Source organism: Rhodococcus sp. LB1 (genome assembly GCF_001583455.1).
Lineage (GTDB): Bacteria > Actinomycetota > Actinomycetes > Mycobacteriales > Mycobacteriaceae > Rhodococcus_F > Rhodococcus_F opacus.
The window spans coordinates 1-55,198 of the sequence record NZ_LTCZ01000061.1; the positions used below are offsets into that span (position 1 = coordinate 1).

General features: G+C 68.4%; 41 protein-coding genes and 3 pseudogenes. 30 read left to right on the plus strand and 14 right to left on the minus strand.

Going from position 1 to position 55,198, the window contains the following annotated elements; translation table 11 throughout:
* Nucleotides 1-1,344 (minus strand): annotated as a pseudogene (locus AZG88_RS11610) (TerD family protein); the annotation flags it as partial.
* Nucleotides 1,345-1,692: 348 nt separating this feature from the next.
* A pseudogene (locus AZG88_RS53500) lies at nucleotides 1,693-2,068 on the minus strand (hypothetical protein).
* A gap of 167 nt (nucleotides 2,069-2,235) precedes the next feature.
* Between AZG88_RS53500 and proS the strand changes: the two are divergent.
* Together proS and AZG88_RS11625 are read left to right on the plus strand one after the other, a co-directional pair.
* Nucleotides 2,236-3,675 carry a proline--tRNA ligase gene (gene proS, locus AZG88_RS11620; RefSeq protein WP_061045450.1) on the plus strand — a complete coding sequence of 480 codons (1,440 nt, stop codon included), beginning with the start codon at nucleotides 2,236-2,238 and terminating at the stop codon, nucleotides 3,673-3,675.
* A gap of 137 nt (nucleotides 3,676-3,812) precedes the next feature.
* Nucleotides 3,813-4,658, plus strand: a complete 846-nt coding sequence (locus AZG88_RS11625) for a hypothetical protein (protein WP_061045449.1) — start codon at nucleotides 3,813-3,815, stop codon at nucleotides 4,656-4,658.
* A 48-nt stretch (nucleotides 4,659-4,706) separates the two neighbouring features.
* Here the strand turns inward: AZG88_RS11625 and AZG88_RS11630 are convergent, their stop codons facing one another.
* Nucleotides 4,707-5,882, minus strand: a complete 1,176-nt coding sequence (locus AZG88_RS11630) for an MFS transporter (protein WP_061045448.1) — start codon at nucleotides 5,880-5,882, stop codon at nucleotides 4,707-4,709.
* Between the two features lie 141 nt (nucleotides 5,883-6,023).
* Between AZG88_RS11630 and AZG88_RS11635 the strand changes: the two genes are divergently transcribed.
* On the plus strand, nucleotides 6,024-7,385 hold the full coding sequence (locus tag AZG88_RS11635) for an amidase (RefSeq protein WP_061045447.1): 1,362 nt from the start codon (nucleotides 6,024-6,026) through the stop codon (nucleotides 7,383-7,385).
* Between the two features lie 23 nt (nucleotides 7,386-7,408).
* Here AZG88_RS11635 and AZG88_RS11640 read toward each other — a convergent pair whose 3' ends face one another.
* Nucleotides 7,409-8,596, minus strand: coding sequence for a CaiB/BaiF CoA transferase family protein (locus tag AZG88_RS11640; protein WP_061045446.1), 1,188 nt, complete (start codon nucleotides 8,594-8,596; stop codon nucleotides 7,409-7,411).
* A 183-nt stretch (nucleotides 8,597-8,779) separates the two neighbouring features.
* On the opposite strand from AZG88_RS11640, the gene AZG88_RS11645 reads away from it, so the two are divergent.
* From AZG88_RS11645 to AZG88_RS11690, 10 genes are all read left to right on the plus strand, one after another.
* On the plus strand, nucleotides 8,780-9,883 hold the full coding sequence (locus AZG88_RS11645; protein ID WP_005249281.1) for an XdhC family protein: 1,104 nt from the start codon (nucleotides 8,780-8,782) through the stop codon (nucleotides 9,881-9,883).
* A gap of 91 nt (nucleotides 9,884-9,974) precedes the next feature.
* Nucleotides 9,975-11,678 carry a PucR family transcriptional regulator gene (locus AZG88_RS11650; RefSeq protein WP_082764884.1) on the plus strand — a complete coding sequence of 568 codons (1,704 nt, stop codon included), beginning with the start codon at nucleotides 9,975-9,977 and terminating at the stop codon, nucleotides 11,676-11,678.
* 164 nt (nucleotides 11,679-11,842) lie between these two features.
* Nucleotides 11,843-13,270 (plus strand): uracil-xanthine permease family protein, encoded by a 1,428-nt coding sequence (locus AZG88_RS11655; RefSeq protein ID WP_061697774.1) that lies wholly within the window; start codon nucleotides 11,843-11,845, stop codon nucleotides 13,268-13,270.
* 76 nt (nucleotides 13,271-13,346) lie between these two features.
* A complete protein-coding gene (locus AZG88_RS11660) occupies nucleotides 13,347-14,258 on the plus strand; it encodes an FAD binding domain-containing protein (protein ID WP_061045445.1) in 912 nt (303 codons plus the stop codon).
* Nucleotides 14,259-14,260: 2 nt separating this feature from the next.
* Nucleotides 14,261-14,905, plus strand: coding sequence for a (2Fe-2S)-binding protein (locus AZG88_RS11665; RefSeq protein WP_061045444.1), 645 nt, complete (start codon nucleotides 14,261-14,263; stop codon nucleotides 14,903-14,905).
* Nucleotides 14,902-17,403 carry an aerobic carbon-monoxide dehydrogenase large subunit gene (cutA, locus tag AZG88_RS11670; protein ID WP_061697772.1) on the plus strand — a complete coding sequence of 834 codons (2,502 nt, stop codon included), beginning with the start codon at nucleotides 14,902-14,904 and terminating at the stop codon, nucleotides 17,401-17,403. Before AZG88_RS11665 ends, cutA begins: the two co-directional genes overlap by 4 nt.
* Nucleotides 17,400-18,056, plus strand: coding sequence for an SRPBCC family protein (locus tag AZG88_RS11675; protein ID WP_061045442.1), 657 nt, complete (start codon nucleotides 17,400-17,402; stop codon nucleotides 18,054-18,056). The genes cutA and AZG88_RS11675 overlap by 4 nt, the downstream gene beginning before the upstream one ends.
* Before the next feature lie 178 nt (nucleotides 18,057-18,234).
* On the plus strand, nucleotides 18,235-20,337 hold the full coding sequence (locus AZG88_RS11680; protein WP_061045441.1) for a hydantoinase/oxoprolinase family protein: 2,103 nt from the start codon (nucleotides 18,235-18,237) through the stop codon (nucleotides 20,335-20,337).
* The gene (locus AZG88_RS11685) at nucleotides 20,334-22,283 is read left to right on the plus strand and encodes a hydantoinase B/oxoprolinase family protein (RefSeq protein ID WP_061045440.1); all 1,950 of its coding nucleotides are present in this window, start codon (nucleotides 20,334-20,336) and stop codon (nucleotides 22,281-22,283) included. Before AZG88_RS11680 ends, AZG88_RS11685 begins: the two co-directional genes overlap by 4 nt.
* A 4-nt stretch (nucleotides 22,284-22,287) precedes the next feature.
* Complete coding sequence (locus tag AZG88_RS11690; RefSeq protein WP_061045439.1) at nucleotides 22,288-23,100, plus strand: NmrA family NAD(P)-binding protein; 813 nt, start codon at nucleotides 22,288-22,290, stop codon at nucleotides 23,098-23,100.
* A 42-nt stretch (nucleotides 23,101-23,142) separates the two neighbouring features.
* Here the strand turns inward: AZG88_RS11690 and AZG88_RS11695 are convergent, their stop codons facing one another.
* Complete coding sequence (locus AZG88_RS11695; RefSeq protein ID WP_061045453.1) at nucleotides 23,143-25,212, minus strand: PhoX family protein; 2,070 nt, start codon at nucleotides 25,210-25,212, stop codon at nucleotides 23,143-23,145.
* Nucleotides 25,213-25,369: 157 nt separating this feature from the next.
* On the opposite strand from AZG88_RS11695, the gene AZG88_RS11700 reads away from it, so the two are divergent.
* Entirely contained in the window at nucleotides 25,370-26,386 is a 1,017-nt protein-coding gene (locus AZG88_RS11700; RefSeq protein ID WP_005249292.1) for a PHP domain-containing protein, read from the plus strand.
* Nucleotides 26,383-27,204 (plus strand): alpha/beta hydrolase, encoded by an 822-nt coding sequence (locus AZG88_RS11705; RefSeq protein WP_061045438.1) that lies wholly within the window; start codon nucleotides 26,383-26,385, stop codon nucleotides 27,202-27,204. The genes AZG88_RS11700 and AZG88_RS11705 overlap by 4 nt, the downstream gene beginning before the upstream one ends.
* Before the next feature lie 43 nt (nucleotides 27,205-27,247).
* Here AZG88_RS11705 and AZG88_RS11710 read toward each other — a convergent pair whose 3' ends face one another.
* Genes AZG88_RS11710 through AZG88_RS11720 form a run of 3 tightly spaced genes read right to left on the minus strand, consistent with a single transcriptional unit; the run spans nucleotide 27,248 to nucleotide 30,089 of the window.
* The gene (locus tag AZG88_RS11710; protein ID WP_061045437.1) at nucleotides 27,248-27,859 is read right to left on the minus strand and encodes a LutC/YkgG family protein; all 612 of its coding nucleotides are present in this window, start codon (nucleotides 27,857-27,859) and stop codon (nucleotides 27,248-27,250) included.
* Nucleotides 27,856-29,337 carry a LutB/LldF family L-lactate oxidation iron-sulfur protein gene (locus tag AZG88_RS11715; protein ID WP_005571241.1) on the minus strand — a complete coding sequence of 494 codons (1,482 nt, stop codon included), beginning with the start codon at nucleotides 29,335-29,337 and terminating at the stop codon, nucleotides 27,856-27,858. Before AZG88_RS11715 ends, AZG88_RS11710 begins: the two co-directional genes overlap by 4 nt.
* Nucleotides 29,334-30,089, minus strand: a complete 756-nt coding sequence (locus tag AZG88_RS11720; protein WP_061045436.1) for a (Fe-S)-binding protein — start codon at nucleotides 30,087-30,089, stop codon at nucleotides 29,334-29,336. Before AZG88_RS11720 ends, AZG88_RS11715 begins: the two co-directional genes overlap by 4 nt.
* A gap of 79 nt (nucleotides 30,090-30,168) precedes the next feature.
* Between AZG88_RS11720 and AZG88_RS11725 the strand changes: the two genes are divergently transcribed.
* The 5 genes from AZG88_RS11725 to AZG88_RS11745 all read left to right on the plus strand — a co-directional run bounded on the left by AZG88_RS11725 (nucleotide 30,169) and on the right by AZG88_RS11745 (nucleotide 35,418).
* Nucleotides 30,169-30,876 (plus strand): FadR/GntR family transcriptional regulator, encoded by a 708-nt coding sequence (locus tag AZG88_RS11725; RefSeq protein ID WP_061045435.1) that lies wholly within the window; start codon nucleotides 30,169-30,171, stop codon nucleotides 30,874-30,876.
* 172 nt (nucleotides 30,877-31,048) lie between these two features.
* Entirely contained in the window at nucleotides 31,049-31,696 is a 648-nt protein-coding gene (locus AZG88_RS11730) for an IclR family transcriptional regulator (protein WP_025433594.1), read from the plus strand.
* A gap of 181 nt (nucleotides 31,697-31,877) precedes the next feature.
* Entirely contained in the window at nucleotides 31,878-33,098 is a 1,221-nt protein-coding gene (locus tag AZG88_RS11735; RefSeq protein ID WP_061045452.1) for a CaiB/BaiF CoA transferase family protein, read from the plus strand.
* Between the two features lie 81 nt (nucleotides 33,099-33,179).
* Nucleotides 33,180-34,505 carry an SLC13 family permease gene (locus tag AZG88_RS11740; RefSeq protein WP_061697773.1) on the plus strand — a complete coding sequence of 442 codons (1,326 nt, stop codon included), beginning with the start codon at nucleotides 33,180-33,182 and terminating at the stop codon, nucleotides 34,503-34,505.
* A gap of 28 nt (nucleotides 34,506-34,533) precedes the next feature.
* Nucleotides 34,534-35,418 (plus strand): hydroxymethylglutaryl-CoA lyase, encoded by an 885-nt coding sequence (locus AZG88_RS11745; protein WP_061045433.1) that lies wholly within the window; start codon nucleotides 34,534-34,536, stop codon nucleotides 35,416-35,418.
* A 16-nt stretch (nucleotides 35,419-35,434) separates the two neighbouring features.
* Here AZG88_RS11745 and AZG88_RS11750 read toward each other — a convergent pair whose 3' ends face one another.
* Nucleotides 35,435-36,148, minus strand: a complete 714-nt coding sequence (locus AZG88_RS11750; protein WP_005256056.1) for a GntR family transcriptional regulator — start codon at nucleotides 36,146-36,148, stop codon at nucleotides 35,435-35,437.
* A 169-nt stretch (nucleotides 36,149-36,317) separates the two neighbouring features.
* Here AZG88_RS11750 and AZG88_RS11755 point away from each other — a divergent pair, with 169 nt between their 5' ends.
* Genes AZG88_RS11755 through AZG88_RS11780 form a run of 6 tightly spaced genes read left to right on the plus strand, consistent with a single transcriptional unit; the run spans nucleotide 36,318 to nucleotide 44,055 of the window.
* Nucleotides 36,318-37,586 carry an MFS transporter gene (locus AZG88_RS11755; RefSeq protein WP_005249307.1) on the plus strand — a complete coding sequence of 423 codons (1,269 nt, stop codon included), beginning with the start codon at nucleotides 36,318-36,320 and terminating at the stop codon, nucleotides 37,584-37,586.
* Nucleotides 37,579-38,367 carry a putative hydro-lyase gene (locus tag AZG88_RS11760; protein WP_061045431.1) on the plus strand — a complete coding sequence of 263 codons (789 nt, stop codon included), beginning with the start codon at nucleotides 37,579-37,581 and terminating at the stop codon, nucleotides 38,365-38,367. Before AZG88_RS11755 ends, AZG88_RS11760 begins: the two co-directional genes overlap by 8 nt.
* Nucleotides 38,357-39,112, plus strand: coding sequence for a LamB/YcsF family protein (locus AZG88_RS11765; RefSeq protein ID WP_061045430.1), 756 nt, complete (start codon nucleotides 38,357-38,359; stop codon nucleotides 39,110-39,112). Before AZG88_RS11760 ends, AZG88_RS11765 begins: the two co-directional genes overlap by 11 nt.
* Entirely contained in the window at nucleotides 39,109-39,759 is a 651-nt protein-coding gene (locus AZG88_RS11770) for a 5-oxoprolinase subunit B family protein (RefSeq protein ID WP_061045429.1), read from the plus strand. The genes AZG88_RS11765 and AZG88_RS11770 overlap by 4 nt, the downstream gene beginning before the upstream one ends.
* Nucleotides 39,756-40,619 (plus strand): biotin-dependent carboxyltransferase family protein, encoded by an 864-nt coding sequence (locus tag AZG88_RS11775; RefSeq protein WP_061045428.1) that lies wholly within the window; start codon nucleotides 39,756-39,758, stop codon nucleotides 40,617-40,619. The genes AZG88_RS11770 and AZG88_RS11775 overlap by 4 nt, the downstream gene beginning before the upstream one ends.
* Before the next feature lie 43 nt (nucleotides 40,620-40,662).
* The gene (locus AZG88_RS11780; RefSeq protein ID WP_061045427.1) at nucleotides 40,663-44,055 is read left to right on the plus strand and encodes an NAD-glutamate dehydrogenase domain-containing protein; all 3,393 of its coding nucleotides are present in this window, start codon (nucleotides 40,663-40,665) and stop codon (nucleotides 44,053-44,055) included.
* A gap of 68 nt (nucleotides 44,056-44,123) precedes the next feature.
* On the opposite strand, the gene AZG88_RS11785 is transcribed toward AZG88_RS11780, so the two are convergent.
* Together AZG88_RS11785 and AZG88_RS11790 are read right to left on the minus strand one after the other, a co-directional pair.
* On the minus strand, nucleotides 44,124-44,849 hold the full coding sequence (locus AZG88_RS11785; RefSeq protein ID WP_005249317.1) for an amino acid ABC transporter ATP-binding protein: 726 nt from the start codon (nucleotides 44,847-44,849) through the stop codon (nucleotides 44,124-44,126).
* A gap of 4 nt (nucleotides 44,850-44,853) precedes the next feature.
* The gene (locus AZG88_RS11790) at nucleotides 44,854-46,665 is read right to left on the minus strand and encodes an ABC transporter substrate-binding protein/permease (RefSeq protein ID WP_061045426.1); all 1,812 of its coding nucleotides are present in this window, start codon (nucleotides 46,663-46,665) and stop codon (nucleotides 44,854-44,856) included.
* A 134-nt stretch (nucleotides 46,666-46,799) separates the two neighbouring features.
* On the opposite strand from AZG88_RS11790, the gene AZG88_RS11795 reads away from it, so the two are divergent.
* The 3 genes from AZG88_RS11795 to AZG88_RS11805 are packed head-to-tail and all read left to right on the plus strand — an operon-like array spanning nucleotide 46,800 to nucleotide 50,674.
* Nucleotides 46,800-47,435 (plus strand): TetR/AcrR family transcriptional regulator C-terminal domain-containing protein, encoded by a 636-nt coding sequence (locus tag AZG88_RS11795; protein ID WP_005249319.1) that lies wholly within the window; start codon nucleotides 46,800-46,802, stop codon nucleotides 47,433-47,435.
* 23 nt (nucleotides 47,436-47,458) lie between these two features.
* Nucleotides 47,459-48,964: a class I adenylate-forming enzyme family protein gene (locus AZG88_RS11800; protein WP_061045425.1), complete on the plus strand. Its 1,506-nt coding sequence runs from the start codon at nucleotides 47,459-47,461 to the stop codon at nucleotides 48,962-48,964.
* Nucleotides 48,965-48,982: 18 nt separating this feature from the next.
* Nucleotides 48,983-50,674: an acyl-CoA dehydrogenase family protein gene (locus AZG88_RS11805; RefSeq protein WP_061045424.1), complete on the plus strand. Its 1,692-nt coding sequence runs from the start codon at nucleotides 48,983-48,985 to the stop codon at nucleotides 50,672-50,674.
* Nucleotides 50,675-50,717: 43 nt separating this feature from the next.
* On the opposite strand, the gene AZG88_RS11810 is transcribed toward AZG88_RS11805, so the two are convergent.
* Entirely contained in the window at nucleotides 50,718-51,650 is a 933-nt protein-coding gene (locus AZG88_RS11810; protein ID WP_061045423.1) for a DMT family transporter, read from the minus strand.
* On the opposite strand from AZG88_RS11810, the gene AZG88_RS11815 reads away from it, so the two are divergent.
* Nucleotides 51,649-53,070 carry an aminotransferase-like domain-containing protein gene (locus tag AZG88_RS11815; RefSeq protein ID WP_061045422.1) on the plus strand — a complete coding sequence of 474 codons (1,422 nt, stop codon included), beginning with the start codon at nucleotides 51,649-51,651 and terminating at the stop codon, nucleotides 53,068-53,070. The genes AZG88_RS11810 and AZG88_RS11815 overlap by 2 nt on opposite strands.
* A 41-nt stretch (nucleotides 53,071-53,111) precedes the next feature.
* Here the strand turns inward: AZG88_RS11815 and AZG88_RS11820 are convergent, their stop codons facing one another.
* Nucleotides 53,112-54,425, minus strand: coding sequence for a PucR family transcriptional regulator (locus tag AZG88_RS11820; RefSeq protein ID WP_442971712.1), 1,314 nt, complete (start codon nucleotides 54,423-54,425; stop codon nucleotides 53,112-53,114).
* Nucleotides 54,422-55,198, minus strand: a pseudogene (locus tag AZG88_RS11825) (NAD(P)/FAD-dependent oxidoreductase); the annotation flags it as partial. The gene AZG88_RS11820 and the pseudogene AZG88_RS11825, both read right to left, overlap by 4 nt.

A 55,198-nucleotide genomic window follows, 5' to 3' on the forward strand; every position in this document is an offset into this window, starting at 1 on the left:
CCGGCGGTGACCGCGTCGCGGACGGTCACCCAGTGCCGGCCCATGTCGACGAACTCGGCCGCCCCGGAGCGGGGGTGATCGAGGTAGCGCAGGAATTCGGCCAGGATCCAGGCCTGCAGGTCATCGTCGATACCGCCGTGCGAGAGCAACATCCGTGCCTCGTGCGCCACCTCCGCCCACGACAAATGCCGCAGCGCGACCTTGGCGAGCTTGCGGCGGTCGACCTCCACCGGCAACTCCCCGGCACTGGCGGGGACGTCGTTCGACAGGCTGACCACCACGTCGTACTTCTTCTTCCGCGCCACGTCGAGATAGTTCTCGAGCTGCTCCTTCTTGAGCTTGCCGTTGCCGGTCTTGACCTCGAGCAGGCCGGTCCACACCCTGGTGCCGCGGGAGACCTTCAGCACCGCGTCGGGGATCACCTTCGTCTCACCCCGCTCGTACGCCACCTCGACATAGCCTTCGAAGACACCGACCGGGGCCCCCATCCGGGCGCACACCGCCCGTGCGAAGGGGCGCACCGCCTGCATGGTGGCGATCAGCGCCGAGGTAGCGCGCCGCTCCTGTTCCTCCCCGGTCCCGACGCCGATGACCGAGAACAACCGCGCCGGCTGCCAGGTGTCCTGTTCGGCGAGGGTGAATTCGACCGGCTTCGACTTTCTCACCGCCCGCTTGGCGGTGCGGACACCCCGGCCTCTCGCCTTCGTCTGTGTCGCCGGTGCGGTGGGTGGGGTGGGCAGTTCGGGCACCAGTTGCGGGGCGTCGCCGGCGGACCCGTGCGGCGCCGGCACGGCGGGTTCGGCATTCCGGTTCGTTGTCGATGTCGACGCCGAAGTCCGTGGCCAAACCCGCCAGTCCGGACTCCCAGCCCTGCCCGACCGCCCGGATCTTCCACTCAGCATTGCGGCGATACACCTCACCGAACACGAACGCCGACTCGGTCGTGGCATCGGCGGTGACATACTCCGCTATCGTGTACCCGGCCCCGTCGACGACACGCAGTGCGAGCTTTCCGAGATCACCGAACCTGCCCTCGCCCACACTGCCGACCAAGGCCACGGTGTGCACGTCCTCCGGCACGGCGGACAGGTCGATCGCGATCCTCGCCTGCGCACCTTCCTCGGTGCCGCTCGTACCCAGGAACCGGATCGACCCGTCCGTCGACTCGGGTTGGTTGTAGAACACGAAATCCTCGTCGGAGCGCACCTTGCCGCCGGAGTTCAGCAGCAAGGCCGACGCATCGACCTCGACCTCCGACTCGGTCCACCCCAGCACCACATCGATCTGCTCCACCTCAGCGGGCAGCGACAAGTTCTGTCCCTTGGACAGCATCGGAAACTCCACCAGAACCACCCTCGTTCGACCCGAGACCGCACCAACCCTGCGCGGCCGGACGAGAGCCGAAGTCTGGCTACCGACGTCCGTCGCATCAACTGCGCATACTAATCGGTTCGTTTCATCCCTGGACACTACCCGGCAAACATCGTGTCGCCGGGTGACTGCACAGCGCGATCGTGCCGGCTTGTCCCAGCAACGCACTGTCGTCTACGCGAATGACATTAAAGACAAACCAAAGTGAGCACGGGTGACGGCAATCCCGAACGCGCGGGCTCAGCACGTGCGGCACGCGACCAGCCCCGGTCGAGCAGAGTCGCGGAGCTATCGGGAGGCTGCCGCCACAGGTCGCCGCCTTCAAACGCCGAGCAACACGATCCCTGTCACCAGCAACGCAATGACCTTGCCGGTTTCCAGGCCGATATAGACGTGGTGCGCGTGAGAACGGGGGGGCGTCTTCACCGGCGAGGACGCGGTCGGATCGACGTGTCAGCAGGGGGCGAACACCGACGAGTTGGACCACGAGCGCCGCGACGGCCGTCGCTCCTGCCACCACCACTCGGGTAGGTCGCCCGTCGATGAGGAGCCCGGCAACGAGCAGTGCCGCCCAGACCACCTCGGTCACGTTCAGTGCACGGAACACGAGCCGGCCTATCCCCAATCCGAGGGGCACCGTCACCCCGGGTGCGCGGAACTTCAGCGGCGCCTCGAGGAACGAGATCGCGAGCACCATTCCCAGTCAGGTGAAGGTCACCGCGATCGAGACGGCATGCGCTGCGGTCATCTGGCCTCCCTTTTCTGTCCTCGCCGGTGCGGCGAGGGCGATCTCGGACAGTCTGCACCCGAACTCGTAATTCGACAGCTGCGGACGGCTGATCCTCCCGAGTAGTCTGTGTGGGCATGGCACGGGATGAGCGTGGCGTGACAGCCCAGAGTGAGGACTTCGCCGCCTGGTATAACGAGGTGGTCTTCAAGGCGGGCCTCGTGGACCGAGGTCCGGCCAAGGGCACCATGGTGATCCGACCGTATGGGTACCGGCTGTGGGAGCTGTTGCAGTCCGAGCTCGACCGTCGCATCAAGGATGCCGGTCACGAGAATGCATACTTCCCGTTGTTGATTCCGGAAAGTTACCTAGGCCGGGAGGCCGAACACGTCGAAGGGTTTTCCCCGGAACTGGCGGTGGTCACCCATGCCGGCGGGAAGGAGCTCGAAGAACCGTTGGTGGTGCGGCCGACGTCGGAGACGATCATCGGCGAGATGATGGCCAAGTGGATCAGCTCGCACCGCGACCTGCCGCTGCTGTTGAACCAGTGGGCGAATGTGGTGCGGTGGGAGCTGCGTCCGCGAATGTTTCTGCGCACCACAGAATTTCTGTGGCAGGAGGGCCACACCGCGCACGTCGACGAGGCGGCGGCCCGCCGTGAGACGATGCTGGCGCTCGACATCTATCACGAGGTGGCGCGTGAGTTGGCCGCGATCCCCGTCGTTCCGGGTGAGAAGACGCCCGGTGAACGGTTCGCCGGTGCGGTGGCGACCTACACGATCGAGGGCATGATGCGTGACGGCCGTGCGCTGCAGTCCGGCACCTCGCATTACATGGGCACCAAGTTCGCGTCGGCGTTCGACATCCGCTTCACGAGCGAGGCGGGTCGAGAGGAACTGTGTTACACGACGTCCTGGGGAATGAGTACCCGGATGATCGGCGGCATCGTGATGACTCACGGCGACGACAAGGGCCTGGTGTTGCCGCCGTGGTTGGCGCCGTATCAGGTGGTGATCGTGCCGATCACCCGCGGCGGCAACGTCGCGGTCGAGGAAGCGGCCGACGAGCTGGCCCGCCGCCTGCGGTCGGCAGGGGTGCGGACCCTTGTCGATGCCCGCCCCCAGCTCACCCCGGGGTTCAAATACAACGAGTGGGAGTTGCGCGGCGTCCCGGTCCGGCTCGAGTTCGGCCCGCGAGATCTGGAGGCCGGCACCGTGATGATGGTGAAACGACTCGGCGACGACGGCAAGCAGGCCGTGCCGATCGACTCCCTGCCCGAGACCATGCCGGGGGTCCTGGACGACTTTCAGGCCTTCCTGCTCGCTCGGGCCACCGCGTTCCGCGACGACCACACCCGAACCGTCGACAACTGGGAGGATTTCGCGGAGGCGGTCTCGACCGGATGGGCACTGGCACTGCACTGCGGGATCGCCGCGTGCGAGGAGGAGATCAAGTCCCTCACCGCTGCCACCCCGCGATGCGTTCCGCTCGGCGGCGAACCGGAGACCGGTGTGTGCGTGCGATGTGGCGCGGCGTCGGCGTACGGCAAGCGGGTGATCTTCGGGCGCGCCTACTGACGGGGCGCACACGGTGCGTGCAGGGGTGGCTATCACCACCCCTCGGGGGACTATTCGCATGCCGGGCACTCGACGGACGCTGGGGATCTCGATAACCGACCACTCGGAGAGAAACCCCTCGACCGAAAGGAACCCCCATGCCCCGCATCCTCGGTGCCACCGTCCCCGACGTCCACGAACACGATCCGCCGGGCGCGGCCCTGCCCGCCGTCGAATCCGTCCACAAAGAGGTTCGTCACCACTGGGCCTTCGCGCGGATAGGCCTGTACCTGCTGCTCGCTTCACTACCGCTGCTCGCGATCTCGGCGCAGGTGTTCGGCGTCGTGCCGATGAATGCCACCGGTGCGCTGGTCATCATTCCGCTCGCCGCCACCCTCGCCGTGTTGTGCGTGTTCGCTCCGCACCCGATCGACCGTATCGTCGGCCACGGCCTCGGCTGGGGGATGTTCGCGTGTCTGGCCTACGACGTCTTCCGCCTCGACACCGTGTATCTGCTCGGGTTGTGGGGCGACTTCATTCCGAAAATGGGTACGTGGCTGCACTCGGGAACCGACACCCGGACCGGCGCGATCGTCGGCTACCTGTGGCGGTACCTCGGCGACGGCGGCGGCATCGGAATCGCCTTCTTCCTCATCGCCCTCGCGCTCGGCCTCCAGCATCGGTCACGCCGCGTCGTCCTCCTCGCGTTCGTCACCTTCGCGGTGTTCCCGGTGTGGGCCGGGCTCATCGGAACGGTCGCCCTGTCGCCACACGGACAGCACGACATGTTTCCGCTCACGCCGACGACGATCACGCTGTCGCTGATCGGGCACCTGATCTTCGGGCTCGTGCTCGGTCTCGGCTTCCTGCGCGCGCGGGGCCGCCTCGGGCAGCACTGGCCGTGGCCGCCGCTGCTTCCGGTGCGGTCGCCCGCCGGTGCGGCACGGCCGCGCAGTGAGGCGCTGGTGCCCGCGTGCGGTGAGTGCGGCGCGGCCGAACGGTAGGACCCTCCCTAGGTGAGTGGCGAAGCGTGCCCGGGCACGCTTCGCCACTCACGTGTGGGTGAGGTGCCGGTCCTTCACCTTCCGGCCCACTGCCACGGACAGCAGCATCAGCAGTGCCGCCCCCACGAAGCAGGTGGCGTAACCGAGGTGCGGGGCGAGAAGTGACATGACGAACGGGACGGCGAAGCCGACGTAGATCAGGCAGTAGAACACCGCCACGGTCTGTGCGAGTTCGTCTGCCGATGCCAGTTTTTCGACCGACGCGAGACCGGAACCGAGCAGGATGCCGTAGCAGGATCCGAGGAGGAAGGCCGCGACGACGATCGCGGCGACGGACAGCGCACCGTCCGTGTATGCGACCACGGTCGCGGCGCCGAAGCCCAGCACTCCGAGGATGATGCCGACCCGGATCCCGGCGGCGGCGTCTCCCCGCTGCGACCACCGTGTGGCCCACGGCTGGATCACCGCCCCGGTGATCAGGGTCAGCGCCGCCACGAGTCCGGTGAACGCCACCGACGTGGAGCGCAGCGACTCGGAGACGAGCGGTGGAAGGGTTGCGAACGACACGGTCGCCACACCGAACACCCATGGCGCCCAGGGTGCGATGCCCCACCGGAACTGAGGCGTCGCCAGCACCGACAGGGGTTTCGCGGTGAGGTCGGTCGCCCGGACCCGCACGTCGGGAACCGCCCACACCAGCGCAAGGGCACCGAGCATCAACGCGATGTGCACCAGGTACGGGAGCAGTTCGGGGGCGGGGAGCCACTGCGCGATCACGCCGGCGAACAGGGCCCCGCAGCCGAATCCCGCGGACAACGACACGGCGGCGCGGCGCGCACCCGCCCCGGACGGCGCGGTGGAGCTGAGTTCCTTCATCCAGGCGGTTCCGGCGCCGAACGTCATGCCGGAGGCGAGTCCGGCCAGCACCCGCCCCAGGTAGAGCAGGTCGGGGACGGCGGCGCCGGCGATCAGCACGAGGGAGGAGACGATGCCGACGGGGATCATGGGCAGGATCACCGCGCGCCGGCCGAACCGGTCGGACACGCGCCCGAAGTACAGCAGGGCGGGCACCAGCCCGACGACGTACGACGCGAGCATCGCGGTGAACGAGCCGTTTCCGAGACCGAGATGTTCGCGGTAGACGAGCTGCATCGGGGCGAACTGGTTGGCACCCCAGCTGACCGCGAACAGCGCGGCGGCGAGGCGAACCCAGGGCGAGAGCATCACCCGATCCTCCCAGAGCCCGTAGCGCGGCGAAGTATCAACTCTTCACAGCTCGGGCGACGGTTTCCTGTGCACACTGGCCGTGTGCGGCGGGTGTGGGGATGTCTAGCGTCGACCCTGAGCACGAGCCGAGGAGGACATGTGTGGGGTAACGACGGCAGCTGGGTCGGTTCGGACGCGCAGACGATCGCCCGCGCGGTGACGAACCGGGAGGTGTCCGCGAGCCAGGTGCTCGACGACCACCTGGCGCACATCAAGGCCCGGAACCCGGGGCTGAACGCCGTCGTCACCGTCGCCGAGGATCAGGCGATCCGGGCTGCCGACGACCTCGACACCCGGATCGGCCGAGGGGAGGACGTCGGTCCGCTGGCCGGGGTCCCGTTCACGGTGAAGGACCTGATCGCGACCGCGGGTGTCCGGACGACGGCGGGATCGCGCGCGCTCGAGCACAATGTGCCTTCTGTCGACGCGCCCGCGGTGACCGCGATGAGGGCGGCCGGCGCGATTCTCGTCGGGAAGACGAACACCCCGGAGTTCGGGGCCAGCGGGCTCACCCACAACGACCTGTTCGGGTACACCGTGAACCCGCTCCGGCCCGACGGTGTCGCCCGCTCCCCCGGCGGTTCGAGCGGCGGCGAGGCGGCGGCCGTCGCGTCCGGGATGAGTGTGGTCGGTCTCGGCACCGACTTCGGCGGCTCGGTCCGCTGGCCCGCGCACTGCACGGGACTGCGCTCCGTGCGCCCGACGATCGGCCGGGTGGACCCCGACGGACAGTATCCCGGCGTCCCGTCGGGCGATCACGTGCTGACCAATCCGGCGACCATGCACGGCACGCTGCAGACGATCGGTCCGATGGCGCGGACCCTGGACGACGCGGCGCTCGTGCTGCGGGTGCTCTCGTCCCGGCAGTATCACTGGACGGACCCGGCTTCGGTGGACCTCTCGCGTCTCGACGTGACGTGGGCGCCCGGCGACGGGACCGTCCCGGTGGACACGGAGATTGTCGCGGCCGTCGCCGGCGCCGCCGGCAGGCTCGGCGCCCGACCGTACCGGGGGGCGGCCCTGTCGGAGGGGAACGACCTCTTCGGGACGTTGCGCGCGGTCGAAACCCACACCGACATCATCGAACTCGGCACCGACTTCGGAACGAACATCGCCACGATGCTCGCCGCCGCGCGGGACGTGGACCGGCGCCTGGTCGAGCGGCTGTGGGCGCAGCGAGCGGAACTCGTGCACCGATTGCTCGGCGAGATGGGCGACGTCCTCGTCCTTCCCGTCGCCTCGATCCCGGCGCCGCCGCTCGGCGACGAACTGTTCGATGTCGGTGGGCAGTCGCTCACGTGGTCTCAGGCACTGGCGAGTTGCCGCGCGATCAGCGTGACGGGTCTGCCGTCCGTCGTCGTTCCGGTGGGAAGCACCCGGTCCGGGTTGCCGATCGGCGTGCAGGTCGTCGCGCGCCCGTGGTGCGAGCACGTGGCGTTGGCCGTGGCCGCCCGGTTGTGAGGCGACCGCGGCCGACACGGGTGTCAGATCACGCGGTCGCGTCGGAGGCCCTCGATGTCTTCGTCGCTCAGCCCGAATTCACCGAGCACCTCGGCCGTGTCCTGCCCCAGCACCATCGGCGGCGCATTCCGGATCGGCAGGGTCTCGGCGTCCACCCAGAACGGACCCCGGACCAGCGGCACTTCCCCGCCGTCCGGCGTGGTTACCGGCTGTACCATCTTCAGCGCTTGCACCTGGGGGTCGGCGAAGGCCTGGTCGATCGTGTGGACGGGACCGCACGGGATGCCCGCCGCGCGAATCGATGTCACCCATTCGGCGGCCGGCCGCACCGACAGCAGTTCGAGAAGTTCCTTGGTGAGCCGATCGCGGTGTGCGAGTCGTGATTGGCCGGTGCGGTATTCGGGCCGGTCGGCGAGTTCGGGATCCCCGAGAACCTGGCACAGCGACACCCAGTGCCGGTCCGAGCCGGTCGCGATGATGATGGGGAAATCGGCCGTGTCGAACGTCCCGTACGGGGTGATCGTGGGGTGTGTGTTTCCGTTCGGCTCCGCGACGCGTCCGGTGCTCAGGTAGTCCTGCGCCTGGAACGACATGATCGACAGGGCCGACTCGAGCAGGGACGTCTGCACGTGATGACCGACGCCATCGCGTCCGCGGGCCACGAGCGCGGCCGTGATGCCCAGTGCCGCATAGATACCGGACACGGTGTCGATGATCGGAATGCCGACGCGCATCGGGGTGTGGTCGCCGGCCCCGGTCACCGACATCAGTCCCGACATGCCCTGCGCCACCTGATCGAGTCCCGGCGAGAACTGCTCGGGTCCGGTCGGGCCGAAGCCGCTGACACTCATGACGATCACTCCGGGATTGTCCTGGGCGAGCGACTGCTGGTCGAGTCCCATTTCCGCGAGGACCCCGGGACGGAAGTTCTCCACGATGACGTCCACGTCGACGGCCATGCGGCGCAGCAGTTTCCGACCCTGCTCGCTACGCATGTCGAGTGCGACGGAGCGTTTGCCGCGGTTGACGGAGGCGAAGTACAGGCTGTCGCTGCCGTCGAACGGCGGCCACTGCCGGGAACTGTCGCCACCGGAACGGGTCTCGACCTTGATGATGTCGGCGCCGAAATCCGACAGCAGTGCCGTGCACAGCGGACCGGCGAGGGCCCGCGTGAGGTCGAGGACCCGGATCCCGCTGAGCAACTGATTCATGGTGGATCCTCGGTTCTCTGTGAAGGAAGGGGGACCGTCCGAGAATTGCGGAGTCGTCGATCGATAGCGATGGCGAGAATGCACAAGCGGCCGCTGGGGATTTCGGCGCATTGTGTGCGCCGACGGCCGGTCGCCGCCGGTTAGCGTGAGGTTCCCGACGAATCACCCGAGGAGTACGAGACGATGCGCGACATCCTGACGGGCTTGGAAGCGTGGTTCGATCGCGGCGAGAATTTCGTCCTCGCCACGGTGGTGCGCACCTGGAAGTCGTCTCCGCGGGCACCGGGCGCGGCGATGGCCGTGTCGGAATCCGGTGAGGTGCTCGGAAGTGTGTCCGGTGGGTGTGTCGAGAGCGCGCTGTACGAGACGGCGCGGGACGTGCTGGCCGACGGGCGCAGCCGGACGGAAGTGTTCTGCGTGGCGGACGACGACGCGATCGGTGTCGGTCTGACGTGCGGCGGCACCATCGAGGTGTTCGTTCAGCGCATCGGGAGCAGCGACTTCCCGGACTTCGCGGACGTGGCGCGAAGGATCTGTGGCGGTGAGTCGATCGCCGTCGTGACGGAGACCGGCGACGGATCACGGACCCGGCGCAGCGTGATCACCGGGGACGCACTCGCGGGCGACCTCGACCTGCCCGAGACCGATGTCGAGAATGTCCGCCGTCGCCTCGACGCCGGTGAGTCGGTCGTCTATCAGCTGCAGTCCGAGACGGTGTGCATGGTCGAGATCTTCGCGCCCCCACCGCGGATGTACATCTTCGGGGCCATCGACTTCGCCGCGGCCATGTGCTCGCTGGGCGCGTTCGCCGGCTACCACGTCACGGTGATCGACGCCCGCGCCGTGTTCGCGACGCGTGCGCGGTTCCCGGACGCCGACGACGTCGTCGTGATGTGGCCGCACCGGTTCCTCGAGACCGCGCCGGTCGACCACCGGACGGTCCTCGCGGTGCTCACCCACGACGAGAAATTCGATATCCCGCTGCTGGGGCTCGCCCTGCGATCGGACGCCGCGTACATCGGCGCGATGGGCAGCCGGGCCACGCACGATCGCCGGGTCACGCTGCTGCGGGAACAGGGGACGACCGCGGCGGAGCTGGCGCGGCTGCATTCCCCGATCGGCCTCGACCTGGGTGCCCGCACTCCCGAGGAGACCGCGGTGTCGATCCTCGCCGAGATGATGAAGACGACCCGGGGCACGTCGGGGCTCGAACTCCAGCAGCTGAGCGGTCCGATTCACCGTGATGCGCCGGCCGGGACCGGCCGGCCGCTCGAGTGCACCGCGTGACCACCGTTTGACGGGTATTCGGGTCGCGACTTAAGGTCACACTTTCGCGCCGTCCGGGGCGAGTGTCGTATCAGGTGAGCAGGGTGTTGCAGTGACGACGAGGGATGTCGGTAGTTCCGCTCCCGGGTTCCGCGCAGCCGCCGACACCGGCGACGGGCCTGGTCCGGGCGTTGCGCCGCAATCGTTCGCCGACGTGCTGGTGTCCGATCTCCTCGTCTCCCCGACCCTGGTCGCCGGCGCGACCGGCACCTCGCGTGAGGTGTCGAACGTCGCCGTGATGGCGGTGCCCGACATCGGACCGTGGCTCCGGACCGGACAGTTGCTGATCACCACGTCCGCGGTTCTCGGCCGGCTGGTCGAGCCGATCGACGCGTTTCTCGCCCGGCTCGACAGGCGAGGCGTCGCCGGGCTCGCCGTCCGACTCGACGACCCCAGCGCCACGCTGCCGGCCGAGATGTCCGATGCGGCCGACGAACTCGGGTTTCCCGTCGTCGTGGTTTCCGATCTGTACTCGCAGGCACACCCGCTGTCCGGTGACCTCGCGGAGTTGTCGGCCCGGCAGGTCGACGCCGTGTTCGAGGCAGACCGGTTGCGCAGAGTGCTCGTGGACGTCGTGATGGCCGGCGGCGGGTTTGCCGAACTGTCCGTCGCCGTCCACGGTGAACTGGGCGGGGCCGTACTGATCACGACACCCGACGGACGTCAGCTGTGCCGGGCCGGGGACGAGTCCGAGCTGAACCGGCTGGCGTCGAGTGCGGCGCTCGACTCCACCGGCCGGGTCCGGACCGATTCGACGGAGGGCGGGCTCGGCCTGCACCGGTTGGGCGACGAGTTCATCGCGGTGTCGGCGATTTCGGCCAACGGCATCGATCACGGGCGGCTGGTGCAGTTCAGCACCGGGCACCCGCTGCGCAGCGAAGACCTGTATCTCGTCGAGCAGGCGGCGGCGGTGTGCGCCCTGGTCGTCGCCCGTGAACTCGTCGTGTCCTCGGTGGAGGAGAAGCACCGCGCGAACTTCGTGCGGGACCTGCTGCTCGGCCGCGGCGGCGAACACGAGCACGTCGTCGCGCACGCCAAGACGTTCGGCTGGGACCTGGACCGTCCGGTGGTCGTCGTGGTGATCGAACCCGATCCGGTCGGTGAGGACGAGCCGTCGATGCCCACCCGGATGCCGCTCGTCGAGCGACAGGCGCGGGCATTCACGAGTGCCGTCGCGGGCCGTGACACGGGTGCCGCCGTCACCGCGCTGGCGACGGAGACGGTGATCCTCATGGGTGTCGGCACCGACACGATGAACCTCGTCCACGAACTCGTCGCGTACGTGCGCGGCGCCGGCGGCGGTGGTCGCCGGGCGTTCGGGGTGGGCGTGTCCCGGCCGACGGACTCCGTGGACGGCATCCCCGCCCTCTACGGTCAGGCCCGGACCGCGCTGAAGGTGGGACGGCAGATCACCGGCGCCTGGGCGGTGACACATTTCGACGACCTCGGCGTCTACCGGCTGCTGAGCCTCGTCGAGGACGACCGCGAACTCGAGTCGTTCGCGCAGGAGACCCTGCGTGAGCTGACGGCGGACACATCCGAGGCGCAGGACATGCGGCGCACTCTGGAGGTGCTGCTCGCCACCAACATCAACATCGCCGAAACCGCACGTCAACTGCATTTTCACTACAACACCCTGCGATACCGGGTGGTGAAGCTGGAGAAGATGCTCGGGTCGTTCACCGATCACCCCGAACTGCGCCTCGATCTGTCTCTCGCCCTCAAGATCATGGCGATGCGCGGCATCAATTCCTAAAGTTGCCAATTTCGCCGGGCACGCGCTGGCAGATTCTTCTCACGCCGGGTGGCTGACGCTGTAATAACGTTTCCCTCCTATCGAGGTGCAACTGTGACATGCGGCACATCATCGAAGCTGGCCGCCGGCACTCCAGCACCGTCACCTGTCTGAAAGGTCCTCCTATGCCTATCTGGACACTGCACGGAGATGGCAAGACCATCGCGCCCGGGGAGGTCGTCGCCCCGGGCGAACGCCTGAGCTGGGGTCGCACGATCGGACTCGGCGGGCAGCACGTGGTCTCGATGTTCGGGGCCACGTTCGTCTTCCCGATCATCATGGGTCTCAATCCTCAACTGGCCGTGATGATGTCGGGGTTCTGCACCCTGTTCTTCCTCCTGGTCGTCAAGGGCCGGATTCCCAGCTACCTGGGGACGTCGGCCGCATTCGTCGGCGGCATCGCCGCCATCCGCGCCCAGGGCGGCACGTCGGCGCAGGTGACGGGGGCGATCCTGGTATCCGGCCTCGTGCTCGCCGGCATCGGCGTGCTGATCCACTTCCTCGGCGGCGGGGTGGTGTTCAAGATCCTCCCGCCGGTGGTCACCGGCGCCGTCGTCATGCTGATCGGGTTCAACCTGGCCCCGGTGGTGGCCGGAACGTACTGGCCCCAGGACCAGTGGGTCGCGTTGACGGTGATGGTCGTGCTGGTGGTGGCGAGCGTCGCGCTGCGCGGATTCCTCGGGCGGGTCGCGATCTTCCTGACGCTGCTCTTCGGATACGTGCTGTCGTGGGTGCTCGACCTGACGACCGGCATGATCACGTCGTACGACCCGGTCGCCGGCGCAGTCACCGAACACTTCCGCGTCAACTGGGACGGCGTCTCCTCGGCGTCGTGGATCGGGCTGCCGCCGTTCTCCGACGAGGCGAACGGCATCGTGGGCATCCACGCGCCGTCGTTCAGTCTCACATTCATCGTCCTGGTACTGCCCGGTGTGATCGCCCTGATCGCGGAGAACGCCGGACACGTCAAGGCCGTCGCCGAGATCACCAAGACCGACCTCGACCCGATGATGGGACGCGCCCTGATCGGCGACGGCCTGGCCACCACCATCGCGACCAGCGTCGGCGGATCCCCGACGACCACGTACGCCGAGAACATCGGCGTCATGGCCGCGACGAAGGTGTACTCGACGGCCGCGTACGCCGCGGCAGGCGTCATCGCGATGCTGCTGGGCTTCTCCCCCAAGTTCGGTGCCGTCATCTCGGCGACCCCCGGCGGTGTGCTCGGCGGAATCACGGTGGTGCTCTACGGGATCATCGGCCTGCTCGGCGCGAAGATCTGGAAAGAGAACGGTGTCGACTTCGGCAACCCGCTCAACCTGATGCCCATCGCGGCCGGCCTCATCATCGCGATCGGTGACACCGAGCTGACGTTCACGGACAGCTTCTCCCTCAGCGGCATCGCACTCGGCACGATCGTGGTGATCGGGATGTACCACCTGTGCCGCGTCATCGCCCCCAAGGATGCTGACGACGTCGGCACCGGCCGTCACCACCCGAAGCCGACCGCGGACGACGGAACGGCCCCGGATCGGGTCGGTCAGCTCACGTGATCTGCCATCGCAGGCACGTGAGTTTTGTCACTAGTTCACGAAACGTCGAGCGTACGATACGGGCAGGATCTGAGGAATGAAACCGTCGCCACTGACTTATCACCGACCTCGGTCGATCGACGAGGCCTGTCAGATCCTCGCGGACGTGGCTCACGAGGGAAAGGTGCTCGCGGGCGGGCAGTCGCTGATCCCGTTGCTCTCCATGCGGCTGGCCGCGCCGGCGCACCTCGTCGACATCGGATCCATCCCCCGGCTGGACGCGGTGTCGTCGTCACGCGAGCTCGGTGTCACGTTCGACGCACTGACCACCCACTCGGTGCTCGAGGCCGACCGCGGTGCCGCCCAGGTGCAGCCGCTGCTCGGCCGCGGACTGCGTCTCGTCGCACACCCGACCATCCGCAACCGCGGCACGACGGTCGGCTCGATCGTCCACGCCGACCCGTCCGCGGAGATGCCGGCGGTGCTCGCGCTGCTCGGTGGTTCGATCACCGTGCGTTCGGTTCGCGGGGTCCGGGAGATCCGGTCGACCGACCTGTTCGCGGGCCCACTCGAAAGCACGCTGGAGGCGGACGAGATCGCGACGAGCGTCACCGTCCCGGCCGCCGAGCCCGGTGTCGGGACGGCGATCGACGAGGTCGCCCGCAGACACGGCGACTACGCGCTCGTCGGGGTCGCGGCGCAGGTGCGGGTCGAACGCGGTGCGGTTTCGGAGGCCCGGATGACGTATGTGTCGGCCGGCGAACTCGGTGAGGTCGTGGACTACACAGACGTACTGCGGGGTGCGTCCGCGACCGACGATCGAGACCCGTTGTGGCGGAATCTGTCCGAGTTCGCGCGGGAGCGGATCGACACCGAACCCGACATCCACGCCACGGCGCGGTACCGGTCGCAACTGGTCGCCGCCCTGACGGCACGGGTCGGGTTCGCGGCCGCGCAGGATGCAGTGCTCGACGGTGCCGCCGTGCACGTGTCGGCGGGAGGAAGGTAACCATGGGAAAGGCAACGCGCAGCATCGACGAGCAACTCGCCGAACTGCAGGAAGATACCGGCGAGCAGCACGTCGCGGTGACGTTCACGCTCAACGCGGTGACGCAGACGGTGCTGCTGCCGTCGCGGACCCTCGCGTCCGACGCGATCCGGCACCATCTGCGCCAGACCGGAACACACGTGGGCTGCGAGCACGGAGTCTGCGGCGCCTGCACCGTCCTGCTCGACGGCAAGCCGGTGCGCTCCTGCCTCGTCCTCGCGGCGAGCCTCGAGGGCCGGGCGGTCACCACGGTCGAGGGACTCGTCGAACCCGACGGCACCCTGCATCCGGTGCAGCAGGCGTTCATCGACTGTCACGGCCTGCAGTGCGGCTTCTGCACTCCCGGTTTCGTCACCACCATCGCGGCGTTCCTCGAGGAGAACGATTCGCCCACCCGCGAGGAGGCCACCGACGCGATCGCCGGCAACCTCTGCCGATGCACCGGCTACCAGAACATCCGGGCGGCCGTGCTACGCGCCGCGGAGATCAAGCGCGAGCGTTCGGGCGAATTCCCGCTCGGCAAGGACGACGAGACGGCACGCGCCTCTCTCGATCCGAAGGTCCGGGGCACCACCAACCCCGTCGGCGGAAGGGCAGGGCGAGCATGAGCGTCACGAAACCCCGCACGAATCCGGCGCGCACGAAGGAAAGCGGTTCGGAGACCGTAGAATCCGAGAAGCTGTTCGGCAAGCCGATTCCCCGCACGGAGGATGCGCGACTCCTCTCCGGCAACGGCCGGTACCTCGACGACCTCGGGCACAACGCGCTCATCGCCGCCTTCGTCCGGTCGCCGCACGCGCACGCCCGCATCACCGGCATCGACGTCGATGCGGCGCTGGATATGCCCGGCGTGCACGCGATCTACACGTACGACGACCTCGCGGACGACTCCCCGGAGATGGCCGAGAATCTTCCCCTCCTGATCCCGCATCCGGCGATCACCGCCCCGCGCAACGGGTATCCGCTCGCCAAGGACGAGGTGAACCATGTCGGCGAGGCGATCGCGATGGTGGTCGCCGACAACCGATACATCGCCGAGGACGCGTGCGCCAAGATCGACGTCACGTACGAGATGCTCCCACCGGTCGTGGGCATCGACGTGGCGCGGCAGGCGGACAACGCGGTGCACGCGGACGTCCCCGACAACGTCGCGGCGCACCTGCAGCACGGATTCGGCGACGTGGACGCGGAACTGGCGAACGCACCGCACCGGCTGACCCTGAACCTCGAGATCGAGCGGTCGGCGTCGATGCCGATGGAGGGCAAGGGCGTCTACGCGCGCTGGGACACCGACGAGCAGGCGCTCACGTTCTGGACGTCCACACAGACGTCCACGTCGGCCCGCGCGGCGATCGCGGCACGACTGAAGATGGCGCACAACAAGGTCCACTGCATCGCACCCGACGTCGGTGGTGGCTTCGGCGTCAAGATCGTCCACCCGTGGCCGGAAGAGGTCATGGTCACCTGGGCCGCGCGACGGCTCGGGACGGCGGGCATCTCGAGCGAGGTCAAATGGGTCGAGGACCGGCGCGAGCACTTCGTGTCCAGCGCGCACGAGCGCGGCCAGATCCAGGAGGTGACGGTCGGATTCGACGACGACGGCACCCTCCTCGCGTTCGACTTCACGTTCTGGCACGACAACGGCGCGTACCTGCCGTACGGCATCATCGTCATGCTCAACACGTCGACGCAGGTGCTCGGACCGTACAAGCCGAAATCGTTCCGGGTGGACGCGTACTCGCTGTACACGAACACGGTCATCGTCACGCCCTACCGCGGCGCCGGCCGCCCGCAGGCCGTGTTCGCGATGGAACGGGCGATGGACGCGATCGCCAAATATCTCGGCAAGGACGTCATCGAGGTCCGCGAACACAACTTCATCCGGCCCGAGGAGATGCCGTACGACTTCCACCTCACGTTCCAGGACGGCCGCCCGCTGATCTACGACACCGGCAACTACCAGGCGGGTATCGACAAACTGAAGAAGCTCATCGACTGGGACGGGTTCGCCGAGTACAAGAAGCAGGCGAAGGCGGAAGGCCGGGCCGTGGGCATCGGGATCGGCGCCTACGTGGAGGGCACCGGGCCGGGCCCGTACGAGGGCGCCCACGTCCTCGTCGAGACGTCCGGGAAGGTCAAGGCCGCAACGGGTCTGACCACCCAGGGGCAGGGCCACCAGACGGCGTTCGCGCAGATCGTCGCGGACGACCTCGGCGTGCCGGTCACCGACGTGGAGATCGTCACCGGCGACACCCGCCGATTCGGTTATGCCGTCGGCACGTTCGCGTCCCGCGGCGCCGTGATGTCCGGATCGGCGTTCCACGTAGCGGCGCAGATGGTGGCGGAGAAGGCCCGCACGATCGCCGGCGAGGCGCTGAACCTCGACCCCGCCGAACTGGAACTGCGCGGGGGGCACGTGTGCAAGATCGGCACGCTGCCCGGCGCCGAGGGCACGTCCATCTCGCTGGGGGTGGTCGCCGTGCTGTCGAACCCGCTGCGCTACGCGTTCGACGACGCGTCACGGCAGGCCACCGGATTCGCGAAAGCCGACGCGGACATGACGATTCCGCCGGTCCGGGAGGGTGAACAACCCGGGCTCGAGGCCACCGGGTACTACTCGCCGCCGACGTCGACGTTCGCGTCCGGTGTACACGCGGCGATCGTCGAAACCGATCCGCTGACGGCCGAGATCCACGTGCGCCGGTATGCCGTGATCCACGACTGCGGCAACGTCATCAACCCGCGGATCGTCGAAGGCCAGGTCATGGGTGCCGTCGCGCAGGGTGTCGGCGGCGCGCTGTACGAGAGGATCGTCTACGACGAGCACGGCCAGATGCTCAACGCGTCGTACATGGATTTCCTGATGCCGTTCGTCACCGAGATGCCCGACTCGCTCGAGATGGACCACACCGTCACCCCGTCCGGCCTCAATCCCCTCGGGATGAAGGGCGCCGGCGAAGCGGGCGTCATTCCGACGTCCGCCGTCATCGCGGCAGCGATCGAGGACGCGGAAGGCTTCCCGATCACGTCCATGCCGATATCCCCTTCCGAGTTGTTCGAGCTTCGCCTCGCGCACGCGTCGTCACAGAGCAAGGAGAACGAATGAGAATCGCCGGCACCGCCCTACTGACGGCCCCACCGGAGGCCGTGTACGACAATCTGCAGGACGGACGGGTCCTCGCGGCGACCATCCCCGGGGTGCAGTCCCTCGAACAGCTCAGCGACAACCATTACAAGTTGTCCATCACCGCGGGCGTCGCGTCCATCAAAGGCACCTATGACGGCGAAGTGATTCTGTCGCAGCAGAATCGGCCCCAGTCGTTCGTGATGACGGCGTCGGGGGCCGGCGCTCCCGGCACCGTGAAGGCCGACGTGACGGTGCGGCTGGAGGAACGCGACGGCGGCACCCTGCTCAGCTACGACGCGGACGCCGTCGTCGGCGGCATGGTCGGCGGCGTCGGGCAGCGGATGATCACCGGTGTCGCGAAGAAGATGGCCGGGGTGTTCTTCAAGGGCATCGACGGCGTGATCGCCAACGGCATCCCGGTGGCCGAGGTCGCGGCGGTGCCGGGCGAGGTTCCGGCGGTCGCCGGCGTCGCGGGGGCGGCCCCGGTTCCCGCGGCAGCCGCCGCGCGGGTGCGGGTGCCCGAGGGCACCTCCACGACAACCGTTCTCGCGTCGGCGGCACTCGGTGCGGGCATCGCACTCGCCGGGGTTCTCGTCGGCGGCATCCTGGTGCGGAGCACCTGCCCGAAGTAACACGCGCACACCCGACACAGCACCCCGAACCGTCCGGTTCGGGGTGGTGTCGTCTGTCCGGGGCGCGAGGGTCGCGGGCACCGCCGAACGAGGACCGGTGAGTTCGGCGATATGTGACAAAGAAACCGGGCGGCGGACGCGGTGCAATTGCCTTACAGAGACGAGCCCAGGAGGAATCGTGGAATCCAGAAAGATTCGGGTCGGTATCGACACCGGCGGAACATTCACCGACGTCGTGGCTGTGGACGAGGAGTCCGGAGCCGTCGTCACCACCAAGACACCCTCGACGCCTGCCGACCCGGCGCAGGGATTCCTCACCGGAATCGAGAAGGTGCTCGCCAAGCTCGGCGAGACCGGCGACGCGATCGGCGCCGTCAGCCACGGCACCACCGTCGCCACCAACAAACTCCTCGAAGGCAAGGTCGAGAACCTCGGGTTCATCACCACCGAGGGGTACGAGCACGTCCTCGAGATCGCCCGGCAGTCCGTCCCCGACGGCTACGGCAACTCGTACTTCTGGGTCAAGCCCGACCGCATCGTTCCCGCCGACCGCGTCCGCACCATCGGCGGCCGGCTCGCGTTCGACGGCAGCGAGATCCGCCCCCTCGTCGAGGACGACGTCCGCAAGGCCGCCCGTTTCTTCGCCGACCGCGGCATCCGCACCATCGGCGTGTGCCTCATGCACTCGTACGCCGACCCCAGCCACGAGAACCGCGTCCGGGATCTTCTGCTCGAGGAATACCCCGAGGCCACGGTGAGTATCTCCAGCCAGGTGCTGCGCGAGTACCGCGAATACGAGCGGTCCATCACCACCCTGGTCGACGCGGCCGTGAAGCCGAACATCCGCAACTACGTCAACAACATCGCGAACCGGTTGCGCGAGTTCTCCTCCGACGAGGGCGAAGCCCGCGACATCCCGTTCTACGTGATGAAGTCGAACGGCGGCGTGCTCTCCGCCAAGGAGGTCGTGCACCAGCCGATCACGACGGTGCTGTCCGGCCCGGCGGCCGGGGCGCTCGGCGCGGCTCTCATCGCAAGCGTCGCGGGTGTCGAGCAGGTCCTCACCTGTGACGGCGGCGGAACGTCGACCGACGTCACCGTCGTGGTCCGCGGTGAGCCCGCGCTCACCACCGAAGGTCGCGTGGGGGCGTACCCGTCGAAGATCCCGATGATCGACGTGGTCACCGTCGGCGCCGGCGGCGGCTCCATCGCCTGGCAGACCCCCGAGGGCACGCTGCGCGTCGGACCGCAGTCGGCGGGCGCCGACCCGGGCCCGCTCTGCTACGGCAAGGGCGGCAGCGAGCCGACGATCACCGACGCCCACGTGCTGCTCGGCCGCATCCCACCCCACCTGCTCGGCGGCGAGATCCCCCTCGACACCGAACTGGCCCGCAAGGGCGTCGAGCAGCTCGCCCACCAGTTGAAGCTCGACTTCGAGGCCTGCGCCACCGGCATCCTCGAGGTGTCGGCCTGGAACCAGGCCAACGCGCTGCGCCAGATCACGGTCAAGCGCGGTCTCGACGTCCGTGACTTCACCCTGGTGACGTTCGGTGGTTCGGGTTCGCTGCTCGCCTGCCGGCTCGTCGACATCCTCGGGCTCAAGGACGTCCTCGTCCCGCTGAACCCCGGCAACGTGTCCGCCTTCGGGCTGCTCACCGTCGACGTCCGCAACGACTACGTGCAGACCCACGTCTGCAGGCACGACCGGTTGGAGATCGGGGAACTGCAGTCGGGGCTGGACGCGCTCGCCGCCGAGGCGGAACGCGCACTCGCCGACGAGGGCTTCGGGGAGTCGGAGCGCAAGTACGCGCGCTCCGCCGACCTCCGCTACCTCGGCCAGGCCTTCGAGGTCCGGGTGGCGATCGGTGACGGTCCCGTCACGCAGGAGCTGATGGACGAGGCCGCGGAACGGTTCCACCAGGCGCACCAGGAGCTGTACGGCTACGACTTCCGCGGCGATCCGCACCAGCACGTGGAGTGGGTGAACCTGCGGGTCAGCGGCATCGGCCCCATCAAGCGCCCGACGCTGAACGAGATCGCGGCGGGGACCGGAGCCGAGTCCGCCGTGACCGGTACCCGTCCGGCGTACTTCGACGAGTGGGTCACCACCCGCGTCTACGACCGGGCCCGGCTCGGCGCGGGCGACGTGCTCGAGGGCCCCGCGGTGATCGAGGAATTCAGCTCCACCATCCCCGTGCACCCCGGTTTCCAGGCGCGGATCGACACCTTCGGAAACATCCGCATCACCAAGATCGCTGACTCGAACGGAGCGAACCGATGACCGTCACCACCGAACCCGTTGCAGTGCAGGCGGTCAAGCCCTACCGGCTGACACCGGTCGACGGAACGACGCCCGACCCCGTGCTGGTGGAGATCGTCGCCGGCTACCTCGCCAGCGTCGAGATGGAGGTCGAGACGTCCATCTCGCGGACCTCCCGCTCGCCGATGATCCGCGACGCCCACGACTTCCGCGCCGGGATCCACGACCGAAACCTCCGGAAGCTCACGGGCCGTTCGTATTCGGCGCTGGTGCATCCGGTGGCCCGGGACTTCCCGCTCGACACGATGAAGCCCGGCGACGTCTACTTCCACAACGACGTCTACCTGTCCGAAGGCGGCATCGGCCACCTCCCCGACCTCTGCGTCACCGTCCCGGTGTTCGCGACCAGGCCGGGCGACACGGAACCGTCCGTCGTCGCGTTCGTGCAGGCGTTCGGCCACCACGACGACATCGGCGGCTGCTGCCCGGGATCGATGCCGTCGGGCGCGACCACGGTGTACGAGGAGGGCCTGATGGTCCCGCCGATCAAGCTGTGGGATCAGGGTGTGCCCAACGAGGCGGCTCTGCGCATCATGACCCGCAACTCGCGGATGCCCGACGCGCTGGCCGCCGACCTCGACGCCGAGTGCTCGGCGTGCCTGATGGGCGCCCGTCGCCTCACCGAACTGTTCGAGCGGTACGGCTGCGACACCGTCGAGGCGTGCTTCGACGCGATGATGGACGCGACCACCGAGACGTACCGGCGGGAGATCCTCAGCAAGATCCCGAAGGGCGAATACACGTGGGAGGACTACGCCGAACACGACGGCGTCGACGAGCCCATGCTGCACACGCAGCGGATCACGCTCACCAAGACCGGACCGGAGGACGAGGGCGGCGAACGCCTCATCCTCGACTTCAACGGCACCGGACCGCAGGCCAAGGGTCCCATCAACCACTGCGGTGACTACGCCGACGGCAACTTCCTCATCAAGTGGCTCGCGCCGATCCTGCGCAACCTCGCCGACAGTCCCGAGCGGATGGCGGAACTCGACGTCAACGAGGGTGTGGTGCCGTTGATCGAGATGAAGTTCCCGGAGAAGGGCACGCTGATCACCCCGATCTTCCCGGCGCCCACCAACGCCCGGACGTTCGTGATCCTGCGGCTGCTCGGTGTGCTCGCCGGCGTCGTCGCGAAGGCCGTCGACGGGAACATGCCCGCCGACCAGGAGACCATCCGCTACACCGGCGTGTACGGCGAGGACTTCGACGGGCATTCGTACCTGATGCGGGAGGTGCTCGGCGGTGGGTCCGGCGGAAGGCACTACGCGGACGGTGAGGACACCATCCACGTCGTCCCCGACTCGCGGAACCTGCCGACCGAATTCACCGAGAGCCGGTTCCCGTTCATCGTCGAGAAGCTCGGACTGGCGAAGGATTCCGGCGGCGCCGGACGCTACCGCGGCGGCCTCGGCTACGAGAAGCACATCCGGATGCTCAAGGATGCGAACTTCATGTCCATCGCCGACCGCTCGATCCTCTCCTGCTGGGGAGTCAAGGGCGGCAAGGCCGGACGCCCCTTCTCCGTGGTCCTCGACCCGGACGGCCCGAACGAGCGCGAGTTCGATGCGCTGACCGACGCCGAACCGATCAAGGCCGGCGAGGTGGTGCGGATCCGTACGACCGGTGGCGGCGGCTGGGGCGACCCGCTCGACCGTCCGGTGGAGGACGTCGTCCGGGACGTGCTGTGGGGCAAGGTGTCCACCGAGGGTGCACGCGTCGACTACGGTGTCGTGCTGGCAGTGTCGTCGGAGGAACCGGTCGCGGACGTCGACGCCACCGAGACCCTGCGCGAGCAGATGCGCGCCGAGCGGGGACTGGACGAGCCGTTCTTCGACCGCGGTCCCGGCTACGAACGTCTCTCCGGCGGTGCGAAGTTCGCCGAGTTCGACTTCATCGACCGGTGACCCGATGACCGAGTCACTCTCCCGCGGCGCCGAGATCGCCGTCATCGGCGCCGCGGGGAAGACCGGAGCCGCCGTCGTGGCGGCGCTCGAGGGGCTCGCCGACGTACGCCGGGTGGTGCACACCGCCCGGCGTCCCGGCGACTTCGCCGTCGACCTCGAATCGGGCGCGGGACTCGAGGAGGCGCTGTCGGGTTGCCGGGGCGTGTACTTCATCGCCCCCAACGTGCACCCCGACGAGCCGGCGCTGCTGCGGAACGCGATGGGCGCCGCAGCGTCGGTGGGCGTAGAGCATCTCGTCTACCACTCCGTGGCCTGGCCGTACACCCCGCTCATGCCCCACCACGTCGACAAGGCGCGGTGCGAGGACGAGCTCCGGACGTTCGGCGGGCTCCGGTGGACCGTCCTGCAACCGTGCGCCTACGCGGAGAACTTCGGGTCGGTGCTGGACGGCTCGGCGACAACCGTCGAACTGCCCTACAGTCCGGACGCGACGTTCTCGTTCGTCCGGCTCTCGGACGTCGCGGAGGTGGCGGCGCGTGTGCTGTCGGAGGGCCCCGACATCCACCACGGCGCCACCTACGAGCTGGGCGGTCCGGAAGCCCTCAGCGTCCGGGATCTGTGCGCCCGGGCCCATGGTCCGGTGTCGGTGAAGCAGGTGTCCGTCGACGAGTGGATGTCGCGGCACGGGCGGGACCTGACGGACGACGGTCGCGCCCGCCTCGCCGCGATGTTCGACTTCTACGACCGGTACGGGTTCCTCGCGGGCGGCGCGATGTTCGAGTCGCTGCTCGGGCGTCCGCCCACCCCCGCCATGTGAGTGGCAAAGCGTGCGGGGGCACACTTTGCCACTCACATGGGGTCAGACGCCGATCCGGCCGCCCGACTTCCACACCGCCACGACGGCGGGACGCGGCTGCGCGTCGCCGCCGTCGGGCCAGTGCGACGCCGGGTTGTCGGCGCTGGCGTCGTCCAGTTCACCCGGGTGCTGCACGCACACCGTGACCCGCTCGTCGCCGACGATCGGACCGCAGGTCTCGGCGCCCTTGGGCACGGTGAGGAACTGCTTGGTCTCCCCGCGGTTCGGGCCCTCGAGGACGACGCTGAACAGGCCGTCGTTGGACTTCAGCGCGTTGCCGTCGGTGGAGATCCACAGGTTGCCGTGCGGATCGAACGCCAGGTTGTCGGGGCAGGAGATCGGGCTGACGCTCTCCTTGTCGAAGCCGCCGAAGTAGGTGTCGGCCTCCTTGGGGTCGCCGCAGACGAGCAGCAGGTTCCACGTGAACGCGGTGCCGGCGTGGTCGTCGGTGAGTTCGAGGACCTGGCCGTTCTTGTTGTTGTTCCGCGGGTTGGCCTCGTCGGCCGCCGCCGCGCCGTCGACGCCGCGCTTGGTGTTGTTGGTCAGCGCCACGTACACCTTGCCGGTCGTCGGGCTGGGTTCGAAGTCCTCGGGACGGTCCATCTTGGTGGCACCGACCTTGTCGCCGGCCTGACGGGTGAACACCGCCACCTCTTCGGCGCTCATGCCGTCGACGAGCGACTCACCCCGGCCGTCCTCACCGGTGCGCAGCAGCGGGATCCACTCGCCGGTGCCGTCGAACGTGCCACTCGCCGGCAGCGTGCCAGACCCGTCGATCTCGTCCGCCGAGTTGCCGCTGAACTTCGCGACGTACAGGGTGCCCGCGTCGAGCAGCGTCATGTTGTGGCGCAACGCGGCCTGACTCCTGCCGTCCATCACCTTGCGGCTGGAGACGAACTTGTACATGTAGTCGAAGCGCTCGTCGTCGCCGCTGTACGCGACGACGGTGCCGTCGTCGGTGACGTGGATGGTGGCGGCCTCGTGCTTGAACCGGCCCAGTGCCGTGTGCTTGACGGGTGCGGACGCCGCGTCCCACGGGTCGACCTCGACGACGTAGCCGAAGCGGTTGACCTCGTTCGGCTCCTGGAAGAGGTCGAAACGCTTGTCGAACCGTTCCCACTTGCGCTCGGACGCAGCACCTTCCACGCCGTACCGCTTCAACCGTGCGGCGACCGCGGGGTCGGTGACCAGTTCGGCGTTCGCGAAGTACTGGTTGAAGTTCTCCTCCCCCGACAGCACCGTGCCCCACGGAGTCACGCCACCCGAGCAGTTGTTCAGCGTGCCGAGCACCTTCGTGCCCGTCGGGTCCGCGGACGTCTTCAGGAAGTCGCTGCCCGCGGCGGGACCGGTGACGACGAATTCCGTCGTCGCCGTGATGCGCCGGTTGTACGGTCCGAAGTCGGGAGTGAGCGTGCCCGAGGCGGATTCGCCCTTCACCTGCACCACGGACAGCCCGTGGGCGGCGAGCGCGGTCTGGAACTGCTCCGGTGACGGGTTTTCGGCGTCGTAGCCCTTGAACATGAACGGCTCGGTGGTGTACTCGTGGTTGACCACCAGCAGGTAGGTGTTCGGCTGTCCCTCGACAGGCAGAAGTCCGGCGAAGTCGTTGTTGAACCCGAACTGCTGCGCCTGCGCCTGCGCCGTCTGGTTGTCGAAGTCGAACGCGGGAGCCCCGGGTAGCACCGGGTCGCCCCAGCGGATCACGACGGCCTGCTCGTAGCCGTCGGGGACGACGACGGCGTCCTCGGTGTTGGGGGCGACGGCGTCGAAGTTCGTTCCCGCGGGTGCTGCTCCGTCCGAACCGCCGGTGGCGGCACCGCTTCCGCTTCCGGAGTCGTCCGAGCAGGCCACCAGCGCAGTGCCCGCTCCGACGGCGAGGACGGCCATTCCCGTCCCGCGCAGCATCCCGCGCCGCGACAGGGCGGTACGGGCGATGTCACGGAAGTACTCGCCGTGCGAGGTGTTGGGCACGTCGTGGGAGCACGCGTTTCCGCACTTGTACTGGCAAGTGACGGATGCGCGCGAGGACACTCCGTCGTGATTGACGAACAGTGCGAGGGGTTTCAAACTCACCGTGGCTCCCGATTCGAATGTGGACAACTCCGGCACCGTAGAAGTCGTAAGCGAGACGAAGGGAACGTGTGTGTGAACGTGCGGACAACGAGGTGACCCTAAGTTCTGGCAGAAATTGCTCCTAGCCAGCAGCCCGACAGCCGTGCACCATTGAAAGATGGACCCCGTCGAAGCGCTGCGGGAAATTGCGTTCTGGCTCGAGCGCTCGCGTGACGAGGCACCGCGGGTCGCCGCATTCCGGCGGGCGGCCGACGTGCTGACGTACGCGGACGAGGACGCACTGGCCGACCTGGAGGAGCGCGGCTGGGTGTCGCCACCCGACATCGGGTCCGAGGCCGCCGCGATCATCCGTGAGTGCGCCGAGTCGGTGCCGCTGTACCTGACGTACCTGCGCAATGCGGCCGAGCCGATCGGCCTCGGCGGCACGGAGCTGCTCGACGCGCTCCGCGGCGACCTGCACACCCATTCCGACTGGTCGGACGGCCGGTGCCCGATCCGGGAGATGATGCGCCGCGCGGCCGCCCTGGGCCACGAGTACTGCGCGATCACCGATCACTCGCCGCGACTGACGGTCGCGAACGGGATGTCGTCGGAGCAGCTGCTCTCCCAGCTGAGCGTCGTCGCCGAACTGAACGCGGAGCTCGCGCCGTTCCGCGTGCTGACCGGCATCGAGGTCGACATCCTCGTCGACGGCTCCCTCGACCAGGACGACGACCTGCTCGCCGACCTGGACATCGTGGTGGCCAGCGTGCACTCGCACCTGGACACCGACCGCGCGACGACGACCAAGCGGATGCTGCAGGCCGTGAAGTCCCCACACGTCGACGTCCTCGGGCACTGCACCGGCCGCCTCGTCGAGGGTGCCCGGGGGCCGCGGCCCGAATCGAAGTTCGACGCGGAACGGGTGTTCGAGGCGTGCCGCGAGTACGGCACCGCGGTCGAGATCAACTCCCGCCCCGAGCGCCGCGACCCGCCGGGACGCCTGATCGACCTCGCGCTGAACAGCGGGTGCAAGTTCTCCATCGACACCGACGCGCACACCACAGGTCAGCTCGCCTGGCAGGGCTACGCCTGCGAGCGCGCCGCCGAACGCGGAGTCGAGCCGTCGGACGTGATCAACACCCTGCCCGTCGCCGAGTTGCTGGAGTGGGCCGGAACACCGATTCGGCAATGATCCGCGTCGGGATCGTTGCGCTCGTCGTCGTGGCTCTGCTGGTCGCCGCCGTGTGGGTGTTGCAGCGACGCCTGATCTACTACCCCGACACCTCCCCGGTGCCGCCCGCGGACCGGCTGATCGCCGGGGCCGAGGACGTCACGCTGACCACGTCGGACGGCCTCGAACTCGGCGCCTGGTACGTCCCACCCGCGGGCGGGGACCCGGTGATGACCGTGCTCGTGGCCGCCGGGAACGCCGGCAACAGGGCCGACCGGGCTCAGCTGGCGTCGGACCTCGCCGCCGCCGGTTTCGCCACGCTGCTCTTCGACTACCGCGGGTACGGCGGCAACCCCGGGCACCCCAGCGAGGTCGGGCTGGCACTCGACGTCCGGGCGGCCCGCCGGCACCTCGTGGACGAGCGTCGTGTGCCGCCGGAGCGGCTGCTCTACTTCGGGGAAAGCCTCGGCACCGGCGTCGTCACCGAACTCGCCACCGAGCATCCACCTGCGGGCCTGCTGCTCCGGTCGCCGTTCGTCGACCTCGCGTCCGTCGGCGCAGCGCACTACCCGTTCCTGCCGGTCCGGCTGCTGCTGCGCGATCGATTCCCCGTCGCGGAGTACGTCGCACGCATCGACGTGCCCACCACCGTGGTCTACGGCACCGCCGACATCGTCGTCCCGCCGGAGCAGAGTGCTCGCGTGGCCGATGCGGCGCTCGGCCCGGTGGAAACCGTCGTGCTGGCCGGGGCCGGGCACAACGACGACGTGATGTTCGGCGGCGCGGAGATCGTCCGCGCCACCGCCGATCTGGCCGGGAGGGCGCTCCGCGCCCCGTGAGTGGTTGACGAGTCCCTGGACTCGCCGGCCACGCACAGGCGCGTCAGCGCACTATGACGACGTCCAGCGTCCGCGGACCGTGGACGCCCTCGACACGGTTGAGTTCGATGTCGCTGGTGGCACTGGGGCCGCTGATGAACGTCAGCGGTTTGGTCGCGTCGAGGGTCTGGAAGGCCTGCGGCACGGTGTCGACGATCTGATCGGTGCGCACGATGCAGATGTGGTGATCCGGGACCAGGGTCAGCGCCCGCCGCCCCTGACCGGCGCCGCCGTCGAGCACGATCGTCCCGGTGGCGGCGATCCCGAGGGTGCAGCCGGTGACGACCACGTCGAGCGCGTCGAGTTCGAGCGTCGACAGTTCGGCGGGCGCCCCGTCGACGACGACGTCACGTCGCGGCCGCCACGACAGCGGCAGGTCCGGCGGGACGACGGCGCGCGCCCCCTCCGCGATCAGCCCGGTGACGACCTCGGCGACCGTGCTCTCGTCTGCGCGATGGACCTGCGCGCGGTAGTCGTCGACGGTGTGGGCGAAGAATTCGACGTCCCCGGGGCCGGACGCGGGCTGCCGGTGGTAGTCGCGGGGAACGGGTTCGGGGGCGGGCGCTTCGGCGAGCGCCGACCGGATCCGGGTCAGGATCTCTTCGCGTGCGGTCATCGTGTCGTGTCCTCGTGAGTGCGGGCCCACCATTGTCGGAAGGTCTCCTTCGGTGGGGAGGGGAGGTCGCGGCTCGCGGTCCACTTCGACCCCGGGTACGGCAGCGACGTGATGCGTCCCTTCTTGCCGCCCAGCACCCGGCCGATCTTGGACGCCGTTTCGGCGGCGGCGAACCGCTTCTCCGACCCCATCACGAAGCCCGCGGCCTTCATCGCGAGGTCCTGGCCGCCGGGAAGTCCGTGGCGCTCGGAGTCGACCTGTTCCGCGCGCAGGTGCACCAGGATGCTGGGGATGTCGATGCGCACCGGGCAGGCATCGAAGCAGGCGCCGCACAGCGTCGAGGCGAACGGCAGCGAAGCGTTCGGGTCGTCGTGACCGGTGGTCCCGGTGAGTTGGGGGCTGAGGATCGCGCCGATCGGGCCGGGGTACACCGACCCGTACGCGTGACCGCCCGCCCGCTCGTAGACGGGGCACACGTTCAGGCAGGCGCTGCAGCGGATGCAGTGGAGCGCCGACCGCCCGACCTCGTCGGCGAGGACGTTGGTGCGACCGTTGTCGAGGAGGACGACGTGGAAGTTCTGCGGGCCGTCGCCGGGATGCACCCCGGTCCACATGGAGGTGTACGGGTTCATCCGCTCGGCGGTGGACGACCGCGGCAGCAGTTGCATGAACACCTCCAGGTCGGTGAACGTCGGGACCAGTTTCTCGATGCCCATGAGGGTGATGAGGGTGTCGGGGAGGGTGAGGCACATCCGCCCGTTGCCCTCCGACTCCACCACCGCGAGGGTCCCGGTTTCCGCGACCCCGAAGTTCGCACCGCTGATCGCCACCTTGGCGGAGAGGAACTTTCGCCGAAGGTGTGCCCGCGCGGCCATCGCCAGCGCCCGCGGGTCGTCGGTGATGTCCTTGTCGATGCCGGGCATCGATTTCAGGAAGATCTCGCGGATCTCGGCGCGGTTGCGGTGAATGGCGGGAACGAGGATGTGACTCGGCTTGTCCTCGCCGAGTTGGACGATGAGTTCGGCGAGGTCGGTCTCGATCGCCGCGATCCCGTTCTCCTCGAGGTGCTCGTTGAGGCCCGTCTCCTGCGTGGCCATCGACTTGACCTTCACGACCTCGTCGGAGCCGGTGGCCCGCACGAGGTCGGTGATGATCCGGTTCGCCTCCTCCGAGTCGCGCGCCCAGTGGACGGTGCCGCCGCGGGCGGTGACGTTCTCCTCGAATTGCACGAGCAGTTCGGGGAGCCGCGCCATCACGTCCGCCTTCAGGGCGCTGCCCGCCCGGCGCAGTTCCTCCCAGTCGTCGACCTCGGCGACCGCGGCGATGCGCTTGTTGCGGATGGTGGTGGTGGCCGCGCCGAGATTGGCGCGCAGCTGGGTGTCGGCGAGCGATTTCCGCGCCGCGTCGGGGAAAGATTCTGTGCCCCGGATGTTTCCGGTGCCCGCATGGAAGGTGGGCGAGCCGAGGAACGTGGTCATGCGTTGCTCCCGATCTTCTCGGTGCTCGCCAGGATCTCGGCGAGATGGACGGTGCGGACCCCGCTGCGCAGCCGGGACAGCCCGCCGCCGATGTGCATCAGACAGGACGAGTCGCCGGCGCTGCACACCTCGGCGCCCGTGCTCAGGACGTTGCCCATCTTGTCGGCGAGCATCGCGGTCGACGTCTCGGAGTTCTTCAGCGCGAACGTTCCGCCGAAACCACAACAGGACTCGGCCGCGGGGAGCTCGATCAGCGTCATCCCCCGCACCGCCCGAAGCAGTTGCAGCGGCTTGTCGGCTACACGCAGCATCCGCAGCGAATGGCACGTCGGGTGGTACGTCACCCGGTGTGGGTAGTAGGCGCCGACGTCGGTGACGCCGAGGACGTCGACGAGCAGTTCCGACAGCTCGTACGTCCGGGACGCGACCTCCTCGGCGCGCGTCGCGAGCGATTCGTCGCCGTACCGGCGGGCGACCATCGCGTGCTGGTGCCGGACGGATCCGACGCAGGAACCGGACGGCGCCACCGCGACGTCCCAGGACGGTCCGCTCTCGAACGCCTCCACGTGGTGACGGACGAGCGGCAGCGCCTCGGCCTGGTAGCCGGTGTTGACGTGCATCTGCCCGCAGCACGTCTGCTTCGGCGGGAATACGACCTCGTGGCCGAGTCGCTCGAGGAGACGGACCGTCGACTTGGCGGATTCGGGGAACAGGGCATCCGCCAGGCACGTGGCGAACAGGGCGATTCTCATCGGGTACTCCAACCGGGCTGGGCTGTGGTCTGACCACAGTAGCGCACTGTGGTCAGACCACACCAGGTAAACTTTGATCGTGCGCACACACGAGGTCGTCCTGCACCGCATCGAGCAGGATCTGGCGGCCGGCAAACTCACCGTCGGCGGTCGCCTGCCCGCCGAACGCGCACTCGCGGAGGAACTCGGCGTCGGACGCTCGTCCGTCCGCGAGGCCATGCGCGTGCTCGAGGCGATGGGCATCGTCCGCACGGCCGTCGGGTCCGGACCGGACGCAGGCGCGATCGTGGCCGCCGACCCGGCCGCGTCCATCGGCGCGGCCCTGCGACTGCACATGGCGACGCGCACGCTGCCGATCCGCGACGTGGTCCAGACGCGCACGCTGCTCGAGTCGTGGGCGGTGCAGGAAGCCGCCGGGCAGGCCCGCGACCTCGACTTCTCGGCCATCGACACGCTGCTCGACGCAATGGACGACGAGGAACTCACACCCGAGGCGTTCCACCGGCTCGACGCCGACCTGCACGTCGCGATGGCCGGACTCGCGGGCAACGTCCTCGTCGAGGCGATGATGGTCTCGCTCCGCGACTCCATTCACGGCTACGTCATGCAGGCCGTTCCGCTCCTCGACGACTGGCCTGCGGTCGCGACCCACCTCCGCTGTGAGCACCGCGGCATCGTCGCCGCCCTCCGCGACGGACGCGGTGCCCGGGCCGCCGGCCTGGTGCGGGAGCACATCGAGGGCTTCTACGGGCGCTTCGCGCCCGTGCGTGGGTCGGGCGACGTGTAGAGGCGGGCTGCGATCGGGCGAGTACGGCATCGGCACCGCCGCCGAGTGGGAGAGGTGACCAGACCAGTGATCCGTCGTGTCGCTGGTGCTCGAAGCTAGGATCGATCGACACAGGCAGCACACATCATGCAGCTCGCGGTCGCGGGCATGGTTTCGTCGAGAGAATCGGGCAATGGCGGACGAGCAGCGCAAGACGGTCGGTGTCTTGTCGCGCGCATTCGCCATCATCGACGCCGTCGAGTTGCGACCGATGATCACCAGCGAGCTTGCACGCACTGTCGGCTTGTCGAAGTCGACCACCCAACGTCTTGTGGCCGAGCTCGCGCACTATGGCTACCTGCGCCGAGATGCCACGGGCCGATACTGGCTCGGGTATCGCTTCACTGCGGCAGGGATGACCGATATCGCCATGCCGGTGCTTCGGGAGCTGAGCGACAGCACCGGTGAGTCCTCGCAGTTGTGGGTCCGGCGCGGTGACCTGCGCTTGTGCGCCGCCAGTGTCGAATCGTCGAACGAACTACGGGCCACCATGCCGGTCGGCACCACATTTCCGCTGGCAGAAGGGTCGAGCGGTCACGTCCTGGCCGGCGATTTCGACAACGACCCCGTCGCGCGACGCCGCGGCTGGTGGCAGACGCTCTCCGAGCGGGTTCCCGGCCTCGGCTCGGTCAGTGCACCGGTACGAGTACACGGCGAGATCGTCGCGTCGGTATGCGTGTCGGGCCCATTGCACCGGCTCGGTGACGATCCCGGCCCTCGCCTCGGTCCCTCGGCCGTCGACGCCGCTCATCGCATCGAAAAGTCACTTCTCGACTCCTGACCCCGCGCCGCCTCGCCGCGGCGGGTGCGTCTTTTCTTGTCGTCTCGACCTGTGCCGGCCGGCATGCATCGTTGCGCTCTGTGACCCGGAGCACTATGGTTGCCCCATTATTCGGGCCACAATGACCCAAATAATGGGTCATTACGAGGTTGATCGCATCGCCGACAGGAATCGGAGCGTCATGAACAACGCCACCACAGGTCCGCTCGACGGCATCACTGTCCTGGAACTGGGCAACTTCATCGCAGCGCCCTTCGCGACTCGGCTGCTGGCTGATTTCGGCGCCGAGGTCATCAAGATCGAACGTCCCGACGGTGGTGACGAGCTGCGCGGTTGGCGTCGCAGCAGGGGCACCACCTCGATGATGTATCGCACCATCGCGCGCAACAAACGATCGGTGACGCTCGATTTGAAGAGCGCCGAGGGGCAGCAGCTGGTGCTCGACCTGGCCACCAACGTCGATGTCGTGATCGAGAACTTTCGCCCCGGCACACTCGAACGCTGGAACATCGGACCGGAACAGTTACAGGCAGCCAACCCGGACATCGTCCTGGTCCGGATCTCCGGCTACGGCCAGAACGGCCCCTACGCGCAGCGCGCCGGCTTCGGTGGGGTCGCTGAGGCGTTCGGCGGATTGCGGTATGTGACCGGCTATCCCGACCGTGAGCCGGTGCGTCCGGCAGCACCGCTGGGCGACACCCTCGCCGGTCTCTACGGCGCGGTCAGCGCGTTGATGATGCTTCTGGCCAAAGCCCGTGGCGGCGACCACCCGCGACCCAAGGTCGCCGACGTCGCACTCTACGAATCGGTCTTCATGGCGATGGAGTCGCTGACCGCTGACTTCGACGCCTATGCCATGGTGCGCGAGCGCACCGCCGGCAATCTTCCCGGTGTGGTGCCCAGCGGCTCCTACCCGTGTGCCGACGGCTCGGTTCTAATCGCCGGGAACGCCAGCGGGGTCTTCGCCAGGCTGATGAACGCCGTCGGCCGCCCGGACCTGGCGAGTGATCCCGACCTGGTCGACGGCACCAAACGCTACCTGCGGGAAGACGATCTCGACGAGGCGATCGTGGCATGGACGACGACCAGATCCACGAGAGACGTGGTCACCGAACTGTCCGACGCCGGTGTCCCGGCCAGCGACGTCTACGACGCTGCTCGCATCGTCTCCGACGAGCACTATCTGGCCCGCGGGATGATCCAGCCGTTCAAGGTCGACGTCGAAGACGGCTCGTCCGAGGAGGTGCGCTTCCCCGGCGTGGTACCTCAGTTCGACGGCCAGGCAACGAAAGTCGGATGGTTGGGGCCTGATCTCGGTGCCGACACCGAGCCGGTACTGGGCCGGATGCTGGGCCTGACGCCCGACCGCCTGAACGCACTGCGCACAGCAGGCGTCATCTGACCCGCGGGCATCCGCCGCCCCTCTGCTCCCTGGTGCAGCCGCACCTTTCCCGTCTGCCCCGCACGGAAAGAACACGGTCCCATGGTCTATGCCATCTCCATCCTCGCCCTCGTACTGATCTTCACCATCGCCACCAAGGTGCCGATCAACATGGGCATCCTCGCCTTCGCCGGCGCCTTCCTCGTCGGCGGATGGGTGTCGGGGATCCCGATCGACGACATCGTCGACGCATTTCCCGGTGACATCTTCCTGATCGTCGCCGGCATCACCTTGCTATTCGCCATCGCCAAGGCCAACGGCACCATCAATATCATCGTCGAATCGGCCCTACGCCTGGTCCACGGACGGCGCTGGGCGCTGGTGTGGATGATGTTCCTGCTCTCCGGCGCGCTGATGGCCCTGGGATCACCGATGGCGGCAGGCATGCTCGCCCCCATCGCGATGCGGCTGGCCGGGAAAAAGAAGATCAACCCCCTGCTGATGGGCATGGCCATCAACCACGGCGCTCTGGGTTGCGCGTTCTCGCCCATCACGATCTACGGCGCCTTCGTCAACGGATTGATCAAATCCGCCGGGTACGAGGCGAACCCGCTGCTGCTGTTCATCGTTCCCTTTGCACTGAACACCCTGTTCCTCGCCGTACTGTTCGCCATCTACGGCCGCGACCTGCTCCACGAGCTGCCCGAAGACCGTGACGAGATCACCGGCGCCGGCGCCGGCGCACCGACCCGCCCCCATCCCAGCCCGGGATCTGGCACCGCCTCCGCGACCGCCGTCCTGCCCGACGTCGACGTCATCGGCCGCACCCCGTTCAACCGGGAACGGGTCGCGACGCTCATCGGAATCCTGCTCCTGGCAGTAGGTTCGGTGGCCTTCAACGTCGACGTCGGAGTCAGCTCGATCTGCATCAGCACGGTTCTGCTGCTGATGGCCCCGAAGAAGATGCCCCGGATCGAAGACAAGGTGGCGTGGCCGGCCGTCGTGCTGGTGTGCGGCATGCTCACCTACATGACGGTGCTCAAACAAAACGGCACCCTCGACTTCCTCGGCGACGCCGCCACCCACCTCGGCTCCCCTCTCGCCGCCGCGCTGATCCTGCTGTACGCCGCCGCGATCATCTCCGCGGTCGGCTCCTCGATCGGCACCCTGGGCATCGCGCTGCCGCTGGCCGCACCCATGCTTGCCGCCGGGGAACTCGGCGCGCTGGGATTCATCATCGCGCTGGCCTTCGCCTCCACCGTCGTCGACGTCAGCCCCTTCGCCACGAACGGATCCATCGTGGTGGCCGAGGCCGACGTCGAAGACCGTCAACGGTTCCAACGCAGCGTCCTGGCCTACTGCGGCCTGGTCGTGCTCCTCGCCCCGCTGGTGGCCTGGGCCCTGATCGTCGTTCCCACCTCGCTCTGACCCCCGGCCCTCTCGAGAAGGTTCCCGCATGCCCGTCACCATCACCGACGTCGTCCTGCGCGACGGACTACAGGACGAAAACGTCCTCGTCGCCACCGACGACAAACTCACCATCGCCGACGCGCTGGTGGCCGCCGGAGTCCGGCAGATCGAAGCCGTCTCCTTCGTCTCGCCCACCCGCGTTCCTCAGATGGCCGACGCCGACGCACTCATCGCCCGGTTGCAGCCCTACCGCGCCACCACACAGGTCAGCGCCCTGGCGCTGAACGCCACCGGGGTCCACCGTGCAGTGGCCGCCGGAGTCGACGTCGTGCACATCGCGGCATCGGCCAGTTCCGCACACAGCCGAGCGAACGCCGGCAAGTCCGCTGCGCAGGCCCTCGAGGACCTGTCCCGGGCGGTGGCCGGCTACCCGGAGCAACGGTTCCTCGGCGGGATATCCACCGCATTCGTCTGCCCGTTCGAGGGAACCGTCTCACCCACACGCCTGGTAGAAGTCGCCGAACAGTTCGCAGCCATGGGGATACGCGCCCTGGGTTTGGCCGACACCCTGGGCACCGCCACCACCGAGCACGTGCTCACCGCGGTGGGCGCCGTGCGCGAAGCACTGCCCGACATCACCATCGGACTGCATCTGCACAACGCCGACGGCCAAGCACTCACCACCGCCCTGCAAGCAGCACGCCATCTGGGGATCGCACACTTCGACAGCGCCGTCGGCGGATACGGCGGGTGCCCCTTCGCGCCGGGCGCGCACGGCAACCTCGCGACCGAGGAACTGGTCGCGCATTTTCACAGTCATGATGTGGAAACCGGCATCGATCAGGCGCAGGTGACCGCCGCAGCATCGTTGGTCAAGCGTGTCGTCGCTGCCTCACCGCAGCTCTCGCGCTTCGCGCCCGTGCGTGGTTGAGGAGTCTCTGGACTCGTCAACCGCTCACGGGGCGGTACGCCCCCAGGATCTGCGCCTCGGCGTCTTCGAGGTAGGTCTTGAGTAGCTGACCTGCGGCTTCGGTGTTGCCCGCCACCAGCGCGTCGTAGATCTCGTGATTGCGGGTGAGATACGGGCCGTGGAATCGGTGGGCGTCGTCCATGACGTGGAAGACGAGCCGCGCCTCGTTCCACACGCTGCGCATCAGTTCGTCGATGCGATTGCTGTTGTTGAGGCTCGCGAGGGCGCTGTGGAAGTGGATGTCGGCGGTGCCGACTCCGGTCCAGTCCTCGACGGCGTACCGCTCGTCGGCCAGGTCCAGGGCCTCGGCCACGCGCGACAGGTCGCCGGTGGCGGGGTCGAATCCGTTGACGCCCGCGCATTCGACGACGCGCCGGCAGATGTACAGCTCGGTGATGTCCTCGGCCGTGGGCACGCGGACGAAGACGCCGCGGTTGAGTTCGTGCGCGACCAGTCGGTCTTCGATCAGGATCTGGAAGGCCTCGCGCACCGTATTGCGGGAGACGTCGAGGGCGGCGCAGATGTCGGGTTCGGAGAGACGCGCCCCTGGTCGGAACGTTCCGTCGATGATCGCGTCCCGCAGAATGCCGGCCACCCGGGTGGTCCTGCTGGTGCGTTCGAGCAGGCCGCGGTGAGCGGCCAGGCGGGAATGCGCATCGCCACGAAGGGCATTCGAGCTGGTCAAGTCCACTCCTCAGGTTTCGATCTCGACCGCAATCATAGTTGTGAGCTCGGTTCCGCGATGACTTCCATGTTAAACGATCCTCTCAGGGTATTGCAGGATCGTTGAACGATTTGTACCGTGATGGGAGTTACACCGTTTCTTCCGGCAGTTACATCCCTTCTTCAGGCGAGGTGCCATGACCACAGATACACAGACCGAGGTCGCGCAGGCGCGCCCCTTCGACTGGTTCCGCACCCTCGGGCCGAAGGGAAAGAGAGCCTTCATCGGCGCGTTCGGCGGGTACGGACTCGACTCCTACGACTTCCAGGTCCTCCCGCTCGGCCTCGCGGCCATCGCCGCCTACTTCGGCCTCACCACCGGTCAGGCCGGCCTGCTGACGACGGTGACGCTGGTCGTGTCTGCGCTCGGCGGTGCCCTCGCCGGCATCCTCGTCGACAAGATCGGCCGGGTCCGCACCCTGCAGGTCACGGTCGCGACGTACACGATCTTCACGGTGCTGTGTGGCTTTGCACAGAACTTCGAGACGCTGCTCGTCTTCCGCGCCTTCCAGGGCCTCGGCTTCGGCGGCGAGTGGGCGGCGGGTGCGATTCTCGTGGCCGAATACGCCCGGGCCGAGTACCGGGGCCGGGCCGTGGCGTTCGTCCAGAGCGCGTGGGCAGTGGGCTGGGCGCTGGCGGTGATCGTCTACACGGTCGTCTTCCAACTGTTCGATCCCGACGTCGCGTGGCGAGTGCTGTTCTTCACCGGTGTCCTGCCCGCGTTCCTCATCATCTGGGTTCGCCGGAATCTGAAGGATCCCGAGGTCGTCACGAAACGTCGTGAGTCCGCGGGCAAGGAGACCGGCTCGTTCGCCGCGATCTTCCGCGGCGGACTGCTCAAGACCACCGTGCTCGCGTCGCTGCTCGCCACCGGCGTGCAGGGCGGCTACTACACGCTGGCGTCCTGGCTGCCCACATTCCTGAAGACCTCGCGCGGACTCGACGTCGTCGGCACCGGCGGCTACCTCGCCATCCTGATCTCGGGTGCGTTCCTCGGCTACGTCAGCGGCGGCATCCTCACCGACAAGCTGGGACGCAAGCGGACCATGCAGCTGTTCGCGGCACTGTCGGCCGTCTTCATGGTCGGCTACACCCAGGTGCCCGAGGGCGCGAACACGTTGATCCTCATCCTGGGCTTCCCCCTCGGCTTCTGCACGTCGGCGATCTTCAGCGGCTTCGGATCGTTCCTGTCCGAGCTGTACCCGACGCAGTCCCGCGGCACGGGCCAGGGCTTCACGTACAACTTCGGCCGCGCGGTCGGCGCCGTGTTCCCGGCGGTCGTCGGTTTCCTGGCGGCCACCCAGCTGGGTATCGGCGGCGCGATGATCTTCGGTGCGCTCGGATACGCCATCGCCGTCTTCGCCCTGTTCTTCCTCCCCGAGACCCGCGGGATCCAACTTGACTGACTCACCGGCCGACCTCCGCTCCGCGTTCCGTTCGGGACATGTCACCCCGACCGCCGGTCTGGCGCCCGGATTCGCCCAGACGAATCTCATCGCCGTACCGGAGGACTGGGCCTACGACGTTCTGCTGTTCACGCAGCGGAACCCCAAGCCGTGCCCCGTCCTCGACGTCGGCGACGTCGGCTCCCGCACGACGATGCTCGCCCCCGGCGCCGACATCACCACGGACCTGCCGCTGTACCGGGTGTGGAAGGACGGCGAACTGGCCGACGAGACCGCGGACGTGTCGGGCCTGTGGCGGGACGACCTCGTGGCCTTCCACATCGGGTGCAGTTTCACGTTCGAGCACCCGGTTGCCGCTGCCGGGGTGCCGCTGCGTCACGTCGAGCAGGGCAGCAACGTCCCGATGTTCGTGACCAACCGTGAGTGCAGGCCCGCAGGCCGGATGAGCGGACCGATGGTGGTGTCGATGCGACCCGTTCCCGAACATCAGGTGGCCCTCGCCGCGGCGATCTCGGCGCGGATGCCTGCCGTCCACGGTGGGCCCGTGCACATCGGTGATCCAGCGGAACTCGGCATCGCCGATGTCGCGGCCCCCGACTTCGGCGATCCGGTGAACTTCGAGCCCGGCGACGTGCCGGTGTTCTGGGCCTGCGGGGTCACCCCGCAGGCGGCGGTGATGGCGTCCCGGTTGCCGTTCGCGATCACCCATGCACCCGGGTACATGCTGATCACCGACACCCCGGACAGCGAGTACGTCCTGGAGGTTCCCGATGCGCGTTGATCTGAACTGCGACCTCGGCGAGGGTTTCGGGCAGTGGACCCTGGCGGACGACGAGGCCCTCCTCGACATCGTCACGAGCGCGAACATCGCGTGCGGTTTTCACGCGGGGGATCCGATGATCATCCGCCGGGCCTGCGAGGGTGCGGCCGAGCGCAACGTCGCTATCGGTGCGCACGTGGGTTTCCGGGATCTCGCCGGATTCGGCCGTCGTGAACTCGCGGTGTCGCCGGCGGATCTGCGCGACGAAACGCTGTACCAGATCGGCGCGCTTGCCGGGTTCGCGCGTGCCGCCGGGTCCCGCGTGTCGTACGTCAAACCGCATGGTGCGCTCTACAATTCCGCCGCGCTCGACTACGAGCGGGCCGAGGCGATCGCGTCGGCCATCGACCGATTCACCGAACCGCTCGCGCTGATGGGCCCACCCGGCTCGCAGTTGCAGCGTGCGGCGCAAACCCATGGCATCGAATTCGTCGCCGAGGGTTTCGCCGATCGCCGCTACACTGCCGCGGGCACGTTGACCCCGCGCTCGGTGACCGGCGCCGTCATCGCCGATCCCGACGTCGCCGCCGCCCAGGCCGTGCGCATGGTGTCGAGCGGAACGGTGGAATCGATTGACGGCGCCGACGTCGCGGTGTCGGTGCACAGCATCTGCGTCCACGGCGATTCGCCGGGGTCCGTGCGCACGGCCCGCCAGGTCCGGCACGCCCTCGAGAGCGCCGACGTCACGCTCGGGTCCTTCGCATGACCACCCCGAGCGCCGGCATCCGGATCCTCCCGGCGGGCAACCGGGGCCTCCTCGTCGAACTGGAGTCGGAACCATTCGTGGTGTCGCTGACCGAACGCCTCCGCCGCACCCCGGTCCCGGGGGTGGAGGACGTGCTCCCCGCGGCGCGGACGGTGCTCGTGACCACGACTCCGCGCACCGACCTCGACGAGGTGCGCCGCGCGCTGCGGACGATGACCGTCGACCTCGAGGTGCACGAGGACAGCCGCGCAACCGAATCCGAGCCGGTCACCATCCCGGTCCGCTACGACGGCGCCGATCTCGCCGACGTCGCCGACCATCTGCGGATCACCCGCGAGGACGTGATCGCCGCCCACACGTCGGCCACCTGGCGTTGCGTCTTCATCGGATTCGCACCGGGTTTCGCCTACCTCAGCTGCGGCGACGACCGGCTCACCGTTCCCCGCCGCGCCCAGTCCCGCACCGTGGTGCCCGCCGGGTCCGTGGCCCTCGCCGGCGGCTACGGCGCGGTGTATCCCCGGTCCTCACCCGGCGGGTGGCAGATCATCGGAACCACGGACTCCCCGATGTGGAACCTCGACGCGAACCCTCCGGCGCTGCTGCAGCCGGGGCGTCGCGTCCGATTCGTCGACGAGGAAACACTGTGAGTGAACTCGAAGTACTCGAAACGGGTCCGCTCAGCCTGATCCAGGATCTCGGCCGGCCCGGTTACCTGAGTTCGGGTGTGGGCGTGTCCGGCGCCGCCGACCGCGGGTCCGCGAAGCTGGCTAATCGGCTGGTCGGGAACGACGAGAACAGCGCGTGCATCGAGGTGCTGATGGGCGGCCTCGCCCTCCGGGCGCCGCAGGTGACCATCGTCGCCGTCACCGGTGCACCCGCCACGGCGCTGCTCGACGGAATCCCGATGGGGCACGCGAGCGTCATCGTGATGCAGCCGGGGCAGACGCTGCGCCTGCAGTACGCGCAGGTCGGCTTGCGCAGCTACGTCGGCGTCCGAGGTGGCGTCGCGGTGCCGAACGTGCTCGGCTCCCGCAGCACCGACACCCTCTCCGGAATCGGACCGGAAGCGTTGAAACCCGACGATGTTCTGCCCGTCGGTTCCGCGGCGACCAACTTCCCGAACGTCGACGTCGCGCCCGTTCCCCCGATGGACGCGGGAACGCTGTCGGTGCGGGTGATCGGCGGCCCCCGCGACGACTGGTTCACCAACCCCGAAGCGTTGACCACGGGAGTGTGGGCCGTGTCCCCGGACACCGATCGCATTGGGACGCGCCTGAACCGGCACGGCGACTCGCCGGCACTGGTGCGGACGTCCGAGGCCGAACTCCCGACCGAAGGTGTCGCGCTCGGCTCCATCCAGGTTCCGCCGAGCGGGCAGCCCGTCGTCTTCCTCGCGGACCATCCCATCTCGGGCGGCTATCCCGTCATCGGCGTCGTCGCGGACGAGGACATCGACCGGATCGCCCAGGCTCGACCCGGTCAACTGATTCGCTTCACCACTGCGTGATCGGCTTCGGTCCGATCCCACTACAGGAGATCACCCCATCGTCATGAACAGCATCGGCACGGAACTCGACACCCCCTGGTCCCACGAGCTGTGGCGCAGCACGCTGCTCACGGAACCGCACCGTCTCGACACCGGCGTCGCGCGCCACTACGCGTCCGCGCTGCCGATCAGCTATGCCACCGAAACCGATCCGGCACAGGCGATCCGCGACGTCGCCGAGGTGGAGCGCCTCGACGTCGACAGTGTGGCGCTGACGTTCACCACCACCGAGGCGTCCGCGCCGTACGAGAACCTCAAGATCTACGCGGTCGGGAAACCCGCTCCGCTCAACGAGGTTCTGCCGATCCTGTCCAGCCTCGGTGTCAACGCGCTCGACGAACGGCCGGCCGCGCTGACCCGCCCGGACGGGCACCGTGCCTGGATCTACGACCTCACCGTCGATCTGGTCGCCGTGACGGACGGCCACGGGGTGACCCGGGACAGCCGGATCGCGGACGCGTTCCGGGCCGCGTGGACGGGTGAGACCGAGGTCGACGGGTTCAACGCGCTCGTTCTGCACGCCGGGCTCGGGTGGCGGCAGGTGACCGTCCTGCGCGCGTACGCCGCCTACCTGCGTCAGGCCGGGCTTCCGTACAGCCGCAGCAACGTCGAACGAGTCCTGCTGAGCAACAGTGCAATCACGCAACTCCTCGTCGAGTTCCACGCGCTCCGCCTCGACCCGGGCATCGAACGCGACGCCGCCGCGGAAGACGCGCTCGGGGGCCGCATCGTCGACGCGATCGACGCCGTCGCCGGGATCGACGCCGACCGGATCCTGCGGGCACTGCTCTCGCTGATCCGCGCCACCACCCGGACGACGTACTACGCCGGCGACCGTCGGCCCGCGCGCGCTCTCGCGTTCAAGTTCGATTCCTCGTCGATCGACGAATTGCCGCTGCCCCGGCCGAGATACGAGGCCTACGTGTACTCGCCCCGGATGGAGGGCGTGCACCTGCGATTCGACGACGTCGCCCGCGGCGGCATCCGGTGGTCGGATCGCCGCGACGACTTCCGCACCGAGATCCTCGGACTCGTCAAGGCGCAGGCGGTCAAGAACGCCGTCATCGTCCCCGCGGGAGCGAAGGGCGGCTTCGTCGTCAAGAACCCGCCCGTGCCCACCGGCGACGCCGCCGCCGACCGGGAGGCGATGTACTCGGCGGGCATCTCCTGCTACCGCGAATTCATCTCGAGCCTGCTCGACATGACGGACAACCTCGACATCAGGACCCGGCAGGTAATTGCGCCGGAGGGCATCGTCCGGCGCGATGGTGACGACACGTACCTCGTGGTCGCCGCGGACAAGGGGACAGCGGCATTCTCGGACGTCGCCAACGCGATCGCACTCGAGCGCGGGTATTGGCTCGGCGACGGATTCGCGTCCGGCGGTTCCGTCGGCTACGACCACAAGGCGATGGGCATCACCGCCCGCGGCGCGTGGGAAAGCGTCATGCAGCACTTCCGCGAGATGGGCGTCGACACCCGCACCGACGACTTCACCGTCGTCGGCATCGGCGACATGAGCGGCGACGTCTTCGGAAACGGGATGCTGCTCAGCCCCCACATCCGCCTGCTCGCGGCATTCGACCATCGGCACGTCTTCATCGACCCCGATCCCGACCCGCAGCGGTCGTGGGACGAGCGTGCACGGCTCTTCGGGCTCGGCAGGTCGAGCTGGAAGGACTACGACAAGGCGGTCCTCAGCGACGGCGCCATGATCGTCGACCGGTCGGCGAAGTCCGTCCGGCTGACACCGCAGGCCCGGCGCGTTCTCGGGATCGACGACGATCGGGTCCTCACCACCGTCGAACTCGTGCGTGCCGTCCTCGGTGCGCCCGCGGACCTGCTGTGGAACGGCGGGGTCGGCACCTACGTCAAGGCGACGACGGAGAGCCACGCCGACGTCGGCGACAAGTCGAACGACGCGGTCCGGCTCGACGCGCCCCAACTGCGCGTCCGGGTGGTCGGCGAAGGCGGCAACCTCGGCCTGACCCAGCTCGGGCGGATCGAATACGCGCGCAACGGCGGTCGCGTCAACACCGACGCGCTCGACAACTCGGCCGGCGTCGACTGCTCGGACCACGAGGTCAACATCAAGATCGCCCTGGCAGGCGCCACCGCCGACAACACCCTCGCCGCGCAGGACCGGCGAGAGTTGCTGTCCGACATGACCGACGACGTCAGCAGGCTCGTCCTCGCCGACAACCGCAGCCAGAACGAGATGATGAGCCTGAACCGGGCGCAGGCCGGCACTCTCGTCAGCTTCCACTCCCGCATGGTCGACGACCTGGAACGGCGCGGCCACGTGGACCGCGCGATCGACGTGCTCCCGACGTCCGCGCAGTTCGGCGCACTCGAACGTGAGCAGAAGGGACTGACCAGCCCGGAGCTGGCGCAGCTCACCGCGCAGGTCAAGCGTTTCATCAAGAGCGAGGTGTCGGGCACGACGCTCCCCGACAACGGGGTCTACGCCGGCCGGCTGCACAACTACTTCCCGCCGCGCCTCGGCCGGGAGTTCGCGCACACGGTCGCCGCGCATCCGCTGCGCCGGGAGATCGTCACGACGTCGGTCGTCAACGACATGGTCGACCGCGCGGGGATGACGTATGCCTTCCGGCTGCGGGAGGAGACGGGCGCCGACTCCGCGGAGGCGGTGAACGCCTTCACTGCGGTGACCGAGATCTTCGACCTCGGAGCGACTTTCGAGCGGATCCGGGCGACGGCCGACACGACGCCGACGGCCGGGACGAACGCACTGACGGTGCAGACCCAGCGACTGATCGACCGCGCGTCGCGGTGGCTGACCACGCACCGGCCGCAGCCGCTGCCGCTCGAGGCCACCATCGCCCGCTACCGGCCGGTCGTCCGCGACCTCGGCCCGCGCGTGCGGGAATGGTTGCGCGGCGACGAGATCACGGCGGTGGAGCGGCGCACCGAGGCCCTCACGTCGCGCGGCGCGGAGACGGGGCTCGCCGCGGACGTGGCGGACCTGCTGCACACGTACTGCCTCCTCGACATCGTGGACATCGCGGAGATCTCGCAGCACCGCCCCGAGGACGTCGCCGAACTGTACTTCGCGCTGTCGGCGCACCTGCACATCAACACCGCACTGACCGCAGTCACGGCGCTCCCTCGGCTGGACCGGTGGCACGCCCTCGCACGCCTCGCCCTGCGTGACGATCTGTACAGCTCGCTGCGCGCCATCACCCTCGACGCGCTGTCCGTGAGCGAACCCGGTGAGGACGCATCCGACAAGGTCGACCAGTGGGAACAGCACAACGCCGCCCGGCTCTCCCGCGCGCGTGCGCTGCTGACGGAGATCGAGTCGGAGGTCGCCACCGAACCCACGCTGGCGCTGATCTCCGTCGCGGCCAGGCGGATCCGGGCGATGACGCGGTAGGCGCTTCGCGCCCGTGCGTGGTTAAGGAGTCTCAGGACTCGTCAACCACGCACAGGCCGCGGAGCGGTCTAGAGCACCTGGGACAGGAACTGCTGCAGCCGTTCGGTTTCGGGCTTGTCGAACAGCTGGTCCGGCTTGCCGGTCTCGACGACGGCACCGTGGTCCATGAACAGCACGGTGTCGGACACCTCGCGGGCGAAGCCCATCTCGTGGGTGACGACGACCATCGTCATGCCACCCTTGGCGAGGTCGGCCATCAGCGCGAGGACACCCTTCACCAGTTCGGGGTCGAGTGCCGAGGTGGCCTCGTCGAAGAACATCACCTCGGGCTTCATCGCGAGGGCGCGGGCGATCGCGACGCGCTGCTGCTGCCCGCCCGACAGGTTGCCGGGCCGTGAGTCGGCCTTGTTGGCGAGCCCGACGAGTTCGAGCTGTTCGAGCGCCAGCGACCGCGCCTCGTCCTTGGACATCCCCTTGAGCTTGCGGGGCCCGAGGGCGATGTTGTCGACGACGGTCTTGTGCGGGAACAGGTTGAAGTGCTGGAACACCATGCCGATGCGCTGCCGCAGCTTGTCCGGGTTGTCCTTCAGCACCGACTTCCCGTCGAGCAGGACGTCGCCCTGATCGGGTTCGTGCAGCCGGTTGAGGACCCGCAGCAGGGTGGACTTTCCGGAGCCGGACGGTCCGATCACGGTGACGGTGTCGCCGGCGTCGACGTGGAGGTCGACGCCGCGGAGCACCTTGTTGGTGCCGAACGCGAGGTGCAGGTCGGTGCCAGTGAGAGAGACGGCCATCGCCTTATCCCCTTTCCACGACGATGGACTGTTCCACCGGGTCGAGCGTGCCGGACGTGTCGGCGCGGCCGGTGCGCAGGCGGTTGTCGATGTAGTTGACGAGGTGGGTCAGCGGAATCGTCATCGCCAGGTAGAACAGGCCGGCGGCGACGAGCGGCGACAGGTTGCCGGTCTGCGCGTTGAGGTCGCGGCCGACGGCGAACAGTTCCCGCTGGCTGACGAGCAGGCCGAGGAAGTAGATCAGCGACGAGTCCTTGATCAGGGAGATGAACTGGTTCATCAGCGCTGGCAGCACCCGTCGCACACCCTGCGGAACCACGACGAGCGTCATCGACTTCCGGTAGCTGAAACCGAGCGCCCGGGACGCCTCGAGTTGTCCGGGTTCGACGCTCTGGATGCCGGACCGGAAGATCTCACCGATGTACGCGGACGCGAGCAGCGACAGCGCGGCCGCACCGAGCCAGTACGGGTTGTTGCCGGTGAGTCCCTTGACGATGGGTCCGGCGCCGAGACCGACGATGAGGATGATGACGACGGCGGGCAGCCCGCGGAACACGTCCGTGTAGACGCGGGCGGGCCAGCGGAGCCAGCGAGTGCGGGAGATGCCGGCCATCGCGAGCAGCATGCCCAGGACGGTGCCGACGATGCCCGACGCCAACGCCAGGATCAACGTGTTCGGCAGACCGGTCTTGAGCAGATCCGGGAACGCCCGCGTGTAGAGGTCCCAGTTGAAGAACGTGTCCTTCAGCTGCTCGAGCGTCGACTTGGGCTCCGCGACCGGGGTTTCGGTCGTGTTCTGCGAGTTCTGGGCGGCGAGCGCGGCGAAGTCCGGCAGGTCGGGCGCCGGCGCCGCCTTGCTGCCAGGCTTCCAGCCCTCGGGCAGTTCGCGGGGCACCCAGTCGGAGTACAGCTGCGCCCAGGTGCCGTCGGCGATGACGGCGTCGAGCCCGGAGTTGAGGGCGTCGATGAGCGGCTGGTTCTCCTTGTTGACGGCCCAGCCCACGAAGTTGTTGACGCTGAAGGTGTTCTCGACGATCGACGTGGGATCGCCCGGCGCAATGGCACCCTCGGCCTGTTGCGACGGCGCCACCCAGGCGTCGATCTGCCCGGACTTCAGGTTGGCGTGCGCGGTGGCGTAGTCGGGGAATTTCACCGGGTTCAGCTTCAGCGTGTTCACGACGTAGTCGTCCTGGACGGTGCCCTGGACGACACCGATGCGGGTCGTCGCGGTCAGGTCGTCGAAGCCCTGGATCGGTCCGCCGTTGGGGACGACGAGGGAGAAGTAGCCGAAGTCGTATCCGTTGGTGAACCCGACTGTGTTACGGCGCTCGTCGGTGGTGGTGATGGACGAGGATCCGACGTCGAAGCGGCGCCCGGCGACCTGGGCGAGCAGGCCGGCGAACTCGGTGCCGACGAAATCGACGCGCAGGCCCAGCTTGTCGGCGACGGCCCTCAGCAGTTCGTTGTCGTAACCGGTGAACTCGTTCTCGGAGTTCACACAGATGCTCGGCGGCGCGTCGGACAGCGTGCCGACGGTGAGGACGCCGGGGGTGATGAGGTTCAGCTTGGACGCGTCGATCTGGTCGAGGGGGGTGGTCGACGGCGTCGTGTAGCGGTCCTCGGCCGCGGCGCCGGAGGCGGCGAGGTTGGTCGGGGCGGCGGTGGCCGCGCCGACGCCGGGTGGCGAACACAGATCCTGCGACGCCGATCCCGACGTCTCCCCGTCACTCGAACACGACGACAGGGTCAGCGCCAGCAGGGCGGTGAGCAGTAGCGCCACCACCACACGGATCTTCGCTCCGACGGAAGAAAACATGGTGAGCAGCGTAACCCTGGCGGTCGGTATTTCCGGGGTCGGAGGATGTCCGGCGCGACGCCCGTCACTCTCCTTGTTTGTCATACAAACAAAGTTGAGTTATTGTTTGTCATACAAACAAGTGGGAGGCAGTCATGGTGTCGCAGACGGGCCGAGCAGCGCGGGCCACCCGGGAGTCCGGTCGCCAGACCCGCGACGCCCTGTTCACCGCCGCCACCGAACTCTTTCTCGAGCACGGCGAGGGTGTCCCGATCACGCAGATCTGCGCCGCCGCGGGGGCCCACCCCAACCAGGTGACCTATTACTACGGTTCCAAGGAGCGCCTCTTCGTCGAGGTCGCGTGCGCTGCCGTCCTGCGTGCCGGCAAACGGGCCGAGGGCGACGCGGCCACCGCGGAGACCGTCGGCGACTACACGGAGAAGCTCGTCGGCTCCCTGCTCGGGCCGGGCGCGCCCAGCGTCGAACTCTTCACCTCGGCGATGCTGATGACGGGACGCCGCGGCGAACTGCGCGACCTCATCACCGACACCCTCCGCACCCTGCACTCCTCGGGCGAGGACGCGCTGATCCGCACCCTGATGCGCACCGGCTGGAAACTGCGCGCCGGCATCGACGTCGAATCGAAGGCGTTCTGGTCGGCGATCTTCGGCCTCGTGATCCAGAAGACCGCCACCGGTGAGAGCTTCGGCTACTCGCTCGAGGAGGCCGTCGCCGTCATCTTCGCGAACCTGCAGATCCCCGAGACCGTCCGCAACACCTCCATCGACTGAACTTCTCTTCTCCAAGGAGCGCGATGAACATCGTTCGCGTATTCGACAGCAACGTCCGGAAGACGCCCGACAAGGCTTTTCTCCATTTTCAGGGTCGCGACCATACGTATGGTTCCGTGCAGGACGGCAGCCGCCACGCCGCCGCCCTGCTGCGGAAACTGGGGGTCGGGCACGGCGACCGCGTCGCTCTGATGTGTTTCAACACCCCCGGCTTCGTCTACGCGATGCTCGGCGCCTGGCGCATCGGCGCGGTGGTGGTGCCGGTCAACCACAAGATGCAGGCACCCGAGGTCGACTACATCCTGCGGCACGCGCAGGTGAAGGTATGCGTCTTCGACGGCGACCTCGCACCCGTCATCGAGCGACTCGAGACGCCGGTGCAGCTGCTGTCCACCGACACCGCAGTGGAGGGACACACCTTCTTCGACGACGCGATCGCGGACCTCGACGGCATCGACGGCATCGAGCCGGACGAGAACGACCCCGCGGAAATCCTCTACACGTCCGGCACCACCGGCGCACCCAAGGGTTGCGTGCACAGTCATCGCAACGTCGTGCTCGTGGCGACCACGGCGGCCCTCGGTCTGTCGATCACCCGCGACGAGCGACTGCTGATGGCCGTCCCGATCTGGCACGCGTCACCGCTCAACAACTGGCTCATGGCGACGCTGTACATGGGCGGCACCGTCGTGCTCGTCCGCGAGTACCATCCCGTCCACTTCCTGGAAGCGGTACAGCAGCAACGCATCACGCTGTGCTTCGGGCCGCCGGTCATCTACACCACGGCGCTGAATGCGGTACCGGACTTCGCCGAAAACGACCTGTCCAGCGTCCGGGCCTGGCTCTACGGCGGCGGACCGATCGGCGCCGATGTGGCGCGCCGGCTCGTCGAGTCGTACCGCACCACCCGCTTCTACCAGGTGTACGGGATGACGGAGACCGGTCCCGTGGGGGCCGTCCTCTACCCGGAGGAACAGCTCGCGAAGGCCGGCTCGATCGGCCGGGCGGCGCTCGCCGGCGTCGACATGCGCCTGGCCGGCCCCGACGGCATCGACGTGCCCGCCGGGGAGATCGGCGAGATCTGGCTGCGCACCGAGACCGTGATGCAGGGTTACCTCGACGATCCCGACGCCACCGCAGCCGTGTTTGCCGACGGCGGCTGGTACCGCACAGGCGATCTCGCGCGCCGGGACGACGACGGCTACCTCTTCATCGTCGACCGGGCGAAAGACATGATCATCACCGGCGGCGAGAACGTCTATTCCAAGGAAGTGGAGGACGCCATCTCCGGCCATCCCGACGTCGTGGACGTCGCGGTGGTGGGCCGGCCGCACCCCGAATGGGGCGAGACCGTCGTCGCGCACGTCGTGTGGCGTGAACCGGACGTCGTGGGTGCCGACGACATCCGCGACTACCTGTCGGACAAGCTGGCGCGCTACAAGATTCCGCGCGACTACGTGTTCGCCACCGTGTTGCCCCGCACACCCACCGGCAAGATCCAGAAGCACCTGATCCGCTCCGCGAGCTGACTCACGAAAGACAGTGCCATGACTACTTTTTCCGAAACGAACGTCACCCATCCCGCACCCCACCGGACTCACACCGTGCTCAACCAGTCGGTGCCCCGCGCCGACGTCAACGAGTTCACCCTCGACACGGTGCTGGCCGAGGGCGTGCGCCGCCACGACGCCGACTGGGCCACCGGCGAACTCACCGACATCGGCGCACTCGTCGGCAGCGCCACGTTCCAGCACGACGCCGAACTCGCCAACACGATCATCCCCGAACTGAAGACGTTCGACCGCTGGGGCAATCGGATCGACGAGGTCGAATACCACCCGGCGTATCACCGGATCATCTCCGCGGCCGTCGCGCACGGGGCGCACACGTCGGCGTGGGCCGACCCGAAGCCCGGCGCGAACGTCGCTCGCGCAGCGGCATTCATGATGTTCGCGCAGATCGAACCCGGACACTCCTGCCCGATCTCGATGACCAACGCCGTCATCCCCTCCCTCGACCTGCAACCCGACGTCGCCGCGATCTGGAAGCCGCGCGCGCTGTCCCGCAGCTACACCCCCGAACTCGACGCACCCGGCAAGGCGTCCGCGATCTTCGGCATGTCCATGACGGAGAAGCAGGGCGGCTCCGACGTCCGGGCCAACACCACCGTCGCGACACCCGCCGGACGCGGTGGTCCCGGCGCCGACTACCTGCTGACCGGGCACAAGTGGTTCTGCTCCGCGCCGATGTCCGACGCGTTCCTCGTGCTCGCACAGGCGGAAGGTGCGGGCGGCGACGGCCTCTCGTGCTTCCTGCTGCCCCGCATCCTCCCGGACGGCACCCGCAACGTCTTCCGCATCCAGCGACTGAAGAACAAGCTGGGCAACAAGTCCAACGCGTCGTCCGAAATCGAACTCGACGGCACCGTCGGCGTCATGGTCGGCGAACCGGGACGCGGCGTCCGCACCATCATCGAGATGGTCGCGCGCACCCGCCTCGACTGCGTGCTCGGCAGCACCGCGGGCATGCGGCAGTCCGTCGCGGAGGCAGTGTGGCACGCCCGGCACCGCTCGGCGTTCGGGAAGGTCCTGGCCGATCAGCCGGCCATGACGTCGGTGCTGGCCGACCTGGCGCTGGAGTCGGAGGCGGCCACCGTCACCGCACTGCGCCTCGCCCGGGCGCACGACGAGGACGCGAGCGAGCAGGAACGCAGCTTCCGCCGGCTCGCGACTGCGGTCGCGAAGTACTGGATCTGCAAGCGCGGCCCGCACCACGCCTACGAGGCGCTGGAATGCCTGGGCGGCAACGGTTACACCGAGGACTTCCCGCTCGCCCGCCGCTACCGCGAGCAGCCCGTCATGGCCGTGTGGGAGGGGTCGGGCAACGTCATCGCCCTCGACGTCCTGCGCGCGATGACCCGCGAACCCGACAGCGTCGCCGCATTCGACGCTGAGGTGAACCTGGCCCGCGGCAGCAACGCGGTGCTCGACGAGCACCTCGACCGGGTCCGTCGTCAGCTCGGCGAACTCGCCACCGAGGACCCGGCCCGCGCACAGTTGCGCGCCCGCACCGTCGTCGAATCGATGGCCCTCGCACTGCAGGCGTCGCTGCTGACCCGGTTCTCGCCCGCCGCCGTCGCCGATGCCTTCGTCGACGCCCGCCTCGGCCCCGACCGCACGCACGAGTACGGCACGCTCTCCCCCTCCGCCGATCTCGGGTCCATCCTCAGTCGGGCGTAGGCGGCTCCGCCGCCCGTGCGTGGTTGACGAGTCTCTGGACTCTTTAACCGCGCACGGGTGCGAAGCGCCCTCGGGCTCGGACGGCGGTCCCGGCACAGACGACGACGGCCACTCCGCCGAGGACGGTGGCCCAGGTGAGTTGTTCTCGCAGGAGCAGGGCCGCCCAGGAGATGGTCAACACGGGTTGGACCAGTTGGACCTGGCTGACCTGCGCCATCGGCCCGATCGCGAGCCCGCGGTACCAGGCGAAGAAGCCGAGAAACATGCTGACCACGCCCAGGTACGCGAACGCCGCCCACTCGATCGGTGAGCCGGTCGGCGGCTGCCGGATCGCCGAAACGACCGCCAGGGCGATCATCAGCGGCGCGGCGACCATCAGCGCCCAGGACACCGTCTGCCATGCGCCGAGCTCGCGGGCGAGAAGGCCGCCCTCGGCGTATCCGACCGCGGCGGCCGCGACGGCACCGAACAGCAGCAGGTCCGACCAGTGCAACCGACCGATCCCGCCGCCCTGCATGGATGCGAACACGACAGATGCCAGGGCGCCCACCCCCGCCATGATCCAGAACGACAGCGGCGGATGCTCTTTTCCTCGGACAGCAGTCGTGACCGCCGTCGCCGCCGGCAACAGTGCGATGACGACGGCACCGTGACCGGCAGACACGGTCGTCAGGGCGAAGGACGTGAGAAGCGGGAAGCCGACGACGACTCCACCCGCCACCACGGCGAGCCGCGCCCACTGCGCACCCCGCGGCACGCGCTGCCGGGTCAGCGTCAGAGCGAGCGCCGCGAGCACCGCGGCGACGACCGCTCGGCCCGAGCCGATGAACAGCGGCGACAACCCGCCCACCGCCACCCGAGTGAACGGCACCGTGAACGAGAACGCCGCCACCCCGAGCAGGCCCCACCAGAGACCGGCACGAGAAGTCGATAACACTGTCGCGCGAATTTGAGTAGCGCTACTATCTACCGTCATGGTCAACGATAGCAGTACGCGCATCGTCGCAGCACTGGGTGAATGGATCGCCCAGGCGCCACCCGGGGCGCGGCTCCCATCGACCCGGTCGCTGGTCGCGGAGTACGCGGCAAGTCCGGTGACCGTGCAGAAGGCCCTGCGTACCCTCACCGCGCAGGGGCTGATCGAGAGCAGGCCCGGCGTCGGCACGTTCGTTCGCGCCGTTCGGACCGCGCGGCCGCTCGACTACGGATGGCAGACCGCGGCTCTGCGATCCCCGCCGAGCCGCCTGCCTTCGCTGTCGACTCCGATGCGCCGCGCCTCCAACGATGCGATCGCGCTGCACGCGGGCTATCCGGATCGGGAACTCCTACCGGAGCGCCTGATTCGATCCGCGCTGACCCGAGCAGCACGCAGCGACGCCGCGCTGTCGCCCTCTCCCACAGCGGGTCTGCCGGAGCTGCAGTCGTGGTTCGCCCACGAGCTCGGCAGCGCGACACCGGTCGGCGTCACGCCGCCCACAGCGAGCGACGTCATCGTATTGCCCGGAAGTCAGAGCGGGCTCAGCTCCGTCTTCCGGGCCCTGGTCTCTTTCGGGCAACCGTTGCTGATGGAGTCGCCCACGTATTGGGGGGCGATCCTGGCCGCGGCCCAGGCCGGAGTGCACGTCGTCCCCGTCCCCAGCGGACCTGACGGCCCTGACCCGGACGAGCTGGCCCGCGCCTTCGAGGAGACCGGCGCGCGTGTGTTCTACGCGCAACCGAACTACGCCAACCCCACTGGCGCACAATGGTCGAACACGGTGGCCGAAAGCATATTAGAGGTAGTCCGGGCGAACGGGGCCTTCCTCGTCGAAGACGACTGGGCCCACGATTTCGGAATCGACACCAACTCCAACCCCGTCGCCGCGCACGACGACGCCGGCCATGTGGTCTACCTCCGCTCGCTGACCAAGAGCGTGTCACCGTCCATACGCATCGCCGCAGTCATCGCCCGCGGTCCTGCCCGGGAACGCATCCTCGCCGACCGCGGAGCCTCCTCGATGTACGTCAGCGGACTACTCCAGGCCGCAGCACTCGACGTCGTCACCCAGCCCGGATGGCAGACCCACCTGCGCAATCTCCGGCAACAACTCCGGGCACGCCGCGACCTGCTCGTCACCGGCCTGCGCGAGCACGTCCCCCGAGCCCACCTCACCAACGTGCCCAAAGGCGGACTCAACCTCTGGGTACGCCTGCCCGACGCAACCAACCTCACGCAACTCGTCCGCGACTGCGAAGCCGCAGGAGTGCTCATCGCCCCCGGCGCCGAATGGTTCCCCGCCGAACCCGCGGGTCCCTTCATCCGACTCAACTACTCCGGTACCAACCCCGGCGCCTTCCCGGAAGGCCTACGCGTGATCGGCGACAAACTCGCGGCTCCGCCGCCCGTGCGTGGTTAAGGAGTCCAGAGACTCGTCAACCACGCACAGGCGCGAAGCGCCTACTTCAGCACCGTCGGACCCAGGAACTCGCACACCTGCAGGGCGAGAGCGAGATCCAGCTTGCTGTGGGTGCCGGTGGCGGGGTCGCCGAGAGCCTTGGTGATGCGGTATTTGACGGTGTTGCGGTGCAGGTTCATCTGCTGGGCGGTGTGGAGGTGGCTTTCGCCGGTCGCGAAGTAGGTGCTGAGCGTGGTCCGCAGTGTCGCGGCCTGGTCGGTGTTCTCCGCGAGCGGGCCGAGGACCTCCCACACCCACGCCCGGGTCGAGTCCAGGTTCTCGGCGAGGAGCGAGACGACGGCGACGCCGCGGTCGCCGAAGCCGACGATCGGCCGGGCCGGGGTGTTGGGCACGGTCGCGACGGAGTAGGCCGCGCGCGCCTGTTCGTGTGACCGTCGGAATCCCGCGATCCCGGTCGCGGGCAGGCCGATCGCGGTCCGGATTCCCGGGTTCGCGGGCAGGGCCGCGGCGAGTTCGGTGGTGTCGAGGACGGGTTTCCGGCGGCCGAAAGGGAGCCAGGCCCACAGGGTTCGACGGTCGATGGCGGTGACGATGGGTGCGGAGTCGGTGGCGAGGTGGCGGGCAAGGTCCCGCACGTAGTGGTCGAGGGTGTTGAGGCTCGCCTCTGTGTCGGGACCGGTGGACCACAGGATCATCGCGACGTGCGTCTGCTCGAGCCGGTAGTGCGTTTCGGTCTCGAACGCGGACCCGTCGTCGCCGGTTCCGGTGAGGAGGGTGTGGATGGTCGACGAGTGGACGTTGCCGCGGGCACCCAGCCAGCGCCGTCGTTCCTGCTCGTAGGCGTCGAACACGTACAGCGTGATCCAGTCGATGTAGCTGTACACGACCTCCGAAATGTGTTTGAGCACAGCGAGGGTCAGCGGTCCGGACAATTGGAGGGAGCTGACCTCGTCGTAGCAGATCTTGATCAGGTCGTCCTGGCCCATGTGGTACGCGCGGACAAGCGAGTTCGACGACACGTCACGTTGCGCCAGCCGCAGCGCGTACTCCACGGCGGCGGTGGTGGGCTGTAGGTGATCGACGGGAATGTCGTTGGCGAGGACGTGCACGATCGTCGAGACGTTGCCGTTCACGCTCGCCTCGAGCAGTTCGACGAGTTGCGGGTCTTCGTCGAGTTGGTCGATCTCGTGCGCGAGCAGCGCACTCATCGAGCGGGTGATCTCCGCCTGCCGCGCATCGAGTTTCCGGGCGATGCCGGCGACGATGTCGAGGACCTCGGCCTCCGCCATCGCGGGCACCCGCGCCATGCGGCGCCTGGCACCGGCGCCGCGGTCGCCGGGGGCGGGACTGCTCACAGCACGTCCCCTCCGCCCTTTCGCAGATAGCGCAGGGCGGATTGCGCCGCGTTGTACCCACACATGCCGTGTGCCCCGGCGCCGGGCGGCGTCGATGCCGAACACAGGTAGGTGCCGGGGATCCCGGTGCTGTACGGGTCGAGGGCGATGCGCGGCCGCAGCACGACCTGGGTTTCGGTGTTGGCCCCGCCGATGATGTCACCGCCGATGTAATTGGGATTCGACGCTGCCAGCCGCGCCGTTCCGCTCCTCACCGTGGCGACGATGCGGTCCCGGAAGCCGGGGGCGAATCGTTCGATCTGCGCGGTGATCGCCTCCGTCGCGTCGCCCGTGTAGCCGTGCGGGACATGGGCGTACGCGTACAGCGGATGCAGATCGCCGTTCGATCGACCGGGATCGGCGAGGTATTGCTGACCGAGGAGGACGAACGGCCGCTCCGGCATGCGGCCCGCAGCGACGTCGCGTTCGGCGGCCGCGATCTCGGCGAAGCTGCCACCCAAGTGGACGGTCCCGGCGCGTCCACATTCGGGATCGGTCCACGGCACCCCGCCCTGGATCGCGAAGTCGACCTTGAAGGCGGCGGGCGCGTGCTTGAACCGCCGGTATGCACGGGCCACCCGGTCGGGCAGGCGAGCGCCCAGGATGCCGAGCGCGGCGGACGGCGCGACGTCCAGCAGGACGACGTCGGCGGTCGGGAGTTCGGTCCGATCGCGGACATGGACACCGGTGGTGATCTTGCCGCCCCGGTCGGTCAGCAGGGCTGCGAGTGCGCC

Excerpts from the sequence above, each read along its gene's own strand:
- AZG88_RS11790 (WP_061045426.1), bottom strand. The coding sequence starts at position 46,665 with ATGTTTTCTTCCGTCGGAGCGAAGATCCGTGTGGTGGTGGCGCTACTG.
- cutA (WP_061697772.1), top strand. The coding sequence starts at position 14,902 with ATGAGCGTCACGAAACCCCGCACGAATCCGGCGCGCACGAAGGAAAGC.
- AZG88_RS11795 (WP_005249319.1), top strand. The coding sequence starts at position 46,800 with ATGGTGTCGCAGACGGGCCGAGCAGCGCGGGCCACCCGGGAGTCCGGT.
- AZG88_RS11785 (WP_005249317.1), bottom strand. The coding sequence starts at position 44,849 with ATGGCCGTCTCTCTCACTGGCACCGACCTGCACCTCGCGTTCGGCACC.
- AZG88_RS11660 (WP_061045445.1), top strand. The coding sequence starts at position 13,347 with ATGAAACCGTCGCCACTGACTTATCACCGACCTCGGTCGATCGACGAG.
- AZG88_RS11815 (WP_061045422.1), top strand. The coding sequence starts at position 51,649 with ATGGTCAACGATAGCAGTACGCGCATCGTCGCAGCACTGGGTGAATGG.
- AZG88_RS11810 (WP_061045423.1), bottom strand. The coding sequence starts at position 51,650 with ATGACGGTAGATAGTAGCGCTACTCAAATTCGCGCGACAGTGTTATCG.
- AZG88_RS11770 (WP_061045429.1), top strand. The coding sequence starts at position 39,109 with ATGACCACCCCGAGCGCCGGCATCCGGATCCTCCCGGCGGGCAACCGG.
- AZG88_RS11745 (WP_061045433.1), top strand. The coding sequence starts at position 34,534 with ATGCCCGTCACCATCACCGACGTCGTCCTGCGCGACGGACTACAGGAC.
- AZG88_RS11630 (WP_061045448.1), bottom strand. The coding sequence starts at position 5,882 with ATGCTCTCGCCCTGGGTTCGCCTCGCCGCCGCGCTGTTCGCGGTCAGC.
- AZG88_RS11645 (WP_005249281.1), top strand. The coding sequence starts at position 8,780 with ATGCGCGACATCCTGACGGGCTTGGAAGCGTGGTTCGATCGCGGCGAG.
- AZG88_RS11805 (WP_061045424.1), top strand. The coding sequence starts at position 48,983 with ATGACTACTTTTTCCGAAACGAACGTCACCCATCCCGCACCCCACCGG.
- AZG88_RS11730 (WP_025433594.1), top strand. The coding sequence starts at position 31,049 with ATGGCGGACGAGCAGCGCAAGACGGTCGGTGTCTTGTCGCGCGCATTC.
- AZG88_RS11780 (WP_061045427.1), top strand. The coding sequence starts at position 40,663 with ATGAACAGCATCGGCACGGAACTCGACACCCCCTGGTCCCACGAGCTG.
- AZG88_RS11705 (WP_061045438.1), top strand. The coding sequence starts at position 26,383 with ATGATCCGCGTCGGGATCGTTGCGCTCGTCGTCGTGGCTCTGCTGGTC.
- AZG88_RS11755 (WP_005249307.1), top strand. The coding sequence starts at position 36,318 with ATGACCACAGATACACAGACCGAGGTCGCGCAGGCGCGCCCCTTCGAC.
- AZG88_RS11740 (WP_061697773.1), top strand. The coding sequence starts at position 33,180 with ATGGTCTATGCCATCTCCATCCTCGCCCTCGTACTGATCTTCACCATC.
- AZG88_RS11735 (WP_061045452.1), top strand. The coding sequence starts at position 31,878 with ATGAACAACGCCACCACAGGTCCGCTCGACGGCATCACTGTCCTGGAA.
- AZG88_RS11800 (WP_061045425.1), top strand. The coding sequence starts at position 47,459 with ATGAACATCGTTCGCGTATTCGACAGCAACGTCCGGAAGACGCCCGAC.
- AZG88_RS11625 (WP_061045449.1), top strand. The coding sequence starts at position 3,813 with ATGCCCCGCATCCTCGGTGCCACCGTCCCCGACGTCCACGAACACGAT.
- AZG88_RS11665 (WP_061045444.1), top strand. The coding sequence starts at position 14,261 with ATGGGAAAGGCAACGCGCAGCATCGACGAGCAACTCGCCGAACTGCAG.
- AZG88_RS11675 (WP_061045442.1), top strand. The coding sequence starts at position 17,400 with ATGAGAATCGCCGGCACCGCCCTACTGACGGCCCCACCGGAGGCCGTG.
- AZG88_RS11690 (WP_061045439.1), top strand. The coding sequence starts at position 22,288 with ATGACCGAGTCACTCTCCCGCGGCGCCGAGATCGCCGTCATCGGCGCC.
- AZG88_RS11700 (WP_005249292.1), top strand. The coding sequence starts at position 25,370 with ATGGACCCCGTCGAAGCGCTGCGGGAAATTGCGTTCTGGCTCGAGCGC.
- AZG88_RS11720 (WP_061045436.1), bottom strand. The coding sequence starts at position 30,089 with ATGAGAATCGCCCTGTTCGCCACGTGCCTGGCGGATGCCCTGTTCCCC.
- AZG88_RS11715 (WP_005571241.1), bottom strand. The coding sequence starts at position 29,337 with ATGACCACGTTCCTCGGCTCGCCCACCTTCCATGCGGGCACCGGAAAC.
- AZG88_RS11765 (WP_061045430.1), top strand. The coding sequence starts at position 38,357 with ATGCGCGTTGATCTGAACTGCGACCTCGGCGAGGGTTTCGGGCAGTGG.
- AZG88_RS11640 (WP_061045446.1), bottom strand. The coding sequence starts at position 8,596 with ATGAATCAGTTGCTCAGCGGGATCCGGGTCCTCGACCTCACGCGGGCC.
- AZG88_RS11655 (WP_061697774.1), top strand. The coding sequence starts at position 11,843 with ATGCCTATCTGGACACTGCACGGAGATGGCAAGACCATCGCGCCCGGG.
- AZG88_RS11710 (WP_061045437.1), bottom strand. The coding sequence starts at position 27,859 with ATGACCGCACGCGAAGAGATCCTGACCCGGATCCGGTCGGCGCTCGCC.
- proS (WP_061045450.1), top strand. The coding sequence starts at position 2,236 with ATGGCACGGGATGAGCGTGGCGTGACAGCCCAGAGTGAGGACTTCGCC.
- AZG88_RS11685 (WP_061045440.1), top strand. The coding sequence starts at position 20,334 with ATGACCGTCACCACCGAACCCGTTGCAGTGCAGGCGGTCAAGCCCTAC.